Origin of the sequence: Microbacterium maritypicum MF109 (genome assembly GCF_000455825.1) — a bacterium.
In the GTDB taxonomy this organism is placed as follows: domain Bacteria; phylum Actinomycetota; class Actinomycetes; order Actinomycetales; family Microbacteriaceae; genus Microbacterium; species Microbacterium maritypicum_A.
This window is the reverse complement of the sequence record NZ_ATAO01000013.1, coordinates 1-55423: the sequence shown is the minus strand read 5'-3', so window position 1 is coordinate 55423 and position 55423 is coordinate 1. Positions and strand designations below refer to the sequence as shown.

59 protein-coding genes (1 of these 59 cut by a window edge) are annotated in these 55423 nt (G+C 69.5%); 27 read left to right on the top strand and 32 right to left on the bottom strand.

What is annotated here, in order from left to right; genetic code table 11:
- Positions 1 to 841, top strand: the 3' portion of a protein-coding gene (locus tag L687_RS23605) for an NAD(P)H-binding protein (RefSeq protein ID WP_021198262.1). 62 nt of this gene lie to the left of the window's left edge; only the last 841 of its 903 coding nucleotides appear in the window; its start codon lies off the left edge, out of view; it ends in the stop codon at positions 839 to 841.
- A 2-nt stretch (positions 842 to 843) separates the two neighbouring features.
- Here L687_RS23605 and hemE read toward each other — a convergent pair whose 3' ends face one another.
- Positions 844 to 1866, bottom strand: a complete 1023-nt coding sequence (hemE, locus tag L687_RS23600; protein ID WP_021198261.1) for a uroporphyrinogen decarboxylase — start codon at positions 1864 to 1866, stop codon at positions 844 to 846.
- Between the two features lie 87 nt (positions 1867 to 1953).
- Here hemE and L687_RS23595 point away from each other — a divergent pair, with 87 nt between their 5' ends.
- Genes L687_RS23595 through L687_RS23585 form a run of 3 tightly spaced genes read left to right on the top strand, consistent with a single transcriptional unit; the run spans position 1954 to position 4275 of the window.
- Positions 1954 to 3249 carry a glutamyl-tRNA reductase gene (locus L687_RS23595; protein WP_029258544.1) on the top strand — a complete coding sequence of 432 codons (1296 nt, stop codon included), beginning with the start codon at positions 1954 to 1956 and terminating at the stop codon, positions 3247 to 3249.
- 31 nt (positions 3250 to 3280) lie between these two features.
- Positions 3281 to 3853: an HhH-GPD-type base excision DNA repair protein gene (locus L687_RS23590; RefSeq protein ID WP_021198259.1), complete on the top strand. Its 573-nt coding sequence runs from the start codon at positions 3281 to 3283 to the stop codon at positions 3851 to 3853.
- Positions 3850 to 4275: a DUF1801 domain-containing protein gene (locus L687_RS23585; RefSeq protein ID WP_021198258.1), complete on the top strand. Its 426-nt coding sequence runs from the start codon at positions 3850 to 3852 to the stop codon at positions 4273 to 4275. Before L687_RS23590 ends, L687_RS23585 begins: the two co-directional genes overlap by 4 nt.
- Before the next feature lie 129 nt (positions 4276 to 4404).
- Here L687_RS23585 and L687_RS23580 read toward each other — a convergent pair whose 3' ends face one another.
- Positions 4405 to 5553 (bottom strand): epoxide hydrolase family protein, encoded by a 1149-nt coding sequence (locus L687_RS23580; RefSeq protein ID WP_021198257.1) that lies wholly within the window; start codon positions 5551 to 5553, stop codon positions 4405 to 4407.
- Positions 5554 to 5621: 68 nt separating this feature from the next.
- On the opposite strand from L687_RS23580, the gene L687_RS23575 reads away from it, so the two are divergent.
- Entirely contained in the window at positions 5622 to 6581 is a 960-nt protein-coding gene (locus L687_RS23575) for a helix-turn-helix transcriptional regulator (RefSeq protein WP_021198256.1), read from the top strand.
- A gap of 49 nt (positions 6582 to 6630) precedes the next feature.
- On the opposite strand, the gene L687_RS23570 is transcribed toward L687_RS23575, so the two are convergent.
- The gene (locus tag L687_RS23570; RefSeq protein ID WP_021198255.1) at positions 6631 to 8016 is read right to left on the bottom strand and encodes a glycine--tRNA ligase; all 1386 of its coding nucleotides are present in this window, start codon (positions 8014 to 8016) and stop codon (positions 6631 to 6633) included.
- Between the two features lie 115 nt (positions 8017 to 8131).
- Between L687_RS23570 and L687_RS23565 the strand changes: the two genes are divergently transcribed.
- Positions 8132 to 9601 carry a peptide MFS transporter gene (locus L687_RS23565; RefSeq protein WP_021198254.1) on the top strand — a complete coding sequence of 490 codons (1470 nt, stop codon included), beginning with the start codon at positions 8132 to 8134 and terminating at the stop codon, positions 9599 to 9601.
- Between the two features lie 40 nt (positions 9602 to 9641).
- Here the strand turns inward: L687_RS23565 and L687_RS23560 are convergent, their stop codons facing one another.
- Both L687_RS23560 and L687_RS0120655 read right to left on the bottom strand, forming a co-directional pair.
- Positions 9642 to 10331, bottom strand: a complete 690-nt coding sequence (locus L687_RS23560) for a GNAT family N-acetyltransferase (protein ID WP_029258551.1) — start codon at positions 10329 to 10331, stop codon at positions 9642 to 9644.
- A gap of 50 nt (positions 10332 to 10381) precedes the next feature.
- On the bottom strand, positions 10382 to 11002 hold the full coding sequence (locus L687_RS0120655) for a hypothetical protein (RefSeq protein ID WP_031205733.1): 621 nt from the start codon (positions 11000 to 11002) through the stop codon (positions 10382 to 10384).
- Between the two features lie 90 nt (positions 11003 to 11092).
- Between L687_RS0120655 and L687_RS23555 the strand changes: the two genes are divergently transcribed.
- On the top strand, positions 11093 to 12532 hold the full coding sequence (locus L687_RS23555; protein WP_021198252.1) for an MFS transporter: 1440 nt from the start codon (positions 11093 to 11095) through the stop codon (positions 12530 to 12532).
- A gap of 18 nt (positions 12533 to 12550) precedes the next feature.
- Here L687_RS23555 and L687_RS23550 read toward each other — a convergent pair whose 3' ends face one another.
- From L687_RS23550 to L687_RS23530, 5 genes are all read right to left on the bottom strand, one after another.
- A complete protein-coding gene (locus L687_RS23550; RefSeq protein WP_021198251.1) occupies positions 12551 to 12952 on the bottom strand; it encodes a hypothetical protein in 402 nt (133 codons plus the stop codon).
- Between the two features lie 29 nt (positions 12953 to 12981).
- Positions 12982 to 13947 carry a serine hydrolase gene (locus L687_RS23545; protein WP_021198250.1) on the bottom strand — a complete coding sequence of 322 codons (966 nt, stop codon included), beginning with the start codon at positions 13945 to 13947 and terminating at the stop codon, positions 12982 to 12984.
- 110 nt (positions 13948 to 14057) lie between these two features.
- A complete protein-coding gene (locus tag L687_RS23540; RefSeq protein ID WP_021198249.1) occupies positions 14058 to 16022 on the bottom strand; it encodes a M13 family metallopeptidase in 1965 nt (654 codons plus the stop codon).
- 10 nt (positions 16023 to 16032) lie between these two features.
- Positions 16033 to 17181, bottom strand: coding sequence for a sensor histidine kinase (locus L687_RS23535; RefSeq protein ID WP_029258557.1), 1149 nt, complete (start codon positions 17179 to 17181; stop codon positions 16033 to 16035).
- A gap of 2 nt (positions 17182 to 17183) precedes the next feature.
- Positions 17184 to 17882: a response regulator transcription factor gene (locus L687_RS23530; RefSeq protein WP_021198247.1), complete on the bottom strand. Its 699-nt coding sequence runs from the start codon at positions 17880 to 17882 to the stop codon at positions 17184 to 17186.
- 167 nt (positions 17883 to 18049) lie between these two features.
- Between L687_RS23530 and L687_RS23525 the strand changes: the two genes are divergently transcribed.
- Complete coding sequence (locus tag L687_RS23525) at positions 18050 to 18505, top strand: DM13 domain-containing protein (protein WP_021198246.1); 456 nt, start codon at positions 18050 to 18052, stop codon at positions 18503 to 18505.
- Positions 18502 to 19017, top strand: coding sequence for a DoxX family membrane protein (locus tag L687_RS41475; RefSeq protein WP_021198245.1), 516 nt, complete (start codon positions 18502 to 18504; stop codon positions 19015 to 19017). Before L687_RS23525 ends, L687_RS41475 begins: the two co-directional genes overlap by 4 nt.
- Positions 19018 to 19088: 71 nt before the next feature.
- On the opposite strand, the gene L687_RS23515 is transcribed toward L687_RS41475, so the two are convergent.
- A complete protein-coding gene (locus L687_RS23515; RefSeq protein WP_021198244.1) occupies positions 19089 to 19640 on the bottom strand; it encodes a DnaJ family domain-containing protein in 552 nt (183 codons plus the stop codon).
- A 106-nt stretch (positions 19641 to 19746) separates the two neighbouring features.
- Here L687_RS23515 and L687_RS23510 point away from each other — a divergent pair, with 106 nt between their 5' ends.
- The gene (locus L687_RS23510) at positions 19747 to 21069 is read left to right on the top strand and encodes an MATE family efflux transporter (RefSeq protein WP_021198243.1); all 1323 of its coding nucleotides are present in this window, start codon (positions 19747 to 19749) and stop codon (positions 21067 to 21069) included.
- A 140-nt stretch (positions 21070 to 21209) separates the two neighbouring features.
- The gene (locus L687_RS0120650) at positions 21210 to 21587 is read left to right on the top strand and encodes a hypothetical protein (RefSeq protein ID WP_031206665.1); all 378 of its coding nucleotides are present in this window, start codon (positions 21210 to 21212) and stop codon (positions 21585 to 21587) included.
- Positions 21588 to 21626: 39 nt separating this feature from the next.
- On the opposite strand, the gene L687_RS42335 is transcribed toward L687_RS0120650, so the two are convergent.
- The 3 genes from L687_RS42335 to L687_RS23495 form a co-directional block, all read right to left on the bottom strand.
- Positions 21627 to 22007 carry a DUF732 domain-containing protein gene (locus tag L687_RS42335; protein ID WP_021198242.1) on the bottom strand — a complete coding sequence of 127 codons (381 nt, stop codon included), beginning with the start codon at positions 22005 to 22007 and terminating at the stop codon, positions 21627 to 21629.
- Positions 22008 to 22093: 86 nt separating this feature from the next.
- Positions 22094 to 22561, bottom strand: a complete 468-nt coding sequence (locus L687_RS23500) for a VOC family protein (RefSeq protein ID WP_021198241.1) — start codon at positions 22559 to 22561, stop codon at positions 22094 to 22096.
- 70 nt (positions 22562 to 22631) lie between these two features.
- The gene (locus L687_RS23495; protein ID WP_021198240.1) at positions 22632 to 23312 is read right to left on the bottom strand and encodes a TrmH family RNA methyltransferase; all 681 of its coding nucleotides are present in this window, start codon (positions 23310 to 23312) and stop codon (positions 22632 to 22634) included.
- Positions 23313 to 23464: 152 nt separating this feature from the next.
- Between L687_RS23495 and L687_RS23490 the strand changes: the two genes are divergently transcribed.
- Both L687_RS23490 and L687_RS23485 read left to right on the top strand, forming a co-directional pair.
- Positions 23465 to 24733, top strand: coding sequence for an Nramp family divalent metal transporter (locus L687_RS23490; protein WP_021198239.1), 1269 nt, complete (start codon positions 23465 to 23467; stop codon positions 24731 to 24733).
- Between the two features lie 19 nt (positions 24734 to 24752).
- On the top strand, positions 24753 to 25052 hold the full coding sequence (locus tag L687_RS23485) for a hypothetical protein (protein ID WP_021198238.1): 300 nt from the start codon (positions 24753 to 24755) through the stop codon (positions 25050 to 25052).
- A gap of 31 nt (positions 25053 to 25083) precedes the next feature.
- Here L687_RS23485 and L687_RS23480 read toward each other — a convergent pair whose 3' ends face one another.
- The gene (locus L687_RS23480; RefSeq protein ID WP_021198237.1) at positions 25084 to 26529 is read right to left on the bottom strand and encodes a Na+/H+ antiporter NhaC family protein; all 1446 of its coding nucleotides are present in this window, start codon (positions 26527 to 26529) and stop codon (positions 25084 to 25086) included.
- 84 nt (positions 26530 to 26613) lie between these two features.
- Positions 26614 to 28227, bottom strand: coding sequence for an amidohydrolase (locus tag L687_RS23475; RefSeq protein WP_021198236.1), 1614 nt, complete (start codon positions 28225 to 28227; stop codon positions 26614 to 26616).
- 83 nt (positions 28228 to 28310) lie between these two features.
- On the opposite strand from L687_RS23475, the gene L687_RS23470 reads away from it, so the two are divergent.
- The 5 genes from L687_RS23470 to L687_RS42650 are packed head-to-tail and all read left to right on the top strand — an operon-like array spanning position 28311 to position 31221.
- The gene (locus tag L687_RS23470; RefSeq protein ID WP_021198235.1) at positions 28311 to 28967 is read left to right on the top strand and encodes a TetR/AcrR family transcriptional regulator; all 657 of its coding nucleotides are present in this window, start codon (positions 28311 to 28313) and stop codon (positions 28965 to 28967) included.
- A gap of 9 nt (positions 28968 to 28976) precedes the next feature.
- Positions 28977 to 29609: a metal-dependent transcriptional regulator gene (locus L687_RS23465; protein WP_021198234.1), complete on the top strand. Its 633-nt coding sequence runs from the start codon at positions 28977 to 28979 to the stop codon at positions 29607 to 29609.
- Positions 29610 to 29663: 54 nt separating this feature from the next.
- Positions 29664 to 30476 carry an HAD-IIA family hydrolase gene (locus tag L687_RS23460; RefSeq protein WP_021198233.1) on the top strand — a complete coding sequence of 271 codons (813 nt, stop codon included), beginning with the start codon at positions 29664 to 29666 and terminating at the stop codon, positions 30474 to 30476.
- A 2-nt stretch (positions 30477 to 30478) separates the two neighbouring features.
- The gene (locus tag L687_RS23455) at positions 30479 to 31057 is read left to right on the top strand and encodes a YdeI/OmpD-associated family protein (protein WP_021198232.1); all 579 of its coding nucleotides are present in this window, start codon (positions 30479 to 30481) and stop codon (positions 31055 to 31057) included.
- A complete protein-coding gene (locus tag L687_RS42650; RefSeq protein WP_021198231.1) occupies positions 31054 to 31221 on the top strand; it encodes a hypothetical protein in 168 nt (55 codons plus the stop codon). Before L687_RS23455 ends, L687_RS42650 begins: the two co-directional genes overlap by 4 nt.
- Before the next feature lie 40 nt (positions 31222 to 31261).
- Here L687_RS42650 and L687_RS23450 read toward each other — a convergent pair whose 3' ends face one another.
- The 9 genes from L687_RS23450 to L687_RS23415 form a co-directional block, all read right to left on the bottom strand.
- Positions 31262 to 32890, bottom strand: coding sequence for an ABC transporter ATP-binding protein (locus L687_RS23450; RefSeq protein ID WP_021198230.1), 1629 nt, complete (start codon positions 32888 to 32890; stop codon positions 31262 to 31264).
- Positions 32887 to 33990 (bottom strand): serine hydrolase domain-containing protein, encoded by a 1104-nt coding sequence (locus L687_RS0120645; RefSeq protein WP_021198229.1) that lies wholly within the window; start codon positions 33988 to 33990, stop codon positions 32887 to 32889. The genes L687_RS23450 and L687_RS0120645 overlap by 4 nt, the downstream gene beginning before the upstream one ends.
- Complete coding sequence (locus tag L687_RS23445) at positions 33987 to 35120, bottom strand: dipeptide epimerase (RefSeq protein ID WP_021198228.1); 1134 nt, start codon at positions 35118 to 35120, stop codon at positions 33987 to 33989. Before L687_RS23445 ends, L687_RS0120645 begins: the two co-directional genes overlap by 4 nt.
- A gap of 13 nt (positions 35121 to 35133) precedes the next feature.
- Positions 35134 to 35637, bottom strand: coding sequence for a GNAT family N-acetyltransferase (locus L687_RS42645; RefSeq protein WP_021198227.1), 504 nt, complete (start codon positions 35635 to 35637; stop codon positions 35134 to 35136).
- Complete coding sequence (locus L687_RS23435; protein ID WP_021198226.1) at positions 35634 to 36824, bottom strand: anhydro-N-acetylmuramic acid kinase; 1191 nt, start codon at positions 36822 to 36824, stop codon at positions 35634 to 35636. Before L687_RS23435 ends, L687_RS42645 begins: the two co-directional genes overlap by 4 nt.
- Positions 36824 to 37729 (bottom strand): N-acetylmuramic acid 6-phosphate etherase, encoded by a 906-nt coding sequence (gene murQ, locus L687_RS23430; RefSeq protein WP_021198225.1) that lies wholly within the window; start codon positions 37727 to 37729, stop codon positions 36824 to 36826. The genes L687_RS23435 and murQ overlap by 1 nt, the downstream gene beginning before the upstream one ends.
- On the bottom strand, positions 37726 to 38613 hold the full coding sequence (locus L687_RS23425) for an ABC transporter permease (protein ID WP_021198224.1): 888 nt from the start codon (positions 38611 to 38613) through the stop codon (positions 37726 to 37728). The genes murQ and L687_RS23425 overlap by 4 nt, the downstream gene beginning before the upstream one ends.
- On the bottom strand, positions 38610 to 39581 hold the full coding sequence (locus tag L687_RS23420) for an ABC transporter permease (protein WP_021198223.1): 972 nt from the start codon (positions 39579 to 39581) through the stop codon (positions 38610 to 38612). The genes L687_RS23425 and L687_RS23420 overlap by 4 nt, the downstream gene beginning before the upstream one ends.
- A 66-nt stretch (positions 39582 to 39647) precedes the next feature.
- Positions 39648 to 41195, bottom strand: a complete 1548-nt coding sequence (locus tag L687_RS23415; RefSeq protein ID WP_021198222.1) for an ABC transporter substrate-binding protein — start codon at positions 41193 to 41195, stop codon at positions 39648 to 39650.
- A gap of 165 nt (positions 41196 to 41360) precedes the next feature.
- On the opposite strand from L687_RS23415, the gene L687_RS23410 reads away from it, so the two are divergent.
- The 4 genes from L687_RS23410 to L687_RS23395 all read left to right on the top strand — a co-directional run bounded on the left by L687_RS23410 (position 41361) and on the right by L687_RS23395 (position 44124).
- Entirely contained in the window at positions 41361 to 42263 is a 903-nt protein-coding gene (locus L687_RS23410) for a MurR/RpiR family transcriptional regulator (protein WP_029266345.1), read from the top strand.
- Entirely contained in the window at positions 42260 to 43408 is a 1149-nt protein-coding gene (locus tag L687_RS23405) for an MFS transporter (protein ID WP_021198220.1), read from the top strand. Before L687_RS23410 ends, L687_RS23405 begins: the two co-directional genes overlap by 4 nt.
- Before the next feature lie 136 nt (positions 43409 to 43544).
- Complete coding sequence (locus L687_RS23400) at positions 43545 to 43784, top strand: hypothetical protein (RefSeq protein ID WP_021198219.1); 240 nt, start codon at positions 43545 to 43547, stop codon at positions 43782 to 43784.
- Between the two features lie 4 nt (positions 43785 to 43788).
- Positions 43789 to 44124 carry a hypothetical protein gene (locus L687_RS23395; protein WP_021198218.1) on the top strand — a complete coding sequence of 112 codons (336 nt, stop codon included), beginning with the start codon at positions 43789 to 43791 and terminating at the stop codon, positions 44122 to 44124.
- A gap of 23 nt (positions 44125 to 44147) precedes the next feature.
- On the opposite strand, the gene L687_RS23390 is transcribed toward L687_RS23395, so the two are convergent.
- Both L687_RS23390 and pyrE read right to left on the bottom strand, forming a co-directional pair.
- A complete protein-coding gene (locus L687_RS23390; RefSeq protein WP_021198217.1) occupies positions 44148 to 45050 on the bottom strand; it encodes an ROK family protein in 903 nt (300 codons plus the stop codon).
- A complete protein-coding gene (gene pyrE, locus L687_RS23385) occupies positions 45047 to 45607 on the bottom strand; it encodes an orotate phosphoribosyltransferase (RefSeq protein WP_021198216.1) in 561 nt (186 codons plus the stop codon). The genes L687_RS23390 and pyrE overlap by 4 nt, the downstream gene beginning before the upstream one ends.
- A gap of 182 nt (positions 45608 to 45789) precedes the next feature.
- Here pyrE and L687_RS23380 point away from each other — a divergent pair, with 182 nt between their 5' ends.
- Positions 45790 to 46650: an exodeoxyribonuclease III gene (locus L687_RS23380; RefSeq protein WP_021198215.1), complete on the top strand. Its 861-nt coding sequence runs from the start codon at positions 45790 to 45792 to the stop codon at positions 46648 to 46650.
- Between the two features lie 11 nt (positions 46651 to 46661).
- Entirely contained in the window at positions 46662 to 47471 is an 810-nt protein-coding gene (locus tag L687_RS23375) for a Cof-type HAD-IIB family hydrolase (RefSeq protein ID WP_031206662.1), read from the top strand.
- Between the two features lie 92 nt (positions 47472 to 47563).
- On the opposite strand, the gene L687_RS23370 is transcribed toward L687_RS23375, so the two are convergent.
- The 5 genes from L687_RS23370 to L687_RS23350 all read right to left on the bottom strand — a co-directional run bounded on the left by L687_RS23370 (position 47564) and on the right by L687_RS23350 (position 52105).
- The gene (locus L687_RS23370; RefSeq protein WP_021198213.1) at positions 47564 to 47998 is read right to left on the bottom strand and encodes a hypothetical protein; all 435 of its coding nucleotides are present in this window, start codon (positions 47996 to 47998) and stop codon (positions 47564 to 47566) included.
- A 141-nt stretch (positions 47999 to 48139) separates the two neighbouring features.
- Positions 48140 to 50167 carry an MSCRAMM family protein gene (locus tag L687_RS23365; RefSeq protein ID WP_167255300.1) on the bottom strand — a complete coding sequence of 676 codons (2028 nt, stop codon included), beginning with the start codon at positions 50165 to 50167 and terminating at the stop codon, positions 48140 to 48142.
- A 156-nt stretch (positions 50168 to 50323) separates the two neighbouring features.
- Positions 50324 to 50977 (bottom strand): dihydrofolate reductase family protein, encoded by a 654-nt coding sequence (locus L687_RS23360; RefSeq protein WP_021198211.1) that lies wholly within the window; start codon positions 50975 to 50977, stop codon positions 50324 to 50326.
- Positions 50974 to 51666 carry a winged helix-turn-helix transcriptional regulator gene (locus L687_RS23355; RefSeq protein WP_021198210.1) on the bottom strand — a complete coding sequence of 231 codons (693 nt, stop codon included), beginning with the start codon at positions 51664 to 51666 and terminating at the stop codon, positions 50974 to 50976. The genes L687_RS23360 and L687_RS23355 overlap by 4 nt, the downstream gene beginning before the upstream one ends.
- A 1-nt stretch (position 51667) precedes the next feature.
- The gene (locus tag L687_RS23350) at positions 51668 to 52105 is read right to left on the bottom strand and encodes a VOC family protein (protein WP_021198209.1); all 438 of its coding nucleotides are present in this window, start codon (positions 52103 to 52105) and stop codon (positions 51668 to 51670) included.
- A gap of 150 nt (positions 52106 to 52255) precedes the next feature.
- Between L687_RS23350 and L687_RS23345 the strand changes: the two genes are divergently transcribed.
- From L687_RS23345 to L687_RS23335, 3 genes are all read left to right on the top strand, one after another.
- A complete protein-coding gene (locus L687_RS23345; RefSeq protein WP_021198208.1) occupies positions 52256 to 53521 on the top strand; it encodes a sensor histidine kinase in 1266 nt (421 codons plus the stop codon).
- Entirely contained in the window at positions 53518 to 54198 is a 681-nt protein-coding gene (locus L687_RS23340; protein ID WP_021198207.1) for a response regulator, read from the top strand. Before L687_RS23345 ends, L687_RS23340 begins: the two co-directional genes overlap by 4 nt.
- A 54-nt stretch (positions 54199 to 54252) precedes the next feature.
- On the top strand, positions 54253 to 55423 hold a 1171-nt coding region (locus L687_RS23335), incomplete at its 3' end, for a benzoate/H(+) symporter BenE family transporter (RefSeq protein ID WP_021198206.1).

The following is a 55423-nucleotide window of genomic DNA, read 5'->3' as shown; positions in this document are numbered from 1 at the left end:
CGATGCGGTCGTCGTCTCCCGTCGAAACGGCGTCGACATCACCGACGTCGACGCGCTGGCCTCCGCGTTCGAGGGGTGCGACGCCGTCGCGCACTGCGCCGGGATCAACCGCGAGATCGGAGAGCAGACCTTCCGTCGCGTGCACGTCGACGGCACGAGAGCCGTCGTGGAGGCCGCTCGCCGCGCGGGGGTGCAGCGCATCGTCCTCGTCAGCTTCCTCCGGGCACGCCCCGACTGCGGGTCCGGCTATCACGAGTCGAAGTGGGAGGCGGAGCAGATCGTGCGCGCCTCCGGCATCCCGCACACGATCCTCAAGTCCGGCATGATCTACGGCCCCGGCGACCACATGATCGACCACGTGACCAAGGCGGTGCGGACCCTGCCGTTCTTCTGGACCGTCGGATATCGCGAGCGCACGGCACGGCCGGTACCGGTCGAGGATGCGGTCGATGTACTCGTCGCCGCTCTCGAGGGCCGCATCGAGGAACCGACGATCGCCGTCATGGGGGCCGACGAGATCACGCTCGGCGAGGCCATCCGCCGCATCGCCCGCGTCGCCGGACGCCGACCCGCCTTCGTCCCCGTGCCGACATGGATGGTGCGCGCGCTGGCGCAGGTGACGGAGTGGACCATGGTCGTGCCGCTCGTCGCGAAGGCCCAGGCGCGGATGCTCGCCGAAGGCGTGAGCGAACCCGCGCCGTTCGCTCCGGAAGCACCCCTCGGGATCCGGCCGTCACGCCCGTTCGACGATGCGCGCATCCGCGAAGCACTTCCGCAGGGACGCTTCACCCTCGACGACCTGCGGATCACGCACCGCCTGCAGCCGGCACGGAGGGCCTGAGGTCAGATCGTGTGCGCCAGCTCGACGATGCGGGTGAGCTGGTCGGGATCGGTCTCCGGAGGAACGCCGTGGCCGAGGTTGAGGATGTGGGCTCGCGCCGCACGGCCGCGCTCGACGACGTCGCGCACGTGGGCCTCGAGCACCGGCCACGGGGCTGCGAGGAGCGCCGGGTCGATGTTGCCCTGCACCGTGACATCCGGTCCGAGGATCGCGGCCGCTTCGTCGAGCGGCTGGCGCCAGTCGACTCCCACCCCGTCGGCCGCACCGTCGAGGCGCATATCGGCGAGGAACGGGCCGGTGCCGACGCCGAAGTGGATCGTCGGCAGACCGATGCCTGCAAGCGCCGCGTGCGAATGCGGGGCGACGAAGGCGCGGTAGTCGGCGGTGCTGAGGGATCCTGCCCAGCTGTCGAAGAGCTGGACGACCGAGGCTCCGGCGTCGCGCTGCGTCTCGAGGAAGCGGCGCGAGACCTTGGCGAGCCAGCCAGCCAGACGGTTCCACGAGTCCGGGTCGGAGTGCATCATGGCCCTGGCCCGCAGGTGCTCCTTGGAGGGACCGCCCTCGACGAGATAGGCCGCGAGCGTGAAGGGCGCGCCCGCGAACCCGATCAGCGGGGTGTCGCCCAGTTCCGCCGTGACGAGACGGACCGCTTCGGCGATGGCCGTGCCGTCCAGGTCGTCCGGGTCGATCGCGGTGATGCGCTCGACGTCGGCTGCCGTACGCACCGGGTTCGCGAACACCGGGCCGCGACCGGGCTCGATCTCGACATCGACGCCGGCGACGCGCAGCGGGATCACGATGTCGCTGAAGAACACGGCCGCATCGACCCCGTGGCGACGCACCGGCTGCAGAGTGATCTCGGCGGCGAGGTCAGGGGTGAGGCAGGCATCGAGCATCCTGGTTCCGACGCGCAGCTCGCGGTACTCGGGCAACGACCGGCCGGCCTGTCGCATGAACCACACCGGAGGGTGGGCAGGACGGTCGCCGGCGAGGGCGCGCAGGAGCGGGGCGTCGGAGAGGGCCATGCGTCCATCCTCCCATCCGCGCCTTATGGAGCCGCCGAGTTCGAAGGGTCAGACCCTCGCCCGCAGACGCTCCGGTACAATCGATCTGTGCTGCTGTGTGTGACGGCGAGTCACAAGACCGCCTCCTTCGAATTGCTCGAACGCCTGAGCCGCACCCCCGACGACGTCGCTCCCACCATCGTGGGCATGACGCCGTGCGTGCAGGGTGCGGTCGTCCTGGCGACGTGCAACCGGTTCGAGGCGTACGTGGAAATGGACGAACCGGTCACCGCCGCCGGCGCCATCGGCGTCGAGGCCGTGATCGAGGCGGTCGAGTCCGCGACCGGCATCTCCGCCGCCGACCTCGACGGCGCCTACACCGTGCACTCGGGTCGACGCGTTGCCGAGCACCTCTTCTCCGTCGCCTCCGGCCTCGAATCCGTCGTCTCCGGCGAGGGCGAGATCGCCGGCCAGGTGCGCCGCGCCCTCAAGTCGGCCCGCAAGGACGGCACCACCTCGCCCGAGCTCGAGCGCCTGTTCCAGCGCGCCAGCCAGGCACAGCGCAAGGTCAAGAACGTCACCGCCCTCGGTCGTGCCGGCCGCTCGCTCGTGCGCCTCGCGCTCGAACTCGCCGACAGCCGCATCGCGGACTGGTCCGCCGAGCGCGTGCTTCTGGTCGGCACCGGCGCCTACGCCGCGGTCACTCTCGCCACGCTCCGCGAGCGCGGCGCCGTGAACATCTCGGTGTACTCGCCCTCCGGCCGCGCCGAGGTCTTCGCCGCGAAGCACGGCATCCGTCCGATCACCGCCGACGAGTACGCCCGTACCGCCGCACACTCGAGCCTGCTCATCACCTGTACCACGGCCACGGAGCCCGTGCTCGGCCCCGAGCATCTGCAGCTGCCGACAGGTCCCGCCGCAGCCGGCTGCCCCGTGGGCGCGCACAGCCAGCTGGTGGTCGATCTGGGCATGCCGCGCAACGTCGACCCCGCCGTCGCCTCCCTCGAGGGCGTCGCACTGCTCGACCTCGAGACCATCCGCCTGCACGCACCGCTCGAAGAACTGCAGGCGACGGATGCCGCTCGCAGCGTCGTCCGCGAAGCCGCAGAGACCTTCCATGTCGTGGGCGCGCGTCAGAGCGTGACCCCGTCGGTCGTGGCCTTCCGCTCGCACATCTTCGAGCTGCTCGAGCGCGAGATCGATCGCGCCCGTGCCCGCGGCGACGAGGACGGAAAGGTCGAACAGGCCCTGCGTCACCTCTCCGGCGTGCTGCTGCACACTCCGACCGTGCGCGCTCACGAGCTCGCCGCGGCGGGTCGTGCCGACGAGTTCACCGCGGCACTGGCCGCGCTCTACGGCATCGCACCCGAGGCTGAGTCGTCGGAGGACGCCGCCACCGCCTGACACGCGCACGCGTGGGTGGGACACTGGAGGCATGGCCCTTCACATCACCGGAGACACCGCCGCCGACGAGCTGCTGACCGACAATCCGCTCGCCCTCCTCGTGGGGATGCTGCTCGACCAGCAGGTTCCGATGGAGACCGCGTTCGCCGGTCCGCTCAAGATCGAGCAGCGCACCGGAGCAGCCGACGCCGCGACGATCGCCGGCATGGCACCGGACGAGTTCCTCGAGGCGTTCAAGCAGACTCCGGCCGTGCACCGTTTCCCCGGGTCCATGGCGACACGCGTGCAGACACTGTGCCAGACCCTCGTCGACGACTGGGACGGCGACGCCGCCACGCTGTGGACCGAAGGGGACCCGTCGGGGCCCGAGGTGCTGAAGCGACTGAAAGCCCTTCCCGGCTTCGGAGAGCAGAAGGCCAAGATCTTCCTCGCCCTCCTCGGCAAGCAGTACGGCTTCACGGGCGAGGGGTGGCGTGAGGCCTCCGCTCCCTATGGTGAGGACGGGTCGTACCGCAGCGTCGCCGACATCGTCTCGCCGGACTCGCTCGCGAAGGTGCGCGAGCACAAGAAGGCCATGAAGGCTGCGGCGAAGGCCTCGAAGTGAAACCCACGGGGGACGACGTCGCAGGGCTCATCGCCCGCTCCTCCCCCGCGGTCCGCCGCCGGGACGCCGAGACCCTGACCGCGCTCATGCAGGAGATCACCGGACGCGAACCGCAGACCTGGGGCACGATCATCGGGTTCGGATCCTGCCACTACCGCTACCCCACCGGCACCGAGGGCGACAGCGGACTGCTCGGCTTCGCCCCGCGCAAGGCTGCCACCACGATCTACCTGTTCGACGGCGTCGCCGCGCACAGCGAGGCCCTCGCGAAGCTCGGCCCGCACACCACCGGCGTCGGCTGCCTCTACATCAAGGACCTGGAGCAGATCGACCTCGACGTGCTGCGCGGCATCCTGGAGCGCTCACTGGCCTGGGTCGAGGCGGGTGGCACCCCCGAGGTGCAGCTCACCGTCACGGGCTGAGTCGCGTCGCGAGCATGCTCGCAGGGTTCGAGGTTCGAGACCCATGCTGCGCGCCGAGACCCATCCGCAGCAGCGTCTGCGCGGATGGGTCTCGGCGAGGAGCGTGGGTCTGGCCCGACGTGACAGGAGTCAGGCCTGAGCGGCGAAGAAGGTGCGGATGTCGCCGGCGAGCAGGTCGGGGCGCTCCAGAGCGGCGAAGTGCCCGCCCTCGTCGAAGCGGCTCCAGTGCACGATGTTGGAGTTGTCGCGTTCGGCGAAGACCCGGATCGTCTGGAAGTCGTCGGCGAAGACCGCGACTCCGGTGCGCGCGGCGTTGATGCGCGGCTCGGCGCCTTCGGCCGCGGCGTCGGCCCTGGCGTTCTCCAGGTAGCTGCGGCTCATGCCGGATGCCGCGTTCGCGAACCAGTTCACGCTGACCTCGAGCAGGATCTTCTCCAGCGGTACGAGGGAGGTGCCGTTGCCGAACGAGTTGAACAGCTCGCTGTAAGCCAGCAGCCCGACCGGGGAGTCGCTGATCCCCACCGACACGGTCTGCGGGCGCGAGGAGTTCATCGCGTTGTACCCGCCGACCGACTGGAACCACTGCATGTGCTCGAGGCCGGCGTAGTCCGCGGGCTCCAGCCTCTCGAACTCCGCCGGGTCACCGGAGGGGAACGAGAACAGCTGCAGCACGTGCAGTCCGAGGAAACCCTCCGGGTTCAGCAGTCCCAGCTCGCGCGCCACCATGGCGCCGTTGTCCGAGCCGTGGATGCCGTAGCTGTCGTAGCCGAGCCCGCGCATCAGCCGGTCGTAGGCCTGGGCGACCCGGGCGGTCGTCCACCCCGCAGAGGCGAGCGGCTGCGAGAAGCCGTACCCCGGCGCATCCGGGATGACGACGTCGAACGCGTCTTCCGCGCGGCCGCCGTGCGCCACCGGGTCGACGAGACGGTCGATCACGTCGAGGTAGTCGACCGCCGAACCGGGGTAGGTGTGCGCGAGCAGCAGCGGCGTCGCGCTCTCGTGAGCCGACCGCACGTGGATGAAGTGGATCGTCTGGCCGTCGATCTCGGTGGCGAAGTGCGGAACGGCGTTGATCTGCTCCTGAGCAGCAGCCCAGTCGAAGTCGCGCCAGGCGGCGATGGCCTCGCGCAGGTAGGAGTTGGGGGTGCCGGCATCCCAGTCATCCGTCGGCGACGGCTGCGGAAGACGGGTGCGGGCGAGGCGATCCTGGAGATCGGCGACCTCGGCGGCGGGGACCGAGACGGTGAAGGGGCGGAACGTGAGCGTCGTGTTTTCCATATCTCGAAGGTACGAGGGCATTAGGTTGGATCCGTTCCTAATGGATGAAGAACTTTCGAGGAGCTCTCATGGCTGATCCCACCGCGCGGCTGCTAGCCCTGCTGGCCCTGCTGCAGACCGGACCCGAGCGCTCCGGAACCGAGCTCGCCGCCCGGCTCGGTGTCTCCTCCCGCACCGTGCGGCACGACATCGAGCGGCTGCGCGACCTCGGATACCCGGTCGACGCCACGCGCGGATCCGTAGGCGGATACCGTCTCGGCGCGGGCGGCAAGCTCCCCCCGCTGCTCCTCGACGACGAGGAAGCGGTGGCGGTCACGGTCGGACTCCGCGCTGCAGCGGGCATCGCCGGGGTGGCGGAGTCGGGGGCCAGGGCTCTCGCCAAGCTCGAACAGGTGCTGCCCTCGCACCTGCGCCCCACGGTGGATGCGCTCCGCTCGAGCGTCGACCGCGCCCCGGAGAACAACGACACCGACGCGCCGGACCCGGAGGTCGACGCCGCGTCGCTGCAGGCCATCGCGAGCGCGATCCGCAACGAGGAATGGCTGCGCTTCGACTACGAGGGCGCGCCCGTGCTGGTCGAGCCGTATCGGCTGCTCACCTGGGTGCGGCGCTGGTATCTGGTCGCCCGCAACCCCGCGACCGACGAGTGGGGGACGTACCGTGTCGACTGGATGGAGCTGCGGATGCCGACCCATCGCCGCTTCGATCCCCAGCCGCTGCCCGGCGGCGACTACACGGCGTTCGCGATGCGGACCATCGCCGTGAGCGGGTGGATCGTGCACGCCCGGCTGCGCATCGATGCGCCGGCCGCGGCGGTGCTCGCACGGATCCACGCCGCGGTCGGGGTGGTCGAACCGGTCGACGACGAGCACTGCATCCTCGTCACCGGCGCCGACAGCCTCGACACCGTCGCCGCCTACATCGGGATGCTCATGATGGACTTCACGGTCGAGAGTCCGCCCGAGCTGATCCCGCGCCTGCAGCTGCTCTCCGAGCGCTACGCACGCGCGGTGGCCGGGAGCACATGAAAGACCCCGCCGGCCTGCATGAGGCCGACGGGGTCCGGATGCCGCGTGCTCAGGCGCCGCGCAGGCGCTCGGCCAGGTACGCGTGCAGCTCGTCGATCGAGACGCGTTCCTGCGCCATGGTGTCGCGGTCGCGCACGGTGACGGCACGGTCGTCGAGGGAGTCGAAGTCGACCGTGACGCAGAACGGGGTGCCGATCTCATCCTGACGACGGTAGCGGCGACCGATCGCACCGGCGTCGTCGAAGTCGACAGCCCACGAGCTGCGGAGCGTGTCGGCGACCTCGCGCGCGAGCGGCGACAGGTTCTCGTTGCGGCTCAGCGGCAGCACGGCGGCCTTGACCGGAGCCAGGCGCGGGTCAAGCTTGAGCACCGTGCGCACATCGGTGCCACCCTTGGCGTTGGGCACCTGCTCCTCACGGTAGGCGTCGACGAGGAACGCCATCATCGCGCGGGTGAGACCGAAAGACGGCTCGATCACGTACGGGGTGTAACGCTCGCCCGTTGCCTGGTCGAAGTACGTCAGGCTCTGGCCGGACGCCTCGCTGTGGCTGGAGAGGTCGTAGTCGGTGCGGTTGGCGACGCCCATGAGCTCGCCCCACTCCTTGCCGGTGAAGCCGAACTTGTACTCGACGTCGATCGTGCCGGCGGAGTAGTGCGCGCGATCGTCCTCCGGAACGTCGAACTGACGCATGTTCTCGGGGTCGATGCCGAGATCGATGAACCAGTTCCAGCAGGCCTCGACCCAGTGCTCGAACCACTCCTGCGCCTCGGCCGGCGGCGTGAAGAATTCGATCTCCATCTGCTCGAACTCGCGAGTGCGGAAGATGAAGTTTCCGGGCGTGATCTCGTTGCGGAACGCCTTGCCGACCTGGCCGATGCCGAACGGCGGCTTCTTGCGGCTCGCGGTGAGCACGTTCGAGAAGTTCACGAAGATGCCCTGCGCAGTCTCGGGGCGCAGGTAGTAGAGACCCGACTCGTCGTCGACGACGCCGAGGTAGGTCTTGACCAGACCGGAGAATGCCTTGGGCTCGGTGTACTGCCCCTTGGTGCCGCAGTTCGGGCAGGGGATGTCGGCGAGACCGTTCTCGGCCTTCCGACCCTTGCGCGCCTCGAAGTCCTCGATGAGGTTATCGGCGCGGAAGCGCTTGTGGCACTGCAGGCACTCGACCAGCGGGTCGGTGAAGGTCGCGACGTGACCCGACGCCTCCCACACGCGCTTGGGCAGGATGATGCTGGAGTCGAGGCCGACCATGTCGCCACGACCGCGCACGAACGTCTGCCACCACTGCCGGCGGATGTTCTCCTTGAGCTCCGTACCGAGGGGGCCGTAGTCCCAGGCCGACCGGGAACCGCCGTAGATCTCACCCGCTTGGAACACGAACCCGCGGTGGCGGGCGAGGGCGATGACCTTGTCGAGGCGGGACTGTTCGGCCATGGTGGCTCCAATGGTCGGATGCGGGAGGAAACCCGTGAACACGGGCACCTCATTCTATCCGTGGTTCCCGCGCGCTCCCTGGCCCCGGCGGCTGCGCCGGAGTAGCGTCCTGGGGATGAGCACTGCAGCGCGAACACCGCGGACCCGCGACGACGACACCCGGTTCTTCGGGCAACCGTGGGCCCTGGTGCACATCTTCGGCGTGGAGATGTGGGAGCGCTTCAGCTTCTACGGCATGCAGGGCATCCTGCTCATCTACCTGTACTTCTCGCTGACCGAAGGCGGCCTCGGCATCCCCAAGGCGATCGCGGGCGGCATCGTGGGCGCGTACGGAGGATCGGTCTACCTCTCGACGATCCTGGGCGCGTGGCTCGCGGATCGCCTGTTCGGCGCGGAGCGGGTGCTGTTCGTCAGCGCGATGGTGATCGTGGCGGGACACCTCGCCCTCGCCCTGCTCCCCGGAGCGGTGGGTGTCGGCGTCGGCCTGGTGCTCGTCGCACTCGGCTCCGGTGGACTCAAGGCCAATGCGACGTCGGTCGTGGGCAGTCTCTACAGCGCCGACGATCCACGACGGGATGCCGGGTTCTCGCTGTTCTACCTCGGCATCAACCTCGGCGCCTTCCTGGGTCCGATCCTCACCGGCATCCTGCAGTCCTCGCTCGGCTTCCACTACGGCTTCGGGCTCGCGGCCGTCGGGATGACGCTGGGACTCATCCAGTACGCGTTCGGCCGCACGTCGCTGCCCGCCTCGGCGCGGGAGGTGCCGAACCCGCTCCCGAAGTCCCGCTACCTCCTGGTCGGGCTCATCGCCGGTGGCGCGGTCGTACTCATCGCCGTCCTGGTGCTGACCGGCGTGATCCGGCCCGACAACCTCGCCACCCTCGTGATCGGCGTCACGATCGTCGCCGCCGTCGCCTACTTCTCGGTCATCCTCGGCAGCCGCCGCATCGATGCCACCGAACGCTCCCGGGTGTGGGCGTTCCTGCCGCTGTTCATCACGAGCGTCGCATTCTGGTCGCTGTACCAGCAGCAGTTCACCGTGCTGACGATCTACTCCGACCAGCGCCTGGACCGGAATCTCTTCGGATGGGAGATGCCCGTGTCGTGGGTGCAGTCCATCAATCCGGTGTTCATCATCATCCTGTCCGGCGTCTTCGCGGCGATCTGGACCAAGCTCGGGAAGCGGCAGCCCTCGACCCCGGTCAAGTTCGCGCTGGCCGCGATCATCATGGGATCGGCGTTCCTGCTCTTCCTGCCGTTCGCCGGCGGAGGAGCGAACTCCACGCCGCTGCTCGCGATCGTCGGGATCCTCTTCGTGTTCACCGTGGCCGAGTTGCTCATCTCGCCTGTCGGCCTGTCGGCGGCGACCAAGCTCGCGCCGACCGTGTTCCGTACGCAGATGGTCGCGCTGTTCTTCCTGTCGATCGCGCTGGGCACGGCGATCTCCGGCTGGCTCGTGCAGTTCTACGACCCGGAGAACGAGGTGCCCTTCTTCTCGATCCTCGGCGGCATCGCCATCGTGGTCGGCATCGGGCTGCTGCTCAGCGTGAAGCCCGTGCTGAAGCTCATGCGCGGGGTGCGCTGAGCGCTCCGCGTCCGCAGATCACGCGGTGAAGCGGATCCTCTCAGGCCGTGAAGAGGTAGCCGCGCGCGGTGTCGTACCCGGCGATCCGGAGGCCGCTGCCGAGCAGACCCTCCATCTGCGCACGCAGGCGCAGGCGCCACTCGTGAGCGGCCGCAGGATCGGAGACGCGCAGCGCCTCGATGTCGGCCGGGATCTCGAGGGTCTCCACGACCGTGTCGTCGGCCGGAGGCTTGGCGATGTCGGCGAGCGCCCACTCGACATCGAGGCGGTCGCTCTCATCGCCCGCGTCGCCGCCGCCGAAGATGCCGTAGCGGTTGACCGAGTAGCCGGTCGCGCGTGCGCCGAGCACGGTGAAGAAGAAGTGCGCGTTGCGTGCAACGAGCGGATCGAACACCCACGTGATGCGGCCGACGTCGCGGGAGAACGCCCACTGGCGCTGGTGCTCCTTGAGCTCGCGACCCCAACCGCGACCGCGGTATTCGGGGAGCAGGGCGGTGATGTGCGAGTGCATCGCACGGCGCGCGGGCTCGCCGAAGAACGCGATGGAGGCGCCCACCATGCGCTCGTCGTCGCCCTCACCGTCGAAGAAGCCGACGACGTAGTTGCCCGACTGCTGCAGGGCACGCAGGGTTCCGGCATCCACCACGCGCTGCGGACCCCGGATGGAGTCGAGCAGGCCCTGCGCGTCGAGGATGAGTTCAACGGTGTCGAGGTCACGGATGGTTCGCACGCACCCAGTCTGCCCCTCCTCGGCCCGTTCGAGGAATCCGAACCCCGATGTCACCGCATCGGGAAGGCCTCTCCCCCGCCCGCGGCGAGCGCCTCGGCGACGATGCGGATGTGCTCCTCGGCCATCTCCTGCGGAATCGGCGGCAGGATCCCGTCCCAGAACGACAGCACCGCACCTCGCCCTTGCATCATGCCGGCGGGGCGTCCCATCGCCCACAGGTGCAGATGCGCCGAGCCGTCGTTCCACCGCCCGAAGTGGCACCGCGCGACGCCGGGGACGCTCTTGACCGCCTGCGAGACACGCTGCATCAGGGGCCCGAGCGCCGCGAGCACCTCGACCGGCGCGTTCTCGAGCAGCCAATGCTCACGCGGGGCGATCGCGCCGATGAACGGCAACCCGCCGATCTCCCACCCCGCGCGCACCTGCCAGTGCTCGTCGTGCCAGATCGTGAACTCGCTCGGGGCGCAGGGTCCGCATTCGGCCGGGTCCAGCTCGCCGCCGCGGGGCTTCTCAGGCACCAGCATCGGTTCGAGCGGTCGCATCGTGATCGTCTCGAAGGCCCACGGCAATCCCTCGGCGACGGCGGAGGCGTCGAGCGCCTCACCGATCGGGAGCCTGCGGTGGAACGCGGAATCGGCGGGATGCTGGTCGATCGTGGCGTCGTCGCTCATCTCCCCATGCAATCACGGACCGCGTGCCGCCCGGTCGATCGAGCCGGGGTGTCCGGCCCCGCACCGCTCGATCGCCGATAGCCTGAGCCGGTGGGTGCGAGTGACGACAGGGCCAGGAAGCGGCTCTCCCGCACCCCTCCCAAGTGGGCGATCGTCGCCGTGCTCGCCTTCGCGGGTCTCTGCTCGTCGTTCATGTTCACGCTGGTCGTGCCGCTGCAGGCCGAGCTGCCGCAACTGCTGAACGCCTCGCGCGAAGACACGACGTGGGTCGTCACGATCACCCTGCTCGTCGCCGCGGTCGCCACCCCCATCTCGGGCCGCCTCGGAGACATGTACGGCAAGCGCCGGGTCGTGATCGCGCTCCTCGCGATCCTGATCCTCGGTTCCGTGATCGCCGCGGTCTCCGGTTCGATCGTCGGCGTGATCATCGGCCGGGCTCTGCAAGGCGCAGTCACGGGCGTCGTGCCGCTCGGCATCGCGATCATGCGCGACGTGCTGCCACCCGAGCGCCTCGGCACCGCCGTGGCCCTCATGAGCGCGACGATGGGCGTCGGTGGGGCGATCGGCATGCCCGTGGCCGCCCTCCTCGCCCAGAACGCCGACTGGCACATGCTCTTCTGGCTCGCGGCCGCCCTCGGTGCCGTCGGCCTCGCGCTGGTGATCGCGGTGATCCCCGAGGACGTGCTGCGCTCCCCCGGCCGACTCGACGTGATCGGCGCCATCGGCCTCGCGATCGGCCTCACCAGCATCCTTCTCTTCGTCTCGCGGGGCGCGCAGTGGGGCTGGACCTCACCACTGACGCTCACGTGCATCATCGGCGGACTCGCGGTGCTCCTGGTGTGGGGCTGGTACCAGCTGCGCACCACGGACCCTCTGCTCGATCTCCGCGTCGCCGCGCGGCCGGCGGTGCTGTTCACCAACATCGCCGCGATCGGCATGGGTTTCGCGCTCTTCGCCTCGAACGTGACGTTCCCGCAGATGCTCGAAGCGCCGGCCACCGGTGGCGGCTTCGGCCTCGACATGGTCGCCGCATCACTCGTGATCATGCCGGCAGGCCTGGTGATGATGGTGATCTCGCCGCTCTCGGGCTGGCTCGAGCGCACGGTCGGTCCGCGCCCGCTGTTCACGGTCGGCGCCACCGCGATCGTGCTCGCCTACGTGTTCGTGCTGCTGTGGTCGAGCGAGGTGTGGCACGTCCTCATCGCGAACCTGCTGATCGGCGTCGGGATCGGCTTCACGTTCGCCGCGATGCCGATGATCATCATGCGTTCCGTCCCCGCCAACGAGACCGGAGCGTCGAACGGGCTGAACGCGCTGTTCCGGTCGATCGGAACGTCGGGAGCCTCAGCCGTGATGGGTGGCGTCCTGGCCGCGATGAGCATGGACATCGACGGCGTCGCCGTTCCCACCAGGGCCGCGTTCGAGGTGTGCTTCTGGCTCGCGATCGCCGCGGGGGCGATCGCCGTGGTGCTGTCGCTCTTCATCCCGAGGCAGCGCGCAGCGGAGCAGCATCCGTCACTGCCCGACTGAGCCCGTCAGCGATCCACCTCAGCGCGCGATCGTGCGCGGATCCGGGTCGTCCTCGCGCGGTGGGCGCAGCCGGTCCGGGATCGGCCACGACAGGATGAACTGCGTGGTCGCTGGACGGGTCATATCGCCGAAGTCGTCGATCTTCACCACGATCCGTCCCGGGGCTTCGTGCTCGTCGGGCGTCACCTCGAGGATGCGCACCCGCAGCGGGCGCTCGTCCTCGCCGTCCAGCATCCACGGATCGGCGAGCCAGGCGATGCCGTGCTGTTCGAGAGCAGCCTCGGCATCGAGCCACTCCGCGGGAGCGGAGACGGGTCGCCCGAGCACGTCGACGGGCACCCACTCGTCTCCATCGGGGTGGATCCATCCGAGCAGCTCGCCGTCATCACGGCGGTGCGGGGTCCAGTCAGATCGCGGCATCCCTCGATGCTAGCGAGGGGACCCCTGGGTCAGTGCGTGTATTCCATGAGCTCGACGCCGAGCATGCGGAAGGCGTCGTGCGCACGCAGGCGATGCGTGATCGAGAGGTCGTCGAAGCACACGATGAGCGAGTAGGCGACCCCGGCACGAGGACCGGCGAGCACACCTGCCTCGGCGCGCACTCCACGATCGCGACCGGTCTTGTTCACGAACAGGAGGCCGTGCGCATCGTGATCGTGCGCGAACGGGTCGAGACCCGTGGAGGCTGCGACCAGGCTCAGATCCTGGTTGAGGCTCAGCCATTCCGACACCTGCGCGCTGACGGCGGCGTCGACCACCTGCGAGTTCACCAGAGCGGAGAAGAGCCCGGCGAGCTCCCGCGCGGATCCCACGGCGACCTGCGGGGCGTCGTCGGGGCCGCGGCGGTCGCGGAAGCGGTCGAGCAGCGCGGTGCGACGCAGCCCGAGCGATTCGATGCGCTCGCGCACCCGATCGTGTCCGACCCGCTGCAGCAGCGCGTTCACCGCGATGGGATCTCCCGCGGTCGCCGCCATCACGGCGAGGTCTTCGAGGGGCAGCGCCGGCGCATGCAGATGACGCCACAGTCCCGAGGTCTCCACCGCCTCGACACTCTCGCGCTCGACGATCTCGAACGGATCGAGAGCACCGCTCTGGAAGCCCGCAGCGACCTCGATCAGGAGCGGCACCACGCCGAGGCCCGCGATCGGCATCGTGACGTGGTCGTCGCCGGCAAGCACGTGCACATGGTTGTCGAGGTCGACGACGTGCACCGAGACCTGCGCACCGGAATCGACCAGCCCCTCCAGCGAGCGGAGGGTGGCCGTGAACGACCGGCGTCCGGCGGCGGCTCGTCGTGGAAGTCGACGGCTGGTGCGCTGGGAGCGGCGACCCGCGCCGGATGCCTCCGGGGCGCCGTCGAGGGACTCGGGGGCCGAGGAGTTGCGGAAGCCTTCACCAGGCTCGAGAGCGCCCACGCTGATCCTTAGGGGGGTGGATGTGCGGGATACCGAGGGGAGACGCTCCCCAGCGGCAGGGCTATCGTAACCCCACCGCCGGGGGATGCTTCACAGAGTGCGACGATTGGTCACCAGATGGTCACTCGCGATGCCGCGGGCAGCCAGAGGGCGTCGGTCTCGCTCACTCCGAACGCCTCGTAGAAGGCGTCGATGTTGCGCACGATCTGGTTGCAGCGGAACTCGTTCGGCGAGTGCGGGTCGATCGTCAGCAGGCGCAGCGTCTCGGCATCCCGGCTCTTCTGCTGCCACACCTGCGCCCACGACAGCAGCAGGCGCTGCACGCCCGTGTACCCGTCGATGACCGGGGCCTCCGCGCCGTCCAACGACAGCTCGTAGGCCTTCAACGCGATGCCGAGTCCGCCGAGGTCGCCGATGTTCTCGCCGATCGTGAGCGCGCCGTTCACGTGGTGCTCGGCATCCAGCCCCTCGGGGACGAGCGCGTCGTACTGCGCGATCAGGGCCTTCGTGCGTTCCTCGAAAGCCGAGCGGTCGGCATCCGTCCACCAATCCTGCAACCGGCCGTCGCCGTCGTAGCGGCTGCCCTGGTCGTCGAATCCGTGGCCGATCTCGTGACCGATGACCGCCCCGATGCCCCCGTAGTTCGCGGCGGCGTCGCGACCGGCATCGAAGAACGGGTATTGCAGGATCGCTGCGGGGAACACGATCTCGTTCATCGACGGGTTGTAGTACGCGTTGACCATCTGCGGCGGCATGTGCCACTCGGTGCGGTCGATGGGCTTGCCGACCTTGTCGACGTTGCGGTCGTGCTCGAAGATCGATGCGCGACGCACGTTGCCGAACAGGTCGGCCCGGTCGATCTCGAGGCTCGAGTAGTCGCGCCACACCTCGGGGTGTCCGATCTTCGGGGTGAACGAGTCGAGCTTGGCGAGCGCGCGCTCGCGGGTCTCGGCCGTCATCCACTCGAGCTCGGTGATGCTCTGGCGATACGCCTCGATCAGGTGCGCGACCAGCTCGTCCATCGCGGCCTTCGCCGTCGGCGGGTAGTGCCGCTCGACGTAGACCTTGCCGATCGCCTCGCCGAGCGCGCCCTCGGTGAGCGAGACGCCGCGCTTCCAGCGCTCGCGCATGGTGGGGACGCCGGTGAGCTCGGTGCCGTAGAACGAGAAATTCTCCTGCACGAGATCATCGGTCAGGTACGGAGCCGCCGCGTGCACGACCTTGGCACGCAGCCACGCCTTCCAGTCGTCGAGGCGCTCGGACGTCAGGAGCGAGCCGAGCCCCTCGAAGAAGCTGGGCTGCGAGACCACGACCTCATCGAAGGCCGCCGGGTTCGACGGCGAAACCGCCTCGCGCCACGGGGTCAGGTCCACCCCGGCGAGCGCCTGCAGTTCGTCCCACGTCTTGAGGTTGTAGGTGGCCACCGCGTCACGGCTGCGCACGTTGTCCCAGTGGTGCCCGGCGAGCTCGGTCTCGAGCGCGATCGCACGGTCGGCGTTCGTCGCGGCGTCGGCGACGCCGGCCAGGCCGAGCAGCCGCTCGAGGTGTGCACGGTAGGCGGTCCGGGTGGCGGCGAACGTGTCGAGGCGGAAGTAGCTCTCGTCCGGCAGCGACAGACCCGCCTGCACGAGCACCGGAAGGTAGCGCTCGGGGTTGCCCGGGTCGCCGTCGACGTACAGGCCGATGACCGATGCACGGCCGTCGCGGTCGCAGGCGCCGACGGTGCGCAGGAACGAGGGGATGCCGTCGATCGCGTCGATCTCGGCGAGGGTCTCGGCCAGCGGCGTCACTCCGGCGGCATCGATGCGCTCGGTGTCCATGAAGCTCGCGAACAGATCGCCGATCTTACGGGCGAGGGTACCCTCCTCGGCGTCCTGCGACTCCTCGATGATCGCGCGCACGTCTTTCTCCGCCTGCTCGGCGAGGAGGTGGAACGAGCCCCAGCGCGCCTTGTCGCCCGGGATCTCGGTGCGGGCGAGCCACGCCCCGTTCACGTGACGATAGAGGTCGTCCTGCGGGCGGATGTCGGAGCTGAACTCATCAAGGGCGAGGCCCACGGGAAGAACGTCAGTCATGCGCTCCAGCCTATGACCCGCCTCCCCCGAACGGCAGGAGCACGTTCATGCGGAACCCCTCGTCGGTCCGCTCGGCGAAGACCTCTCCGCCGTGCGCACGCGCCAGGCCGCGCGCGATCGACAGGCCGAGACCGGCCCCGGAAGCCACGCCGTCCTGGTCGATCGGGGCCGTGCGGGCCGCGTCCTCGCGCCAGCCGACGTCGAACATGCGGTCGAGATCCTCCACCGCGACACCCGCGCCGTGATCGAGGATGCCGAGCACGAGGCGGTTCCGCTCGACCTCGGTGGCCGAGATGACGATGTCCGTGCCGCGCGGCGCATGTCGGATCGCGTTGGTCAGCAGGTTGACGACGATCCGTCCGAGCTGATGCGGGTCCGCCCAGAGCACGTGACCGCCCACGCCGCGCTCGACGATGCGCACGCCGTGGCGATCTGCGGCGGCCGCGACGTCGGCGACCGCATCCGAGACCACGTCGAGCAGCTCGACCTGCTGGGTCTGCAGCTGCACGGCTCCCGAGGTCAGCGTCGACAGCTCGAACAGGTCGTCCACCATGCGGCTCATCGTCTCCACCTGCACCCGCACCTGCCCGGCGAAGCGCTCCGGAGCATCGGCCGCGCCGTCTTCGATCGACTCGGCGAGCGCACGGACCGCCGTCAGGGGCGTGCGCAGATCGTGCGAGATCCAGGCGAAGAACCGCCGTCGCGCCGAGTCCAGCCGCTCCAGCTCGGCATTCGCGGCATCGACCTTCGCCGACACCTCGGCGAGCCGTACCGACAGATCGTCCAGCTCGCGCGATCCTCCCTGCTCGGCGACGATCACACCTCCGCGGCCCACCTCGTCGAGCGATGCCGACAGACGATCGAACGACGAACGCATCGCCCTGGCCACCACCCAGGCAGTCGTGATCCCGAGCACAAGGGACACCCCGATCACCACGAGGAGCACGGTCAGGTCGTGCGTCGAGATGTACATCTCCAGCGAGATCGCGACGACCGAGGCCGCCATCGTGACGACCCCCGCGCTCGCGACCAGCATCAACTGCGCGCGGACAGAGCGACGGCGCAGCACTCGCAGCACGGCGAGCGTGAGCGCCGCGACGCAGACCGCCACGAGCAGGCACGTCATCACGATCAGCAGCACATCGGCCCCGGCGAGCATGATCACGAGTGATCCCCCTCTGCCGAGAAACGGTATCCGACGCCCCACTCCGTGCGCAGGTGGACGGGGTCTCGCGGATCCACCTCGATCTTCTCCCGCAGCCGGCGCACGTGCACGGTGACCGTCGAGGCCTCGCCGAAGCTCCAGCCCCAGGCTTCGCGGAGGATCTCCTCGCGACCGAGCGGGCGCCCCTCGTTGCGCACCAGGAAGTGCAGCAGGTCGTACTCACGACCGGTGAGGGCGATCTCCTCGCCGCGCACCCACACGCGCCGACGGAGCGGATCGATCGCGAACACGCCGGCACGCACCTCGCCGACCGCGGCCTGCGTCACCTGCGAGCGCCGTACCAGCGCACCGACGCGCATGAGCAGCTCCCGCAGCGAGAACGGCTTCGCGAGATAGTCGTCGACGCCGAACTCGAAGCCCTCGATGCGGTCCTCCACCTGTCCGAGAGCGGTGAGAAGCATGATGGGCACGTCCGAGAACGAGCGCAGATCACGGCACAGCTCATCACCGCTGATGCCCGGGAGCATCCGGTCGACGATCACCACGTCCGGGATGCTCCCGCGCAGCGCGGTCCGCGCCGAGACACCGTCGCCGAAGCTGGAGACCGCGTAGCCGTGGGCGCGCAGATAGGCGCCCACCGCCTCCCTGACCGTGGGGTCGTCTTCGACCACGACGACCTCGGCTGGCTCCTGCATGGGGTCGACACTAGTCGCGCGATGCACGCCCCCGGCCGGTTCCTTACAGTCTTGAAAGGTCTTCTCCACCGGCGTCTGCGCGTTCGTAGCGTTCATCGAAGTGCGATCCGCCGCGGCATCCGTCGCTCCGGGCACAGAGTCGCACACACAGTGAACTGGAGAATCTCATGCGCAAGATCGCTCTCGCCGCCACCGCGGCCCTCACCCTCGCCCTGGCCCTGTCGGCGTGCAGCTCGCCGGCTGCGACGGAAAACGCCAAGCCCTCGTCTTCGGCGTCGCAGAGCGCCGACTCCGGCACCTCGACCACGAAGATGGACCTGGCCGAGAAGACGGGCACCTTCGCGGGCCTGAACGACAAGAAGGTGTCGGGCACCGTCACCGTGACCGACGACGAGATCGCCCTGTCCGGGTTCTCGTCAGATGAAGGCCCCGATCTGCACGTCTACCTCACGAACGGCACCGATGAGGCCGCCGTCTCTGCGGGCACGCTCGTGGATGCCGTCTCGTTCGACACCGCCACCCAGACCTTCACGCTCGACGGCGTCGACACCTCGGAGTACTCCTACGTCGTGATCCACTGCGACAAGGCGAAGGCCGTGTTCGGAGCAGCCGAGCTCTCATGATCGGATCGCGACCCGCAGGCGTCCTCACCCTCTCGCTGCTCGGCGCCGGGGCCAGGGTGGCGGTCGGGGTGCTCTGGCTGATCGAGGGCATCCTGAAGTACCGGGCCGGATTCGGAGCGGCCGACATCGAGCTGGTGGCGCAGAGCACGGAGGGGAACCCTCGGGTGCCGTGGTTCTTCGAGCCGCTCGCGTCGTTCATGGGCATGGCGCCCGGTGTGTTCGGCGTGGTGATGCCCGCTCTCGAGGTCGCTCTCGGCGTGCTGCTGGTCGCAGGATTCCTGACCAGGATCGCGGCTTTCCTGTCGATCGGCACGCTCATGCTCTATTGGAGCGCGGATCAGCTGATCGCCCAGTATCCGGCGATGGTCGTGCTCTCCGCAGTCGTGCTCCTCCTCACCGTCTCCGGACGATTCGGGATGGACGGATGGCTGCGCGCTCGTCGGCGCGAAGCGACCGAAGCGATTGAAGCGACCGAAGCGACTGCTGCGACTTCCGGTCTGTGGGAGGCCTGAAGCGTCGGCAGAGCCCGACCGTTCAAACGGGGACGCGGGTGCGGCCGGGTGGGGGCCCGGTCGCATCCGTATCAGCCGCGGCGTCGCAGGGAGAAGCGGCGGCGTCGCGGCTGCTCGGCGGGCGCGGCCTTCGGGCGCGCCGCCCGACGCTCGGCCCAGGCGGCCACCTCGGCGTCGACGTCACGCGGCGAGGTGACCACGGGCGGGCCGCCCTGCAGCTGGCGGCGCGCTTCCCGCACTCGCCGATTGAAGTCCTCGAGGACGTCGCGCACATCGGACTCGCGCCCCAGCAGGTCGAGCTGATCGTCCAGCTCCCGATCCTCGGTGCGCAGCAGGATCGCCGGCGGACCGAGACCGGTGAGGTTCTCGGTCTCGATCTTGCGACGGATCCACCAGTCCGGGTCGTGATGGGTGCCGAGTCCTTCGAGAGGCTTGCCCGCACCGGGAAGGTCGTCGAACTCCCCCCGGCGGATCGCCACCTGGATGGCCGTCTCGATGAATGCGGCACGATCGACCGCCGCGGCGATCCCGGGCGGCGTGCCCGACTCCTCGTCGCCGTCCACGCTCTCGCCGTGCTGTCTGCTCGCGAGATATCGTGCGGCCGCTTCTCTGGGATCCGTCATGATGCACCTCCGTGGCATCCGAGCTCCCCTCCACCCTACGACGACCGCCACCGCCCGGATCGGGCCCGCAGCCGGTGAGGTCGGCCCCAGGTCATAGGCTCGGAGGATGACCGCGCGCGCCTCCCTCAATCGAGAGATCCTGCGGCTCGCCGTCCCCGCGCTCGGCGCACTGATCGCGGAGCCCGCCTTCCTGATCGTGGATGCCGCGCTCGTCGGGCATCTCGGGACCACTCCGCTCGCCGGGCTCGGCATCGCGGGGGCTGTACTCCAGACGATCGTCGGACTGATGGTGTTCCTGGCCTACTCGACGACCCCGGCGGTCGCTCGCCGCTTCGGGGCGGGACAGCCCGGCGAGGCCGTCTCCGTCGGCGTCAACGGCATGTGGCTGGCGCTCGGGCTCGGCGCCGTGCTCGCGGTGATCGGCGCCGTGTCCTCCCCCTGGTTGGTCTCGCTGTTCGGGGCGAGCGAAGCCGTTTCCGCGCAGGCGAACGAGTACCTCGTGATCTCGATGTGGGGCTTGCCGGCGATGCTCATCGTGTTCGCCGCGACCGGTCTGCTGCGCGGCATGCAGGACACGATGACGCCGCTGTGGATCGCGGGGCTCGGATTCGGGGCCAACGCCCTGCTCAACTGGCTGTTCATCTACGGACTCGGCTGGGGCATCGCGGGTTCTGCGGCGGGCACCGTGACCGCGCAGTGGGGAATGGTCGCCGCCTACGTGCTGGTGGTGCGCCGCCTCGCCACCCGGCACAGCGCCTCGCTGCGCGCACAGGGCGCAGGCATGCGCAACACCGCGACGTCGGGCGGCTGGCTGTTCCTGCGCACCGTGAGCCTGCGCGTCGCACTGCTCGCGACCGTCGGCGTCGCCACCGGCATCGGCACCGACGAGCTGGCCGGGTGGCAGATCGTCTTCACGATCTTCTCCGCGGCCGCCTTCGCCCTCGATGCACTCGCGATCGCGGCCCAGGCCCTCATCGGCAAGGAGCTCGGAGCCGGGGACGAGCAGCAGGTGCACCGTGTGCTGGCCCGCACCGTCGCGTGGGGCGCCTGGTTCGGCGTGGCCGTCGGCGGGCTGATCGCCGCGCTCTCGGGCGTGCTCGGCATCGTCTTCACCGGATCGGCGGAGATCGCAGCGCTCGTGCAGCCGGCACTGCTCGTGCTCGCCGTGGCCCAGCCGATCGCCGGCGTCGTCTTCGTGCTCGACGGCGTGCTGATGGGCGCGAACGACGCCCGATACCTGGCGATCGCCGGTGGTCTGAACCTGGTGCCGTTCCTGCCCGCGCTCTGGATCGTCGCCGCCACCGGGGTCGATGGCACCGCCGGTCTCGTCTGGCTCGCGGTCGCCTTCTTCGGCGTCTACCTGCTCGCACGCCTCGGCACCCTGGGGTGGCGGGTGCGGTCCGGTCGCTGGCTTTCGGCCACTGTCTGACGCCGCCGCCGCGTCCGGCTGTTCCTGCACGGACATCGACGATCGCGACTTCTTCACAACCGCTGGAATCCGCGGAATACTACGTCGCCTGCCCCTGGCGCCCTCGACGATGATCGGGGGACACTGAAGGGATGCTGGGGATGACCGAACCACAGGTCTGGACACTGATCGGCGTCTTCGCCGCGGGGATGTTCGGCACCATCACACTGATCTCGACGATGTTCCTGCGCACGATGCAGAACGGGTTCGACGGCGTGCGCACGGAGATGCGAAACGAGTTCGCGAGCGTGCGGACCGAGATGCGAAACGAGTTCGCGAGCGTGCGGACAGAGATGGGAAACGAGTTCGCGAGCGTGCGGACCGAGTTCCGGAACGAGTTCGCGAGCGTACGCACGGAGACCGGCAGCGAGTTCGCCGGCGTGCGCACGGAGATCCGGACGGTGCATGAGCGCATGGACCACCTCGATCGCGACGTCAACGCGATCTACCGTCATCTCTTCGGCATCGACCGCGGGTGACCTCGGGCGCTGTCGGATTGCATGACGCCAGCTCAGGCGTCAGATCGACGGGTGTTCGAGTCTGCTTTCATGCTCAGGACACAGAGCCTTGACTGAGGGCACGACGAAGGCGGCGATCATCTCATCGTTGAAGCGGCTCTTCTTGAGGCCATCTTCGAGTTCAACGACGGTCAGCCCCGAATCGAGCGCCTCGCAGATCGTCCAACTGATTCTGATGATCGTACGGTCCGAGTAGAGGTTCAGATCATCGATCGCCGCCTCGCGGATCTGCGGGGCGAGAGCGTGCTCGACGTCGCTGAGGTCTGGCAGGGGCGTCTCGGGTACAGGCTTCCACTGAGTGATGCTCGGTCGCGGCGAAGCCTGCAAAGTCTGGGCGGGCGAGCATCCGACAACGAGGGCGACGAGAGAGAGCGGGACCAAAACCAGGACTCTGCGCAACGGGGCTCCTCTTCGGGTGGTTGGCCCCAGGCTATTGCCGAAGGTCCAGAGACTCCACGGCCGATGACTCAGGCGATCTCGAGCTCCGCGATCACGATCTTCTTCATGTGCATCAGGGCCTGGATCTGCTCCGGCCGCTGCTGCAACAGGTCGAGGCCGGCGGGGATCACCTGCCAGCTGACGCCGAACCGGTCCTTGCACCAGCCGCACGCCTCCGACTCCGGCACGGCCGAGAGCGCCTGCCAATAGTGGTCGATCTCGTCCTGGTCGGCGCATTCGATCACGAACGAGATCGCCTCGTTGAAGGCGAAGGCCGGTCCACCGTCGATGCAGCCGAACCGCGTGCCGTTCAGGGTGAACTCGCCGTTGATGACCTTCCCCGTCATCCCCTCGAAATGCTCGCTGAGGTTCTCGTCCGGGTAGAAGGTGACGCTGTCGATCGTCGAGTTCGGGAACACCGAGACGTAGTAGTCCATCGCCTCCTGCGCACTGTCGACGAACCAGAGATACGGACGGATGGGTGTGACGCCTGCCATATCGGCCTCCTCGATCGGCACTCACGCTACGCCCGCGGTCACCACCTGTCGAGGGGGTTCTGGCGCAGGATCAGGCCGCGTATCTCCGGCACCACTCGTACATGATGACGGCCGCCGCGGCACTGGCGTTGATCGAGCGCGTCGAGCCGTACTGCGTGATCTCGATGTGGGCGGAAGCGGCGGCGAGCGCTTCGGCGGAGAGCCCCGGGCCCTCCTGGCCGAACAGCAGCACACAACGCTGAGGCAGGTCGGCCTTGTCGACGGGCACTGCGCCGTCGACGTTGTCGACCGCGATGATCGAAACCCCTTCGGCCGCGGCCCATGCGGCGAACGTGTCGACGTCTTCGTGATGCACGACGTGCTGGTAGCGGTCGGTGACCATCGCCCCGCGCTTGTTCCAGCGGCGGCGGCCGATGATGTGCACGGTGTCGGCGAGGAACGCGTTGGCGCTGCGCACGATCGACCCGATGTTCATGTCGTGCTGCCAGTTCTCGATCGCGACGTGGAACGGATGCCGCTGGGTGTCGAGGTCGGCGACGATCGCCTCCATGCGCCAGTAGCGGTAGCGGTCGATCACATTGCGGGTGTCGCCGGAAGCCAGCAGCTCCTGGTCGTACTCCGCACCTTCGGGCCAGGCCTCCTCGCCCCCGGGCCAGGGCCCGACGCCGTAGCCGGGTTGAGCGATCGAACCCGTGCTCACCGCGCCCACGGGGGCATCGGGACTCGTGCTGTGCGGGGCGGCGTCTTCCATCCCGCCAGGCTATCGCCCTCGTATCCCCGTTCGAATCGCGCAACTGGCCCCATCCCGGCCACATATGCGGCAATTCGCGCGACTCGAAAGATATTTAGGTACGCCGAAAAATACGCTACGGTTTCGGTGTGCCTAAAAATTCCGCCGCCTCGATGACGACACCGTCCGTACCCCCGGGTCGGGCCCCCCGCAGCCTGTGGCTACTCGGCCCCGCGCTCGTCGCGGGTGTCGCCTATCTCGACCCCGGCAACGTCGCCAGCAACATGACCGCGGGGGCCCAGTACGGCTACCTGCTGGTGTGGGTCGTGCTCGCCGGCAACGTGATGGCGTGGCTGATCCAGTACCTCTCCGCGAAACTGGGCGTCGTCACCGGGCAGAGTCTTCCCGAGGTGCTGGGGGCGCGACTCAAGCACCGGTGGGCACGCCGCGCGTACTGGCTGCAGGCCGAGCTCGTCGCGATGGCCACCGACCTGGCCGAGGTCATCGGCGGCGCCGTGGCACTGAACCTGCTGTTCGATGTGCCGCTGCTGCTCGGCGGCCTGATCACCGGTGCCGTCTCGATGATCCTGCTCACAGTGCAGAGCCGGCGCGGCGCCCGCCCGTTCGAGTTCGTGATCATCGGCCTCATGGCGATCATCACGATCGGATTCGTCGCCGGCGTCTTCGTGGCCCCGCCGGACCCGGCAGGCGTGCTCGGCGGAATGGTCCCCCGTTTCGAAGGCACCGGGTCGGTCCTGCTGGCCGCGTCGATCCTCGGCGCGACGATCATGCCGCACGCGATCTACGCGCACTCCTCGCTGGCCCGTGACCGCTTCGGCGCCACGACCTCCCATGCCGGCGACGAGGCCGTGCGCACCGAGACCTCGCGCATCCGCCGCCTGCTCACGGCCACCCGATGGGACGTCTCGATCGCCATGGTGATCGCCGGGTCCGTGAACCTCTGCATCCTGCTGCTCGCCGCCGCGAATCTCGCCGGCGTCGAGGGGACCGACTCACTGGAGGGCGCGCATGCCGCGCTCGCCGCCGGACTCGGGCCGGTCGTGGCGACCTTCTTCGCCGTGGGTCTGCTCGCCTCGGGCCTGGCATCGACCTCGGTGGGCGCCTATGCAGGAGCGGAGATCATGCACGGCCTGCTGCACGTGCGCATCCCTCTGCTTGCTCGTCGACTCGTGACGCTGATCCCCGCGCTCGTGATCCTGGGCATCGGCTTCGACCCCACGCTCGCCCTGGTCCTGAGCCAAGTGGTGCTCTCGTTCGGCATCCCGTTCGCGCTGATCCCCCTGGTCGTGCTCACCGCGCAGCGGCGCACGCTCGGGACCTGGGTCAACCGGCGATGGACGACGGCTGCGGGGGTCGTCGCCTCCGTGCTGCTGATCGCGCTCAACGGCGCCCTGCTCTGGCTGGTGCTGACGGGAGCGTGAGCCCGGATAGGCTCGAAGCATGTCTGCCGAGAACGCCCGTCGCAACGTCCGCATCCTCACCTGGATCGGCTTCGCGACGGGCGTGATCGGCGGCGTGCTGATCGCGTTCCCGAACGTCATCGGCCTCGCCAGCCCGTGGGTCCAGCTCGCACTCGGCGTCGCCACCCTCGTCCTGGCGTTCCGAGCACGCAAGATCGGGATGACCGAGATCGAAGGGTTCGACGGCCGGCTCTCGCTGGCCGCCGCCCTCCTCGGATTCCTCATCCTGTTCTTCGCCGGTCAGGCCGCGTTCGGCATCCTCGTCGCCGTCGCGAACTGACTCGTCGCCATCGCGAACCGAGCCGCCCCGTCTACGCCGTGACGAAGCCCGTCACCAGGTAGAGCACGAACGACAGCCCCGCGGCGATGCCCGCATAGGGCAGGATCGCGAGCATGAGGTTGATCGGCTTGATGCCGATCGATCGCGACGCGAGGATGATGCCGTCGCCGTAGAGGCAGGTGGTGCTGCCCAACGCCGCCCCGGAGAACACCGCGGCGCCCGCGAGGATCGGATCGGCACCGAGCGCGAGCGCCAGCGGGAGCACGACCGGGGTGATCACCGCGGCGAGATCCCAGAACGACCCGGTCGCGTACGCATAGATGCCGCACACCGCGAACACGATCGCCGGCAGCAGCGCCGGGGTGAGCACGGGCTCGGTGACCTGGATCACGAACTCGGCCAGCTGCAGGGTGATGTTCATCTCCTGCACCATGAACGCGAGGACCGTCAGGATCATCACGAACAGCATGCTCTCGATGCCCTCGAGCGCGGCATCCAGCACCCCACGGATGCGGAGTCGGCGCTGCACGAGCACGATCACGATCGTCACGGCGAGAGACGCGGCGGTGCCGGCGACGACGTTGGCGTTCGTCACGATCGTCACTCCGACGAGCACGGCCATGGCGATCAGGAAACCCCACGGCTGCGGCTTGCGGTCGGTCTCGGTCGAGGTCGCGAGCGCCGTCGCGACACGCTGCGCGGTCGAGCCGTCGGGGTCGTCGGCCTTCAGCTCGGCCAGGAGCGCCGCGCCTTCGGCCCGTCGCTCGTCGTCGGTGGTGCCGAGCGGGAAGACGTCGCCGTCCCGCTCCGCCCGGATCGCGTCACGCTTGATCGCGCCGAGCTTCGGTAGCCAGCCGATGCTCATGAGAAGCGCGACGGCGAGAGCCGCCCAGCCGAAGAAGATGAAGGGGATCGCCTGCAGGTAGGCACCGAACCCGGTGCCTCCGACCGTGACCCCCTGCGCCTCGAACAGTCCGGAGAAGAACAGCGCCCACGTCGAGACCGGGATCAGGACGGCGATCGGCGCGGCCGTCATCTTCATGATCGCGCCGAGCTGCGTGCGCGGCACCCGATAGCGGTCGGTGACCTGCTTCATCGACGTGCCCGTGGTGAGCACGTTCAGGTAGTCGTCGACGAACAGCACGACCGACAACAGGAACGTCAGCACCATCGACTTGCGGCGGGAGGTGACGAACCGCTCGGCCCAGTTCGCGAAGTCGGTCACGATGCCGGACTTCTCGAACAGCATCATCAGGATGCCGAACAGCGCGACGATCAGCAGCAGCCACTGCGCCGTCTCGTTGGAGAGGGCTTTTCCGGTGTATTCGACCCAGACGTCGAAGCCGCCCCAGCCGCCGAGGATCAGTGCCCCGGCGACGGTGCCGCAGAACAGGGCGAAGAGGGTGCGTCTGGTGGCGACCGCGACGATCAGGATCACCACGATCGGGAGGAGCGCGAGAGCGCCGAATTCAGGCATGGGAGTCACCTCAGTGTGAAGGGGGGGGTACGAATCCGAAGGGAGAGCGCGGGAAGGTGCGGGAGGGTGCGGTCGAGCCCGGGGTCAGGGCTCGGTGCCACCGACGACGGTCTCCTGCACGGGGAGGTCGGGGAGGTCGTCCGGGGAGACGTGCAGCGGGTTCTCCGCCCACACGGCGTAGTCGGCCCGGAACCCGGGGGCGATGCAGCCGAGGTCGGCATCTCCCTGGGCCCGGGCGGCGCCGACGGTGTATCCGTGCAGCGCCTGGTACGGGGTGAGCACCTGGTCGGGCTCGAAGACCGGGGCGTCGGGGTCGCCCGGGCGGCGGCGCAGCATCGACCACGCGAGGCCGATGCGGGCATCGTTCTGCGCGATGGGCCAGTCCGACCCGAGGGCGAGGGGCGCCCCGGCCTCCCAGTAGTCGCGCACACGCCAGGCGCGAGCCGCACGCACGGGCCCGAGCCTGCTCGACCAGTCATCCGAGCCGTCGGCCTTGCGCCACTGCATGTGCAGGGGCTGCATCGAGGCGGTGATCCCGGCTGCGGCGATACGGGCCACGTCGCGGTCGGTCGTGGTCTCGAGGTGCTCGATGCGGTGCGGAGCTCCTGCGGCGCCGCGCACCCCGGCCGCGAGATAGGCGTCGACGACTTCCCCGACGGCCCGGTCGCCGATCGCGTGCGTCGCCACCTGGAATCCGGCCTCGGCGTATCTGCGCACGGTGCGGGCATAGGCGGCCACGTCCTTCCAGAACGGCTCCAGGCCCGCGCCCGCGCTGTCGGGTTCGTGCAGCCAGGCGGTGCCGGTCTCGACCACGCCGTCGGCGTAGAGCTTGACCACGCCCCCGCGCCACCGGTCACCACGGCGGTCGCGCATCGCGAGGTTCGCGGCGGTCCGATCCTCGTCGAAGCCCGGCTCGTGGTCGATGGCCGAGACGATGCGGATCGGCAGCCCCGGCCCCTGCTCCAGGGCGTCGAGCAGTGCGAGCGTGGCGAAGCCGCCATCCATGATCGTGCCGCCGGTGAGGCCGGAGTCGCGCAGGCCGCGCAGCAGATCATGGCCGACCGCGAGGGTCTGATCGCGGGTCAGTGCCGGGGCGCTCAGTCGCACGGGCTCATAGGCGCCGAGCTCGCGCAGTTCCCCGGTCGGGCGGCCGTCGGCATCGACGACGACGCAGGACGAGTCCTCGAACTCGCGTGCGCGGGTGATGCCCGCACGCTCGAGTCCGGCACGACTGGCGAGGGCGGTGTGGCCGTCGAACACGATCAACAGCGCGGGGAGTCCGCGCACCGCATCCTGGATCGCCTCCGCCGTCATGGGCAGCTCGTGGAACACGTCGTAGTCGAGGTTCCAGCCGCGCACCCACGGGTCGGCATCTTCGGCGAGCGCACGATCGGCCTCGGCGCGCAGCGCGGTCAGCAGCGCCGCGCCGGTGGTGAGACCGCCCAGGTCGATCCCGGCCGTCAGCTCGATCCCCTGGATCGGATGCAGGTGCGCGTCGATGAGGCCGGGGGTCACGGTCGCGCCGCCGAGGTCGCGCACGACGGTGCGGGGCCCGCGCAGCTCGCGGACCAGGGCGTCGTCACCCACGGCGAGGAAGCGACCGTCACGCACCGCGAAGGCGGTGGCATGCGGGCGGCGCGGGTCCATCGTCACCACGTGCGCGCCGGTGACAATGGTGTCGGCGTCGAAACCGGTCATGGCTGTACCTTCGTCGGTATTGGATCCTTCGGTATTGAAAGAGTTTCAATAAAATACCAGACGCCCGAGCAGAATCGAGCACGATGACGAAATCTCCGCGCAGCGTCGGCCGACCGTCGACCCGGGTGCTCACCGAGGAGCGCATCCTGAAGGCCGCGTTCGCCCTCAGCGCGCAGCGCACACCGCGCCAGTTCACGATGACCGCGCTCGCGGAATCCCTGGGCGTTCGCACCTCGGCGCTCTACCACCACTTCGCGAACCGCGACGCCGTGATCCGGGCCATGCGCGGGCAGGTCAGCCGCGCGCTCATCTCCCCCGTGCGGCACGAGATGTCCGTCGAGGAGGCACTGCTCACCTGGGCCCACAGCTACCGCGACGCCGCGATCGCCGCCCCCGAGGCCATGGTGATGCTGGCGACCTCACCGATCGATGCCGACGAGGGCTCGTTCGCCGACTACGAGCAGATCGCACGCCTGCTCGCGGACGACGGCTGGCCGACCGTCACCATCGTGGACGCCATCGTGGCGCTGGAGTCGTTCATCATCGGCTCCGCCCTGGATGCCCTCGCGCCCGCAGACAACATGGCCCCGGGTGCACTCGCGCCGGATTTCCCGACGTTCGCCGAGGCCGAGGCCGCCAGGGCGCAGCTCAGCACGGACCCCGCCCGCCGCACGTTCGAGATCGGGGTGCGGGCACTCATCCACGGACTCACCGCGTGGGCGCGCGACAGCACCACGTAGGCTGGACCGGTGGCATCCCCGGCAGCTGACGATTATCTGAAGACCGTCTACGCGCACACCGAGTGGCAGGACGCACCGATCACTCCCTCGGTGCTCGCCGCGAAGCTCGGCATCGCGCCGTCGTCCGTCACCGAGATGGTGAAGAAGCTCGCCGCCGCCGGCCTCGTCTCGCACGTGCCCTACGGCGCGGTGCGGCTGACGGACACGGGCACGGCGCGCGCCCTCGCGATGGTGCGCCGACACCGCCTGATCGAGACCTGGCTGGTGCAGGAGTTCGACTACGGCTGGGACGAGGTGCACGACGAGGCCGAGGTGCTCGAGCACACCATCAGCGACCGACTGCTCGAAGGCATCGACGCGCGCCTGGGACGCCCCCGCTTCGATCCGCACGGCGACGCGATCCCCGACGCCGACGGTCGCATCGAGCGCGTACCGTTCGTGCTGCTCGCCGACGCGCCGGTCGGGCACACGGGACAGGTGCTGCGGGTCGACGACCGCGACCCCGAGCTGCTCCGAGCCCTCGAAGCACTCGGACTGGCGGTCGCGTCGACCGTGACGGTCACGGCATCCGGGGCCGAGATCGACGGCACGGAAGCGGCGTTGCCCGATGGCGCGACCCAGGTGGTCTGGCTGAGCGCCTAGCCACCGCCGCAACACGGTCAGGTGCGCGTCACCTCCGGCCTCTAGGCTGTGCACATGGCACAACGTGACGACATCGAATGCTGGCTGACCGACATGGACGGCGTGCTCGTCCATGAGAACGACGCCATCCCCGGAGCCTCCGAACTGCTCGCCGGCTGGGAGAGCGCAGGCATCCCGTACCTGGTGCTCACCAACAACTCGATCTTCACCGCGCGCGACCTGTCGGCACGCCTCCGCATCAGCGGGCTGCACGTGCCCGAGGAGCGCATCTGGACCTCGGCGCTCGCGACCGCCGACTTCCTGAAGCAGCAGCTCCCCGGCGGCTCGGCGTTCGTGATCGGCGAGGCCGGCATCCTCACCGCCCTGCACGATGCCGGCTTCATCATGACCGAGACGAACCCCGATTTCGTGGTCGTCGGCGAGACGCGCAACTACTCGTTCGAGGCGATCACCAAGGCCATCCGCCTCATCATCGGCGGTGCGCGCTTCATCGTCACGAACCCCGATGCCACGGGCCCGAGCACCGACGGACCGCTCCCCGCCACCGGAGCGATCGCCGCCCTCATCACCAAGGCCACCGGTAAGGAGCCGTACGTCGTCGGCAAGCCGAACCCGATGATGTTCCGTTCGGCGTTGAACAAGATCGGCGCGCACTCGAAGCGCACCGGCATGATCGGCGACCGCATGGACACCGACGTGGTCGCCGGCATCGAGGCGGGCCTGCACACGGTGCTGGTACTCACCGGCATCAGCGATCAGGCCGAGATCGAGAAGTACCCGTTCCGCCCCGACGAGATCGTGCAGTCGGTGGCCGACCTGCTGCCGCGGATCACCGAGACGATCACGACGGTGAAGACCAAGAAGTAGCCATGGGCGCGCTCGACGACGGCGAACGGCTCAGAGCGGCGGATGCCGCGGCCTGGCGTGTCTGGCTCGCGGAGAACCATGAGCGCACGGCGGGCGTCTGGCTGCTCAGCGTGCGCGGATCGTCCGACGGCGTCGGCTACGAGGACGCCGTGCGGCAGGCACTCTGCTTCGGATGGATCGACGGCCCGGTGCGCGTGTTCGACGACGGCACGGGCGACCGCGCCAACGGTCAGTGGTTCTCTCCTCGTCGTCCCGGCAGCGGCTGGGCGGCCACGAACAAGGCGCGCATCGCGGAGCTCGAGGCCGAGGGGCTACTGGCTCCCGCCGGTATCCGTGTGCTCGAGGTGGCGAAGGCGAACGGCTCCTGGACGGTTCTCGACGGACCGGAGGCCGGGATCGAACCCGAGGAGCTCTCCGCCGCGCTCGATGCCGTCCCCGCCGCACGCGAGAGCTGGGACGCGTTCCCGAAGTCGGTCAAGAAGTTCGGCCTCACGCACATCGCGATGGCCAAGCGGCCGGAGACCCGGTCCGCCCGCATCGCGAAGATCGTGGCGGATGCCGCGGAGGGGAAACGCCCATGAATCAGAACGACCTGCTGTTCCTCGTCGTCTTCCTCATCCTGCTCAGCTCGCTGACGGTGTTCATCGTGCAGTTCGTGCGCTCGCGCCGAGGACGCGGCGGCTCGGACGACGGGCGCGCCGGCTGGTGGGAAGGCCCCTGGGACGACGACGACCGCAGACGCTGAGCCCGCGGCCGCCGGAGAACCTCGCGGGATCGGAACTCGGTCAGGACGCCAGCGAAGCCCCGGGGATCGCGGCCAGCAGCTCGCGCGTGTACGGGTGCTGCGGGGCGTCGAAGATGCGCTCGGGCGTGCCGCTCTCGACCACGACACCGCGCTGCATGACGTGCACCTCGTCGGAGATCATCCGCACCACGGCGAGGTCATGGCTGATGAAGAGGTAGCTCAGGCCCAGGCGCTTCTGCAGGTCGGCGAGCAGGTCGAGGATCTGCGCCTGCACCAGCACGTCGAGCGCCGACACCGCCTCGTCGAGCACCACGAGCTCGGGTTCGAGCGCCAGGGCCCGGGCGATCGCCACACGCTGACGCTGTCCGCCCGAGAGCTCGTGCGGCAGGCGCTCGGCCATGGCGGCCGGCAGCGCGACCTGCTCCAACAGCTCGAGCACGCGCGCGTGACGCGAGGCCGTGGTGCCGATGCGGTGCACGCGCAGCGGCTCGGCGATCGACTGCTCGATCGTGTAACGCGGGTCGAGCGAGGCGTAGGGATTCTGGAACACCGGCTGCACACGACGACGCAGGGCGAACAGCTCTTTGCGGCGGAGCGTGGTGAGGTCGAGCCCGTCGAACAGGATCGAGCCGGACGTGGCGTCTTCGAGCCCGAGCACCATGTTCGCGGTGGTGGACTTGCCGGAGCCCGACTCTCCCACGATCGACACCGTGGTGCCGCGGCGGATCTCGAAGCTGACGCCGTCGACGGCCGTGAAGGTCTGCGGCTCCCCGGCCTTGGGCGCGCGGAGGGCGAACTCCTTGCGGAGGTTCCGGATCTCGACGAAAGGCGTGCTCGTGGCGGCCTCGCGCTGCGGCAGCGCATCCCGGCGCGAGGCGAGGCTCGGGGCCGCGGCGAGCAGCTGCCGGGTGTACTCGTGCTGCGGGGCGCCGAGCACCTGCGCCGAGGTGCCCTCCTCGACGACGCGGCCGCGGAACATCACGACGATGCGGTCGGCGCGCTCGGCGGCGAGGGCCAGGTCGTGCGTGATCAGGAACACCGCGGTGCCGAGCTCGTCGGTGAGCGTGTCGAGCTGGTCCAGGATGCGTCGCTGCACGGTCACATCGAGGGCGGAGGTGGGCTCGTCCGCGATCAGCAGGCGCGGCTTGCAGGCCAGACCCATCGCGATCAGCACGCGCTGGCGCATGCCGCCGGAGAACTCGTGCGGGTACTGGTGGGCGCGCTGCGCGGCATCCGCGATCCCCACCATCTCGAGCAGCTCGACGACCCGCGCCTTCGTGGCATCGCCGTGTGTGTGGCCGTGCACCTCGAGCGCCTCGCCGATCTGCTCGCCCACGCGCATGAGCGGATTGAGGTTCGACATCGGGTCCTGCGGCACGAGGCCGATCCCGGCGCCGCGCAGGGAGATCATCGCGTTCTCGGGCAGGTCGGTCAGCTCGCGCCCGTCGAAGCGGATGCTGCCGGCCGTGATCACCCCGTTCTCGGGGAGCAGACGGTTGACCGCGGCCGCGGTGGTCGACTTGCCCGACCCCGACTCGCCCACGATCGCGACCGTCTCACCGGCGGCGATGTCGATGTTCACGTCGCTGATCGCGGTGACCAGCTCGGAACCGGTCCGGAAGGCGACGGCGAGGCCGCTGATGCTCAGCACGGGCTCGGTGGTGCTCATGGTGTTCTCGTTCCTTCGTTTTCGCGGAGAGGTTCGTGGTCGTCGAGGAGTGCGGGAAGCGCGGCGCGCCACAGCAGATCGGTCGGTGCGGGTGTGACCGCGAACAGGCGGTTGGTCAGCAGCACGGCGGCTGCTCCCGTTCCCGGAACGAGCCCGAGGGCGCAGCCTGTGAATCCCGGGTGCCAGACCATGCGGGTCGGCCGCCCGGAGACGGCGATCGTCTCGCTGCGCCAGCCCAGCGCCTGCCCGGCATCCGGTCCGTCCCGGAACAGTTCGGCGACCGTATCCGGCCCCCACAGCTCCGGATGCCGCTCCGGAGCGGCGAGCGCCGCCCCCAGGGTCAGCAGGTCTTCGACGGTGCTGAACAGCCCGGCGTGACCGGAGACACCCCCGAACGCATGGAAGCAGTTGCCGTCGTTCGCGACGCCGGCGATCTCCCCGTCGCGCCAGGCGAAGCCCTTGTCGGCGGTGAGGATCGGATACGGCTCTCCGGTCGCGACCATGCGACGCTCGGCGGCGTCGCCCACGGCGGACGAGGCGACGGGGCGGTCGACGGGTCCGTACCCGGTGTGATCGAGGCCGAGGGGCGCGGTCACCAATTCGCGCACCGCGGCATCCAGGGGCAGTCCGGTGACCGCCGCGACGATGCGGCCGAGGAGCATGAACCCGAGGTCGGAGTAATGACGGCCTTCGTCGAGGCCGTAGCGCAGCGGGAGGGCGTCGGCGGCCGCAGCGGCATCACCGGCGTGCTCGCGGTCGAGGTAGAGCGGCTGCCACTCCCAGAGTCCTGCACGGTGCTGGAGCAGATGGCGCACGGTCGTGCCCGGGGCGCAGGCGGTGCCGGGCACGAGTCGGTCGACCGGATCGTCGAAGCCGAGGTCTCCACGACTCACCAGTCGCAGGATCACGGTCGTGGTCGCGGCGACCTTCGACACCGAGGCGATGTCGAAGGCGGTCGCTGTGGTCATCGGGGTTCCGGCCAGGTCAGCCAGACCACCCGGGGCGACGTCACGGCCCGCGTCGGTCACGACACCGGCGACGGCGCCCCGCGGAGCGGCATCCGTCGCCAGGACAGCGGTGACGGCAACGGCGGCGGTCATGCGCGCACCTCTGAGCGGTCGACGAGGTCGACGAGGGTGTCGGGCCGGGTATCGGATGCGAGGGCGGTGATGCCCAGCCCGGTGCCCGATCCGAGTTCCAGCATGTCTCCGGACAGCGCCACGCCACCCACCACGGGCGAGCTCCGCAGCCACAACGCGGCATCCAGGTCGTGCACGACGTCGGGGGCGACAGCGGCGGCCAGGTGGGCGGCGGCCGTCACGCCGACGTGCGATTCCATCATGCAGCCGATCACCACGCCCAGACCTGCGGTGCGAGCGACCTCGGCAGCGGCGACCGCCTCGGCCAGGCCGTCGGTCTTGGCGAGCTTGATGTTCACGAGGTCTGCGGCACCACGGTCGGCGATGACCCGGACATCCCGCGCCGTGCGCACCGACTCGTCGGCCATGATCGGGGTGTCGACGGCGGCCGTGACCGCGGCGAGCGCGTCGAGGTCGTGCGCGGCGACCGGCTGCTCGACGAGTTCGAGCCCGAGCCCCTCGTCTTCGGCGGACCGGATCACCCGGATCGCGGTCTCGACATCCCAGGCCTGGTTCGCATCGATCCGCAGCGTGATGCCAGGCCCGACCGCGGCACGCACGGCCCGGAGCCCGGCGATCGTGTCGTGCGCAGCGGACGCCTTGATCTTGAGGCATCCGAAGCCCGCGGCGACGTGCTCCTCGGAAACGGCTGCCAGCGCGGACGGCTCGCCCGCGGACAGGGTCATGTCGGTGCGGATGCGCGCGGGCGCCGGTGCGCTCGTGAGGCTCTGCGCAAGCGGGAGTCCGCGCTGCTGGGCGGCGAGGTCGGCGACGGCGCACTCGACCGCGCTGCGGGCCGCGGCATTGCCCCACACTGCACGGGCGATGTCGGCGGCGATCCCGGGATCACCGACGTTCCGTCCGAGCACGACCTCGGCGAGGGGTCCTGCCACCACGGCGGCGACGCTCTGCGGACTCTCCCCCGTCACGCGCCAGCTCACGGCGGCTTCGCCGTATCCTCGACGACCGTCGACGTCGCTCACCTCGACGAGCACGACGTCGAGGTGCTCCGTCTGCCGCACCGCCGTGACGAACGGACGCACCAGGGGCGACGGGACGCGGAGCACGCGGATGCGCTTCACGGCGCTCATCTCAGGACTCCGCTCATGCCCACTCCTTGCGCATGCGCTGTTCGGGCTCACCGAACTCCGGCTGCGTGCGGGTGGCGCCGTCGGGGTGCCAGCCCTTCGCCTCGTAGAAGCCGATCGACGGCGCGTTCGCCGCGAACACCCACAGCGTCGCGGCCTCGGCGCCGGCGTCCCGCAGGTCTGCGGTCGCCTGCGCCAGCAGCGCACCGCCGATCCCACCGCCATGGGCGCGTGGCGAAACGTACAGGGAGTGCACGGCCCCGTCGATCCGCCCGTCGTCGGCAGTGGTCGCGGCGTACCGGGTGATCCCGACGATCCCGCCGTCGCGCACGGCCACGAGCACGACGCCGACCGGTTCGGCGAGCACCCGGCGCCACAGGGCCTCGGCACGCTCATCCGTCATCGCGTCGATCCCCGCGTCGGGGAGAACACCCCGGTAGCTCTCCCGCCAGCACGCGAGGAACACCTCGAGCACCCCGGACAGGTCGTCCGGGGTGGCGGGGCGCACCTGGAGGCTCACGATGCCGCGGCCTCCGTGAGCACGAGGGAGTCGATGGAGGCGACGGGTTCGGGCATCTGCAGCGGTCCGACACCGGGCGTGATGGTGCCGAGGATGCGCGGCTCGCGCGCTCCGGTGCCGCCGGGGACGATCGCGGGGACGCCGTGCATCGTGGACCAGCCGATGAGAGCGAGGAGGATCGCCTCCTTGCTGTCGGCCGCGGCGCCCAGCTCGTCGGCCAGCACGACCTCGGTGTCCGGCAGCGCGGCGCGCAGTCCGTCGAGGATCAGCGGGTTGCGGCATCCGCCGCCCGACACGGCAAGGAACCCGATGCCGGCGGCCTCCACGTCGCGCGCGACCGTGCGGACCGTGAGCTCGGTCAGGGTGCGCACCACATCGGCGACCGGGATCTCCCGGTTCTGCGCGGCGAGGTGCTCGTGCACGTAGCCGAGGTGGAAGTGCTCCTTGCCCGTGCTCTTGGGCGGGGTGAGAGCGTAGTACGGGTCGTCGAGCAGAGCAGCCAGCAGCGCCTCGTCGACCTGACCCGTGCGGGCGATCGCGGCGTCGTCGTCGTAGCCGAGCGGGTTGAGGTCGTGCTCGACGATGACCGCGTCGACCAGTGCGTTCGCGGGGCCGATGTCGTACGCGACCAGGCCGTCCTGCCGCACCACGGTCATGTTCGAGATGCCGCCCAGGTTGAGGGCTGCAGAGACCCCGGCGCGCGAACGCAGCAGCAGCTCGTCGAGGAACGACACCAGCGGGGCACCGTGGCCGCCGACCGTGATGTCGCGGATGCGGATGTCGGAGACCACGGGGGCGCCGACCTTCTCGGCGATCCAGGCCGGCTGCCCGATCTGCAGGGTGCCCAGCGCGTGCGCGCCGTCGACCCAGTGGTAGACGGTCTGCCCGTGCGAGCACACGGCATCGACACCGCCGACCGCTGCCGCGATGTCGGCCGCGACCGCGGCGAACGCCTGCCCGATGAGGGTGTCGAGCTCCGCCACCTCGGCGAGCGTGGTCTGCGCCGGTGGCAGCGCAGCGATCAGGCGCGCCCGCAGCTCGGGGGCGTAGGGCACGCTCGTCGCCGCGAGCACCGTGCCGTGCAGATCCACGCCGTGGGCAGTGAAGCCGCCACTGGTCGTGAAGTCGACGACGGCGGCATCGATCCCGTCGTGCGAGGTGCCGGAGATCAGTCCGAGGACGCGCATCAGTTCTCCTCCAGTGCAGTGCGCAGCCGACCGTCGGCCGCGTCCAGTCGTGCGGTGGCCGCAGCGAGGTCCTCGCCGCGGCGGATCATGATCGACGCGAGCTTCACGTCGTATGAGGTCGCCTCCAGTGCCGCCTTCGCCGCGCCCCGATCGACATCCGCGATGGTCTGCACCATTCGGATCGCCCGCTCGCGGAGCTTGTGGTTGGTGGCCTTCACGTCCACCATCAGGTTGCCGTAGGCCTTGCCGTTCCGCACCATCGAGATGGTCGAGAACATGTTGAGCACGAGCTTCTGGGCCGTACCCGACTTGAGCCGCGTGGAGCCGGAGAGCACCTCGGGGCCGACCTCGACCTCGATCCCGTGCTCCGCCGCCGCGCTCAGGGCGGTCCCGACGTTGCAGGAGAGACCGATGCTGAGGGCACCGCGTTCGCGCGCCCGACGGACGGCGGCGATCACGTAGGGCGTCCGTCCGCTCGAGGCGATCCCGATCACGGTGTCGAGCGGACCGATGCCCGCGGCATCGATGGCCGCTGCGCCCGCTTCCGCGTCGTCCTCTGCTCCCTCGACGGGGTTCACGATCGCGCCCGGCCCTCCGGCCATGATCGCGAACACCAGCTCGGGCGGAGTGCTGAAGGTGGGCGGGCACTCCGAGGCGTCGAGCACGCCGATGCGGCCGGGGGTGCCCGCGCCGACGTAGACCAGGCGTCCGCCCTGCGCCATGCGATCGGCCGTCGCCTCGATCGCGGGCACGATCTGCGGGAGGGCGCGCTGCACCGCGGCGGGCACCGTGGCATCCGCCTCGTTCATGGTCTGCGCGAGTTCGGCGACGCTCATGAGGTCGAGCTCCGCATAGCGGGGATCGCTGGCCTCCGTGGCCAGTCCGCCGAGATCCTCCATGGTCATCGCTTTCCTCTGTTCCGGGGATCGAGGCTGTCGCGCAGCCCGTCGCCGAGCAGGTTCAGTCCGACGACGAGCAGCACCACGATCACGCCGGGCGCGATCATGGTCCACGGGGCGATCGTGACGAGCGTGCGCGCCTCGAAGATCATCGAACCGAGCGAGGGTGCGGGCGGCGGCGTGCCGAGTCCGAGGAAGCTCAGCGAGGCCTCGGTGAGCACAGCCCACGAGAGCGAGAGCGTGACCTGCACGATGATGATCGACGTGATGTTCGGCAGCACGTGGCGGAACATGGTCGCCATGCGGCTCTGGCCGGTGCTCTTGGCGGCCTTGACGTACTCGACCTCGCGCAGCGACAGCACGGGCCCGCGGGTGACGCGGATGAAGATCGGCACGTAGACGATCGCGATGGCCACGGCGATGGTGAACCAGTTGCGCTCGAACACCGAAGCCAGCGAGAGCGCGAGCAGCAGCGGTGGGAAGGCGAACAGCACGTTCGTGACCGCGGTGATCGCCCCGTCGGAGAAGCCGCGGTAGAACCCGGCGATGAGTCCGCAGACGGTGCCGACCACGGTCGCAAAGGCCACGGCGACGACCGAGATCAACGCCGAGTTGGCGACGCCGGCGGCGACGCGGGAGAACACGTCGCGCCCGAACTGATCGGTGCCGAACCAGTGCACGGCCGACGGCGGCTGCAGGCGGGACGGCGGGTCCTGCGCGAGCGGGTCGAAGGGCAGCAGGCCGAACGCCGAGACGAGGCTGAGCACGGCGAGCAGGACCACGATGATGAGGCCGGTGAGTCCGCTGCGGCTGCGCAGCAGGAGACGCACGCGCTCCATGGTGCGCCCGCCGCCGGGGGCGAGGGCCGGGGTCTGAGAGATGTCGGTCATGCGGCACGTACCCGAGGATCGATGACCCGGTACAGCAGGTCGGTGAGCAGGTTGACGATGACGAAGGCGAGCGCGATCACGAGCACGGTGCTCTGCACGAGCGCGTACTCCTTCTGCTGGATGCCGAGCAGCACCTGGCGTCCGATGCCGGGGAGCGAGAAGATCTGCTCGACCACGACGGCACCGCCGAGGAGGTAGCCGAACTGCAGGCCGGTCATCGTGACGATGGGCACGAGAGCGTTGCCGAGCACGTGGCGCACCTGCAGGCGACGCGGAGGGACGCCCTTCGCCCTGGCGGTGCGGATGAAGTCGTTGGAGCGGATCTCGAGCACGGCCGTGCGGGTGGTGCGCATGATCGGTGCGGCGATGCCGAAGCCGAGCACGATCGAGGGCAGCAGCATCTGCTGGAGGTTCAGCAGCGGATCCTCGAACAGCGTGGCGTAGGCCTGGCCGTTCGGGTTGAAGCCGAACGACGAGGCGAGGATCGCCAGGAGTGCCGTGCCGAGCAGGAACGCGGGGATGGAGAGACCGGCGAGGCCGACGACCTGTCCGACGCCGTCGCGGAACGAGTCGGGCTTCGAGGCGGAGAGCATGCCGAGCGGGATGCCGATGGCCAGCGCGATCACGATCGAGAAGATCGCCAGCTCGAACGTCACGGGGAGGGCGGCGGCGGTGAGGTCGAGGACGCTCGTCTGCGCCCGGGACGAGAAGCCGAGGTTGCCGGTGAAGATGTTGCCCAGCCACGAGAAGAACTGCACGACGAGCGGCTGGTCGAGGCCGTAGTAGGACTCGAGGGCGGCGCGCTGCGAGGGCGTGAGAGCGGCCGCCTCGGTGCCGAGGCCGGAGCTGATCTGGTCGCCGGGGATGGCGCGCAGCATCAGGAAGACGAAGATGGCGACGCCGAGGAGCGTGCCGAGGGCTGCGAGGATGCGTCGCAGCACGCTGTTGCGGAGGAGCTGTCTGAACATGCGCGTGTGTGGGTGCCTGTCGTCGGGGAGGGAGGGGGCGCGGGGTGGCCGCGCCCCCTCGATCCGCTACTTGATGGAGGTGGTCCGCAGGTACTGCAGCGAGCCGTTCACCATCGGGACGAAGCCGTCGACGGTCGACGCGGTCGCCGTGTAGGTGTAGCTCGTGAACAGCCAGATCCACGCGGCGTTGTCCTCGAGGTTCTCCGAGACCTGCGCGTAGATGTCCTTCCGCTTGTCCGGGTCGGCTGTCTGGCGGCCCTCGGCGAACAGTGCGTCGAGCTCGGGCGAGGAGTAGCCGGCGACCTTGTTCAGGTTTCCGGTGCTCGTGAAGTACCGGCCGTACATGCCGTCGGGGTCGGGGCGACCGCCGTTGAGCGCGACCGCCGCGTCGAAGTCGGCCGCGATCCAGCGGTCGACGAACGCGCCCGACTCGAGCACCTCGAGGTCGAGCGTGATGTTCGCGTCCGCCAGCTGGGCCTTGAGGTTCTGCGCCTCGTTGACCGAGGTGGCGTACTCCCCCTGCGAGACGATCGTCTTGATGGTGACGCCGTCTTCCTTGCCCGCCTTCTTCAGGTACTCGGCGGCCTTGTCGAGGTCGCGCTCGGGGCACGGACGGGCATCCGGGTCGGACTTGTACGCGGGCGAAGTGATCGGGCCGGTGACCTCGCCCTCGCCGAGCGCAGCGGTGTCGAGCACCTCCTGACGGTCGATCGCGCACTGGATCGCGAGGCGCACGTTGACGTCGGTGAGGTCGCCGCGCGTGGCGTTCAGCTGCAGCGCGTGGTAGCTCAGCTGCGGGGTCGTGGCGACCTCCACATTGGCACCCTCGGCGGTCTGCGCGACCAGCGGGTCGTCGAACACGGCCAGCTGCACGTTGCCGGACTGCATCGCCGAGACGATCGACGACTCGTCGGGGATCACACGGAACTCGACGGTGTCGAGCAGCGCGGTGTCTCCCCAGTAGTCCTCGTTCTTGGCGAGCGTGATCGACTGGCTCGCCTTGCGGTCGTCGAGGATGAAGGGACCGGTGCCGTTCGGCGTGGTGTTCAGCCCCTCTTCGGTGTCGTCCGAGGACAGCATCGCCATGTTGATCACGGCGAGGTTCGCGGGGAGCGCGGCGTCGGGAGCGCTGAGGGTGAGGGTGACGGTCTTCTCGTCGGTGGCCTCGACCGCGGTGACCGAGGCGAGGGAGCTGCGCGCGACGGCGGCCGTCGCCTCAGCCGCGATCGCGTCGAGCGAGTACTTGACGTCTTCCGAACCGAAGGTGCTCCCGTCGGCGAACGTGACGCCCTCGCGCAGGTGGAAGGTCAGGGTGAGGCCGTCTTCGGAGACGTCCCACGACTCGGCGAGGCCGGGGACCACGTTGAGGTCCTCGTCGAACTCGGTCAGCGTGCCGTACAGGTTCTGCAGCACATTGACGGCCTGGAACTGGGTGGCCTTCCAGGGGAACAGGGTGTCCGGGTCGCTGGTGACGCCGATGACAAGGTCGCCGCCCGCCGCGCCCTCGGAGGGCTTCGGGTCGGATGCGGGTGCGGAACACCCGGTGATGACGAGGGCGAAGGCGAGGCCCGTCGCCGTGAGAGCGCCGAGTGACGCCCAGCGTGCTGTGCTCATTGCTGGATCCTCCTGAATGTGACGCGCCGCCGTGGCGTCGGGTCAGGCGCTGTTGCCTGCCGCCCCGTGAACGTCGTCGGTCGTGGTTGGTACCAAAAGTACACGAAGGTCACTACAGATGTAACAGAAGTTCCTCTACTGTTATGAACAGTGATCGGAGACCCCATGCCTCATGAAGCCGCCCGCGACGATGCCGGCGCACACCCCGTCCTCGTCCGCATGCGCGCGATCCGCCCCGAACTGCGTCCGAGTGAACAGCGCATCGCCGATCTGTTCCTCGCCGACCCTGCGGGCACCGCCGGCCTCTCCGTCGCCGAGCTCGCCCAGCGCTGCGACACCTCGACCACCTCGGTCGTGCGGTTCTGCAAACGCCTCGGATACGAGCACGTGCGCGAGCTGCGCAACCACGTGCTGCGCGACGTCGAGCGCGAGACCTTCGACACGGCCGCGCTCCCCGCCGTCTCCGGCGACATCGACCGCAATGACACCCTGACCGACATCGTCGCGAAGGTGTCGCTCGCCGAGACGCTCTCCCTCGCCGACACCGCCAAGGTGCTCGACACCGATTCGCTGCGGGCCTCGGTCGACGCCATCACCTCGTCGACCAGGGTCGACATCTTCGGTGTGGGCGCGAGCTCCATCGTCGGACTCGACCTGCAGCGCAAGCTCACCCGTATCGGACGCACGGCGCTGGAGTGGTCGGACCCGCACGCGGCATGGACCTCGGCGGCGACGCTCGGCCCCGGCAATGTCGCGATCGCGGTGTCGCACACCGGCGCCACCACCGACACGATCGAGTTCCTGCTGCTCGCCCGGCAGGCCGGAGCGACCACCATCGCGATCACGAACCACGCCGGCGCACCGCTGGCCGATCAGGCCGACATCGTGCTGACGACGGCCGCCCGTGAGACCGGCTTCCGCTCCGGCGCGCTCGGCAGCCGGATCGCCCAGCTCATGGTGGTCGACTGCATCTTCATCGGCGTCGCCCAATCGAACTACGACCGCTCGATGGAGGCGCTGCGCGACACGTTCGCCGCCGTGCACCGCGTGCGGACGGCGGGGGCGTGACCGACGGGATCCTACGCGCGCGGACGGGACTGTTCACCGCCTTCGCGGGTCTCGGGGTCACGGCCGCGTTCGTTCCCGCCATCCTCCCCTCCGCCGAGCGGACGATCGCGGCCGACCTCAGCGCCGCCGTGCCCGCGCTGTTCGCCGGGCTCCTGGTCGGGGTGCTGGCGTCGAGTCCGCTCCTGATGCGCCGGCCTCCGCGCACCGTGCTGATGCTCGGCAGCGCCCTCCAGGCCGCCGCGATCGTCGCCGTGGCCCTGGCCGGCACGCCCGCCGTGTTCATCGCCGCGGCTGTCGTCGCCGGGTTCGGGTTCGGATTGGTCGAGGCCTCCGGGTCGGTCGCCGCGAAGTCCCTGTCGGTCGGCAGCGCGACGGGTCTGCTCAGCGCACTGCTCGGCACGGTGGCCGTCTGCGCCGCCGTCACCCCGCTGATCGTCGCCGCCGGCTCGGGTGTGCGTGCGACGCTCGGCATCCTGGCGGTCGTTCCGCTGCTCACGATCGCGATGCTCACGGGGTCGGTGTCGCCGGATGCCCGCACCGCAGCTCCCGCGCGCCGCGACCTCCGCGGGCTGCTCGTGCTCCTGCCGTTCGCCGTCGCCCTCCCCCTCTACGTCGGCGTCGAGACCGTGCTCTCCGGCTGGTCGGCCGTGATCCCCGAGCGGATCCTCGGGGTCGACCCCGGCCTCGCCGCGCTGGGGACCTCGGCGTTCTGGACGCTGATGGCCGTCGGTCGCTTCGGCGCGGCGGCCCTGCGCCGTCTCTCCGTGTCACCGATCGCGATCCTCATCACCGCCACGGGCGCCGCCGCGATCCTGATGGCGGTCGCAGGACTGCTGGTGGCGTCCGCACCCGCGGGGGCACTCGTCGCATTGGCCGCCGTGGTCGTGCTCCTCGCCCCGAGCTACGGGCTCATCCTGGGCCTCGCGCTCGACCACCTCGACCCCGCTCGCAGCGCCGCGGTGACCGGCGCCCTCGTCGCGTGCGGAGCCGTGGGCGGCACCTTCGTGCCCGCCCTGATCCTCCTGATCGGTCGAGACCCGGCATCGAGCACGACGTTCCTCGTGTCCGCCGCCCTGTGCGCGCTCGTCCCGATGCTCGTGCTGGTCGCCGCACGATCGCCCCGGCCGACACCTGCTGCGGACTGACCTCCTCTCCACATCTCGCGGCGCCGGCAACCTCTTCACAGATGCTGGAATACCGGCGCACACAGGGGCGACTGCGGCGTAACCTCGCTGACATACCTATCCGCAGCACACCCATCGGCAGTAAAGGAGAGCGCGCGTGTCCACCGAGGTCCTCACGATCGTCCTCAGCGCGATCGGCGTCGCGCTGACGATCACCACGGGCCTCTTCGCCGCCGGCACCTGGATGGTCCGCCGCATCGACGACAGGATCGACGCGGTCGACGAGAAGCTCAGTGCCCGCATCGACGCTGTGGCCGCCGACGTCACCGACCTCAAGATCTCCGTCGCCCGCCTCGAAGGACCCCAACGACACCTGCTCACCACGGGAAGAGGATGAGACCGTGACCACCGAGACCCTCACGATCGTCCTCAGCGCCATCGGCATCGTGCTCACCCTCGGCACCAGCCTCTTCGCCGCCGGCGCCTGGATGGTCCGCCGGGTCGACGACCGCTTCGACACGGTGGAGCAGAAGCTGACCGACCGCATCGACGCCGTCGACGAGAAGCTCAGCGCACGCATCGATGCCGTCGACGAGAAGCTGACGGCTCGCATCGACGCCGTCGATGAGAAGCTCAGTGCCCGCATCGACGCTGTGGCCGCCGACGTCACCGACCTCAAGATCTCCGTCGCCCGCCTCGAAGGACCACCACGACATCTGCTCGCGGCGCGCGGCTGATCAGCGCGTGCGGACGGACCTCCCTACCGCAGCACGAGGGCGGCGGCGCCGATGAGCGGCCCCTCGTCACCGAGCCCCGAGCGCACGACCCGGGTGCGACGCGAGTACTCATGCGCCGCGCTGCCGGTCAGAGCCTGCTGCACGAGGTCGATGTAGTCCGCCGACACCCGCGAGAATCCGCCGCCGATGGCGACCACGTCGAGGTCGACGAGGGTGGCGGCATCCGCGAGAGCCTCTCCCACCTCGCGCGCCGAACGTTCGATCGCCGCCCGCGCGACGAGGTCACCGGCAGCCGCATCCCGTGCGAGGTCTTCACCCGTGGCGCCTGTCCATCCCTGCTTCTGCGCCCAGGCTGCGCTCGCCGGCCCCGAGGCGATCTCCTCGAGCGTCAGACCGCCCTCGCGGCGCACCTGACCGAGGTGGCCGGCATTGCCGGTAGCGCCGGGAATATATGCGCCGTTCGCAACGAATCCCCCGCCGACCCCCGTCGAGACGACGATCGACAGCGAGGCACCGGCCCCCTGCGTGGCCCCGAGCCACGACTCGGCGAGCGCGAGTGCACCACCGTCGTGACCGAGCACGGTGGGCACGTCGCTCCCCATGACCGTGGATGCCGCCGCACGGACCGACTCCTCGAGCCTGAAACCACGCGCCAGAGGCATGTTCACGGGCATGATCGCGCCGGCGGTGCGGTCGATGGGGCCGGCGCTGCCGACTCCCGCTCCGACGAGCAGGGCGTCCGCGGGCAGAGCCGCGAGAGCATGTTCGACGATCGCGACCACCGAGGCGTCGAGCGACGCGAGTGTCGCTTCGCGACCGGTCGCCTGCCGGCTCCGGCTGCCCTCGACGAGCACGCCGTCCTCCGCGACGAGCGCGGCCTCCATCTTGGTGCCGCCGACGTCGACGGCCAGGGCGTAGCGGGTCACTGCGGGTCGAGTCCGAGATCGTCGAGGTCGAAGGCCGCGCGCCACTCGAGGCCCTCGGCTTCGATCGCCGCCTGCGCACCGGTCTTGCGGTCGACGATCACGGCGACGGCGACGATCTCGGCGCCTTCCTTGCGCAGGGCTTCGACGGCCTTGAGCGCCGACTGCCCGGTGGTCGAAGTGTCTTCGAGCACGACGACGCGCTTGCCCTTGACATCGGCGCCTTCGATCTGGCGGCCGCGGCCGTGGTCCTTCGGCTCCTTGCGCACGACGAACGCGTCGAGCGGAGTGCCGGCGGCGACCGAGGCGTGCAGCACCGAGTTCGCGATCGGGTCGGCGCCGAGCGTGAGCCCGCCGACGGCCACGACATCGAGGTCGCCGATCAGGTCGAGCATGATGCGGCCGATCGCGGGAGCGGCACGGTGGTCCAGCGTGAGCTTGCGCATGTCGACGTAGTACGTCGCCTTCTTGCCGCTGGAGAGGGTGAAGTCGCCGTGGAACACCGCCTCGTCCTTGATGAGGTCGAGGAGTGTCTGGCGGTCTGCGTCGAGTGCGGTCACGGCATCCAGTGTAGAAGCCTGGGACGCACTGCGCGGAGGCATGAGGTTTGACCGGATGCATGAACTCCCGGCCTTGCGGCTCATGCATCCGTCCGGCGGTCATGCAGGTGACCGCCATACAGGTCGCGGGCGACGGACCCAGCGCGGGCTCGTGTGTCGGATCTCGCAACTAGGCTGGAGGCATGCGCTTGGCCACCTGGAACGTCAACTCCATCCGCACCCGCGTCACCCGCACCGTCGAGTTCGCCGTCCGAGAAGACATCGATGTGCTGGCGATGCAGGAGATCAAGTGCAAGCCCGAGCAGTTCCCCTACGGGCCGTTCGAAGAGGCCGGCTACCACGTCGAGGTGCACGGCCTGAATCAGTGGAACGGCGTCGCGATCGCGAGCCGCCTGCCCGTCACCGATGTGCGCACGTCGTTCGAGGGCATGCCGGGCTTCGCGAAGGGGCATGAGGGGCCGGATGCTCCGCTCGAGGCCCGCGCGCTCGGCGTGATGGTCGACGGGGTTCGGGTGTGGAGCCTGTACGTGCCGAACGGCCGCTCCCTCGAAGACCCGCACTATCTCTACAAGCTGCATTGGTTGGAGCAGCTGAAGAAGTCGACGGCCGCCGAGCTGTCGGCGAACCCCGACCTGCCGCTGGCCCTGGTCGGCGACTTCAACATCATTCCGTTCGACGTCGACAACGGCGATCCCGACATCGTGATCGGCCGGTCCACCCATGTCTCTCCGCAGGAGCGCGACGCGTTCTTCGCGTTCCAGGATGCCGGGGTGACCGACGTCGTGCGCCCGCTGATACCCGAAGGCTTCACCTATTGGGACTATCAGCGCCTGAAGTTCCCGCGCAACGAGGGCGTGCGCATCGACTTCGTGCTCGGCTCGCGCACGCTGGCCGAGGCCGTGCAGGGCGCGTCCATCCACCGCGACGAGCGCAAGGGCGAGCAGCCCAGTGATCACGTTCCCGTGGTCGTCGACCTCGATAGCCGCCGTCTCGGAACCGGCGGCGCCGATGACGACGACGACATGCCGATGATCTTCTCCTGAATGTCGACCCCATGAGAGTGCGCCTGATCGCCACCGATCTCGACGGCACCCTTCTCGATTCGACATCGATCGTCACCCCACGCACCCGCGCGGCTCTCGACGCCGCGCGCGCCCGTGGCATCCACGTCGTGCCGGTCACCGCCCGTCAGCCGATCGGGCTGCGGGCCATCGCGGCGGATGCCGGGTTCGACGGCTGGGCGCTGTGCAGCAACGGTGCGTACGCGGTGCGCCTCGACGACGGGCGGATGCTGTTCGCTGAAGAGCTTCCGCCCGAGACGATCCGCACTCTGGCCGAGGCTCTGCGCGCGAGCATCCCCGGCCTGCTGTTCGCAAGTGTGCGCGACGCGGGCGAGACGTTCGTCGCTCAGGACGGCTACGCGGCGATCGCCGCTCTCGCCGACCACAAGCGGGATCCCGCGACGATGGGCGGCGTGCCTCTGGAGCAGGTGCTCGCCGCTCCCAGCCTGAAGTTCGTGATCCGACACCCCGAGCTCGCGCCCGACGCGCTGTTCGACGTGGTGCGCTCACTCGGACTCACCGGCTTCGAGGCCACGCTCTCCGGAGCCCCGTTCGTCGAGGTCATGGCCGAGGGCGTCACCAAGGCGACGGGCCTCGCCCGGCTCTGCGACCACCTCGGCATCGACCGCGCCGACGTGGTGGCCTTCGGCGATGCGCTCAACGACGTCGAGATGCTCCGCTGGGCAGGTCACGGGGTCGCGATGGCCGACGCCGAACCGCTCGTGTTGGATGCGGCCGACGAGACGACCACCTCGAACGACGACGACGGTGTGGCACGAGTGATCGAGCGGCTGCTCGACTGACACGATGTTGCCCGACTGGTCATCGCCTCGGGCCCGTGCCTGAGCCTGGCCGCCGAGATCCATGGCGACGGATCACTTCTCGATCTCGAGGCTCAGGGTGTTTCTCTCGGGCGCACCCAGACCGTTCTCGTGAACTCCCAATCGAGATCTCGCTCTCGAGGCGAACGACCGCACACATACTCGACCGCGTAGGCATCTCCCCACGGGTTTCCGTCATACGGGCACCGATGCTCTTCTCGGTCGTTCGGCATGGCCCAGTATTCACGGGAGAAAACATAGAGGGACGGCGGCTCGTACGGGTCCAGAACCGGAACCCTGTCCAGCGACGGCAGCTCCGTTTCCAGCGTGACGCTGTCTCCCCAGGGAAGAGCGAGACGTGCTTCCATTCCCGACGGCAGCCTCCGGTCGCACGACGACAACACCTCAAGGCTCGCTTGGATATCGAACCCACCATCGGGGGTCTCGCCGAGGATCTCGTCCAGGTGGTCGACCACGAACAGACGTGTCGCCGGGTCGATCCTCGCCACGCTTTGTGCTACCCATTCAGACACACGTTGCTCGTTCACAAGGAATGCCCCGTCCCGCGAATCATCGCGCCTCCACGCTGTCCGAGTGCCGGTGGTGCCGCTCTCGGATCACCGGTGATCGAGACGGTTCCCGGCTGAGTCTCAGCTCTCGACGCGGCGACGCCGCACGAGCAGCCCACCCATCATGGCCAGGACGACGCCGATCACCACGATCGCGATCGGAGCCTCGAGACCGGTGGTGGCCAGCCCTGCGCCCGGTGCCGCCGCGGCTCCTCCGGCCTGACCACCCGTCCCCGCTGCCGCGGTGACGGTCAGCGCCGTGCGGGAGATCACCGTCGTGCCTGACAGCGCCACCAAGGTGTGCGCACCGGCCGGTACGTTCGCAGGAATACGCAACGTGCCCTGAAGTGCACCGTCCGCGTCGGCAGTCAGCGTCCCGAGCGCGATCGGGTCGGAGTGCAGCTCGAATGCGATCGTCGCTCCCGGCGTGAACCCCGTGCCCGAGATGGTGATGTCATTCCCGGCGCGGATCGATCCTGCGCCGAGCGCGAGGGCGGGCCCCGGCTGCGGCTCAGGATTCGCGACCGCGACGAGGGTGAAGTCGATCCCCGACACGGGAGCGCCCACGGTCACGACGACGGGAGTCGCCTGCGCCGCCGTGGCGACGCCGTCGTAGAACTGAGGCTGCGCGGTCGTTGTGCTGTCGTTGTAGAAGTTGGCCGAGGCCTTCAGGATGAACGACCCTTCAGGAAGGGCGAGCGAATACGCGCCGGTCTGAAGATCAGCGAAGGTCGTGCCGACGATCTCGTTTCCGGACCAGGCCTCGACGATGACCTCTCTCCCCTCACTGCTGTCGAGAGAGACCGTGCCGGTCACGAGGGCAGCCGCGTCGAGTTCCGCGTCGATTCCGACGACGTTCGCACCGGACGTCACCGTGACAGGGTTCGCGGTCCCCGCCGTGTAGGCGTCGGCCCAGTACTCGGCTCGCAGACCGGGCTCATACGGCGCGAAGTGCACGCGATAGGTGCCAGGCGCGACGGCCACCTGATAGGTGCCGTCGTTCGCGACGCCGAGGAAGTATGCGTGACTGCTGTCCTCCACATCGGCGACGGTGATAGCGGTGAGTGCACGAGAGCCGTCTGCGCTCTTGGTCACCGAACCGCTGATGTACCCGACCGAGTCAAGAGCCGCGTTCACCCCGGCGGTCGTCTGCAGTTCACCGACGGCGACGACCTTCGCAGCGTTGAAGCTGTACGCGTTCTCCCAGTACTCCGTGACGAGTCCGGGAGCGGGCGCGCCGAACTGCACGCGATACGAACCGGCAGGAAGTCCGCCGACAACGTACGCGCCGGCAGGGTTGGTGCGCGCGAAGGCGACGATCTCTCCGTTCGCATCGAGCGCGTTCACCGTGACGTTTGCGAGAGGCGCGCCGTCATCGGCGCGCGTGACGACGCCGGCGATCGCGCCCCCGGCCACGAGGGAGGCATCGATGCCGGAGACAGCTTCTCCCTCGGCGAGGACGACAGGGGTCGCCTGGGAGTAGTCGAAGGCGTTCTGCCAATACTCGCGCTTCAGATCGGTTCCCTCCGGCTGGAACCTCACGATGTACGAGCCGGCGGGGAGGGCGTTGAGAGTGTAAGTGCCGGACGCATCGGTGAAGCCCGATGCCCAGGCCGTGCCGGGGCCGGTCACCGAGACGGCGATGCCCGAAACCGGTGTCCCGTCGTCCTCGCGGGTGACCGTTCCGGTGATAGACGCCGAGGGCGCGGGGGCGAGCGCGGCGTCGATGCCCGTCGCCGCAGACCCGTTCGTCACCGTGACGCGCTGCGCGCCGAGTGAGTCGCTGGCGTTGTTCCAGTACTCCGTGGCGAAGCTGCGGTCCGGCGCAGAGAAGCGGACCAGGTAGGTTCCGTCGGCCAGGCCGGTGAGCGTATATCCGCCAGTCGCATCGGTGACGGCGTCGGACCGGCCGAGCGCGCCATCTCGCTGTGCGGAGACCTGGATGCCCGCCAGCGCCGCTCCTCCGACGTCGGCCGTCACCGTCCCGGACATCGAACCCGTTGGCGCGGGATCTTCCGCCGCCACGACGGCTGTCGCACCTCCCAGGGCGATCGCGATCGCCGCCATTCCGCCCAGCACAGCCCGCAGCATCCCGCGTCGTCGCGTCATTCTTCTCACCTTGCGAGGGAGTCCGTTCGCTCGGTGATCCCACCGTCGCGTACAGTCTCGATTCATCCGCCGATCGCCGGCAGCTTTCCTCTCGAACCTAGAGGATCAGCACATAGGAAGGGAATAGTCGATACACGGGAGTTACCCCCCTCGTGATCACTCGAACGTCCCGACCTCCGGCACCCTATCGGTGCGCCCGTACCGGAGCAGGGTCACACCCGCCTCGTCGGTGATCGGCGGATCCAGCAACCGCAGCACGCTCGGCATCGCGTCGTCATCGAACACCTTCTTGCCCGCGCCCAGCAGCAGCGGATAGACCCAGAGGTTGAGCTCGTCGAAGAGTCCCTCTGCGAGCAGGGTGTGCACGAAATCGATGCTGCCGATCACGTGCACTTCGCGGTGGGCCGCCCGCATCGCGGCCACCTCGGCAGCCAGATCGGCACCGACGCGCGTGCTGCCCTCCCAGTCGAGTGCGAGTTCGGCATTCCGCGTCGCCACGTACTTCGGCACCCGGTTGAAGAGCGTGCCGATGGCGCCCGACTCCCCCTCGGTGTGCTGTGGCCAGTACGAGGCGAAGATGTCGTAGGTGCGGCGCCCGAGCAGCAGCGCGTCGAGCCCGCGCATGCCCTTCTCGATCTCGGGACCGACCCCGGAGGAGGGATACCCGGCCTGCCAGCCGCTGAAGCGGAAGCCGCCGGAGGTGTCCTCGTCGGTGCCGCCGGGGCCCTGGGCGACGCCGTCGAGAGAGGTGAAGAGATCGATCAGGATCCGGCCGGATGCCTGTTGTTCATCGGGATATTGGCTGTTCATGTCGTGCTCCCTACTGTCAGTCGTGCGATGCGGAAGGTGTCGGCGAACGAGTCCAGCAGCGATTCGTCGCCCCGGACGACCGCGACGATGTCCTGCGCGAGGGCCTCCGCCGGGGTGACCTCGCCGCCGATGAGGCGACGGATGCCGGGCCCGGCGACGATCACCGCGTCCGGAGCGCCGTCGGGAAGACGTCCGCCGACCGGCGGCGCCGGCGGCGTGATCTGCGCGACGCGGAGCTCGCCGTCGTGCACGGATGCACGGAGGGCGACGTCGCCGACATGCAGCTCGTACTCGGCATCCACGGCGGATTCCTCCTGGAACGCCGTGCGCAAGGCCATCGTGAGCGAGTCGGGCGTGACGACGTCACCCTCTGCGGGATCGCCCATCGCCTGGAAACCCCAGCGTCCGAGCGCGAGCATGATCGGCTCGAACGAGCGGCCGTAGGGGGTGAGCTCGTACACCAGGCCGCAGTTCAGCAGCGGCACCCGGCGCACGACCCCACCCTCCTGCAACTCCTTCAACCGGGTGGACAGGATGTTGGTCGGGATGCGCGGCAGGCCCTGTTTGAGGTCGGTGTAGCGACGGGGCCCGACGAGCAGATCGCGGACGATGAGCAGCGCCCACCGCTCCCCGATCAGCTCGACGGCCGTCGTCACGCCGCAGTACTGGCCGTAGCTGCGCGCCGCCATGTCAGACCGACGCGGCGGTGTCGCCCACGTGGTCCGGGCCGTTCTCGACGGCCTCGGGGGTCATGTACAGGAAGCCGAGCGAGTTGCCGTCCGGGTCGTCGAGGTCGCGCGAGTACATGAAGCCGTAGTCCTGCACGGGCTTCGGCTCGGTGCCGCCGGCGGCCAGACCCTTCTCGAGAATCGCATCGACCTCGTCACGCGAGTCCTGACTGAAGGCCACGGAGACCTGCACGACCTCGTTCGGGTCGGCGATCGGCTTGTCGGTGAACGTGGCGAAGAACTCGCGCTTGAGCACCATGAAGTAGATGTCCTCGCTCCACACGATGCATGCGGCGTTCTCATCGGTGAACTGGGGGCTGATCTCGCAGCCGAGCGCGGTGTAGAACGCCTTGGCGCGGTCGAGGTCGCTGGTGGGCAGGTTGACGAACACCTTGGTCATGATGACTCCTCCGGAGATGCGAGCCCATCGGTCGGTGAGCCCTTTCGTGACCAGCTTGCAAAAAACAACTAAGCTTGTCAATAGCAAGTAACAATTCGGTCCCCCGTGCGGGGGATGCGGTCGGAACGGGCCCCGCCCTACGGTGGAGGGATGCCCGCAGCCCCGTTCCTCCGCACGCCGACTGAGCGCGAGCGGCGCAGCGACATCCTGCTCGCCGCCGTCATGTTCGTCGGGGCCGTGCTGAGCGCTGCACTCTCCTCGATCGCCGAGATGTACGGCGATGAGCAGGCGCCGCTGTGGACGGCCCTCGTGTACGCGGCGGTCGTCACTGCTCCCCTGGCCGTCCGCCGCCGCTGGCCCGGCACGGTCGCCGTCATCGTGGTCGCCGCCTACTTCACCGCCGTGACGATCCGGATCCCTGAGATCTATGTCGGCAACATCGCGATGTTCATCGCCATCTACACGGCAGGCGCCTGGATGAACAACCGCCGGCGCGCGATCATCGTGCGCGTCGGGATCATCGTGAGCATGTTCGTGTGGCTGCTGATCACGATGTACCGCGATGCGATCAACGAAGCCGACAAGGCGGATGTGATCGCCGGGGCCATGTCGCCGTACGTCGCCTTCATGCTCATCCAGCTGCTGCTGAACGTGCTCTACTTCGGTGGGGCGTACTACTTCGGCGAGCGCTCCTGGGCTGCGGCCAGCCAACTGGCGGTTCTCGAGCAGCGCACGGCCGAGCTGGAGCGCGAGCGGGAGGTCACCGCTGCTCAGGCCGTCGCCCTCGACCGGGTGCGCATCGCGCGCGAGCTGCACGACGTCGTCGCCCACCACGTATCGGTCATGGGCGTGCAGGCGGGAGCCGCCCGCCTGGTGCTGGAACGGGACCCCGCGGAGTCCGCGCGCATCCTCACCGGGATCGAGGGATCGGCACGCGACGCCATCCACGAGCTGCGGCAACTGCTCGAGACTCTGCGGGCCCCCGGCGGGGAGACCACCGATGCCGCCTCCACCCTCGTCCTCGACGACATCGCCGAACTCGTCGACGCCTCGACCGAGGCGGGACTGCCGACCGCGTACACGGTCATCGGCGACCCCGCGCCCGTCCCTTCGCTCGTCGCCGTGAACCTGTACCGCATAGCGCAGGAGTCCCTCACGAACGCCCGCCGTCACGCCGGCCCCGACGCGACAGCCGACGTGCGCGTGCGCTACGACGACGACGGCGTCGAGATCGAGATCGTGAACACGGGGCGCCCGGTCGCCCAGCTTCGGCCCGGGCTCGGCCAGCTCGGGATGCGGGAACGCGCCGCGGCCTCCGGAGGCACGCTCGAGGTGATCCCCCGGCCGTTCGGCGGCCTGCGCGTGCGCGCCCGCGTGCCCTTTCCCGTCGCGAGCGAATCGAGCAGGAACCGATGAACGATCCGATCCGTGTCCTGCTCGTCGACGACCATGCCCTGCTGCGCGCCGGCTTCCGCACGATCCTCGACACCCAGCCCGACATCACCGTGGTCGGCGAGGCATCATCGGGTGCTGAGGCCGTCGCCAAGGCATCTGCCCTCCGTCCCGACGTCATCATGATGGACGTGCAGATGCCCGACATGGACGGTATCGAGGCGACCGGACGTATCGTCGCCGACCCGGAGGTCGACGCGGCCATCGCGATCGTGACGACCTTCGATCGCGACGACTACCTGTACCGTGCTCTGGATGCCGGGGCCGGTGGATTCCTGCTCAAGAACGCCGGCGCGGAGGATCTGATCTCAGCCGTCCGGGCGCTCGCCGCCGGTGACGGCATGCTCGCCCCCGAGGTGACCCGCCGCGTGCTGGCACGTTTCGCCGCGACGCCTGCTCCGGCGGCGGCCGCGACCACGAACAGCGGCGTGTCGAACGTCACGCTCGCCGAGCCCCTCACCGAGCGCGAGGCCGAAGTGCTGACGCTGCTCGCCGATGCCCGAAGCAACGCCGAGATCGCGCAGGCGCTGTTCATCGGCGAGGCCACCGTGAAGACACACGTCTCGCGCATCCTCCAGAAGCTGGGCGCCCGCGATCGCGTGCAGGCGGTCGTGCTCGCGCACCGCATGGGTCTCGCCTAGCGCGGCACCCCCTGATCCGCGGCGCCCCTCCGTCTCCGCGATACCCTCGGAGCCATGCCCGAAGCCGCACCCCTGTCCCGCCCGATCCTGGCGGGGGTGGTGACGGCACTCGTCGGATTCACCAGCTCGTTCGCGGTGGTGCTGACCGGGCTCGACGCGGTCGGGGCGAACGCGGCGCAGGCGGCGAGCGGGCTTCTCGCGGCCAGCCTCACGATGGGTCTGGCCTGCGTGGTGCTCGCATGGCGGTATCGGATGCCGATCACGGTCGCCTGGTCGACTCCGGGAGCCGCCCTGCTCGTCGCCACGGGCACCGTCGAGGGTGGATGGCCGGCAGCGGTCGGCGCTTTCCTGGTGACCGCCGCACTCATCCTGCTCACCGCGCTGTGGCCGGCCCTCGGCGCGCTGATCGCCCGCATCCCTCCGTCGATCGCGCAGGCGATGCTCGCCGGCGTGCTGCTGCCCCTGTGCCTGGCCCCGATCACCGGGATCGTCGCGAACCCCTGGGGCGTGGCGCCGGTCGTGCTCACGTGGCTGGTGTTCGCGCGCCTCGCACCGCGCTGGGCGGTGCCACTGGCCTTCGTCGCCGCCGCCGTCGTGGTCGCGGTGTCGCTGACGATGGAGCATGCGACCTTCGACCCCGCGCTGCTGCTCCCGCGCCTCGAGTTCACTGCACCCACGTTCACGGTCGGCGCGCTCGTCGGCCTCGCACTGCCGCTGTTCATCGTGACGATGGCGTCGCAGAACGTGCCGGGCGTCGCGATCATGCGCAGCTTCGGATACGAGGTGCCGTGGCGTCCCGCCATGCTGGTCACCGGGGTCGGCACGGCACTGGGAGCGACGGCGGGCGGGCACGCCATCAACCTCGCCGCCATCAGCGCGGCACTCGCCGCCTCGCCGGATGCCGACCCCGACCCGAAGAGGCGGTGGGTCGCCGGGGTCTCGACCGGGGCCTCATACCTCGTCCTCGCGGTCTTCTCGGCCGCCTTCGCCGCTCTGGTGGTGCTCGCGCCGACGGCCGTGATCCCGGCCGTCGCCGGTCTGGCGCTGTTCGCCGCGTTCGGCTCATCGGTGCAGCAGGCGATCGACGAGCCGGGCGAACGGATCCCCGCCGTGGTGACCTTCCTGGTGGCCGCATCCGGGATCGCCGTGCTCGGGGTCAGCGCCGCGTTCTGGGCCCTCCTCGCCGGACTCCTCGTCCGCACGGTGCTCCACACCTGTCTCTTAT

Excerpts from the sequence above, each read along its gene's own strand:
- hemE (WP_021198261.1), bottom strand. The coding sequence starts at position 1,866 with ATGGCCCTCTCCGACGCCCCGCTCCTGCGCGCCCTCGCCGGCGACCGT.
- L687_RS23590 (WP_021198259.1), top strand. The coding sequence starts at position 3,281 with ATGGCCCTTCACATCACCGGAGACACCGCCGCCGACGAGCTGCTGACC.
- L687_RS23580 (WP_021198257.1), bottom strand. The coding sequence starts at position 5,553 with ATGGAAAACACGACGCTCACGTTCCGCCCCTTCACCGTCTCGGTCCCC.
- L687_RS23575 (WP_021198256.1), top strand. The coding sequence starts at position 5,622 with ATGGCTGATCCCACCGCGCGGCTGCTAGCCCTGCTGGCCCTGCTGCAG.
- L687_RS23570 (WP_021198255.1), bottom strand. The coding sequence starts at position 8,016 with ATGGCCGAACAGTCCCGCCTCGACAAGGTCATCGCCCTCGCCCGCCAC.
- L687_RS23565 (WP_021198254.1), top strand. The coding sequence starts at position 8,132 with ATGAGCACTGCAGCGCGAACACCGCGGACCCGCGACGACGACACCCGG.
- L687_RS0120655 (WP_031205733.1), bottom strand. The coding sequence starts at position 11,002 with ATGAGCGACGACGCCACGATCGACCAGCATCCCGCCGATTCCGCGTTC.
- L687_RS23550 (WP_021198251.1), bottom strand. The coding sequence starts at position 12,952 with ATGCCGCGATCTGACTGGACCCCGCACCGCCGTGATGACGGCGAGCTG.
- L687_RS23540 (WP_021198249.1), bottom strand. The coding sequence starts at position 16,022 with ATGACTGACGTTCTTCCCGTGGGCCTCGCCCTTGATGAGTTCAGCTCC.
- L687_RS23535 (WP_029258557.1), bottom strand. The coding sequence starts at position 17,181 with ATGCTCGCCGGGGCCGATGTGCTGCTGATCGTGATGACGTGCCTGCTC.
- L687_RS23530 (WP_021198247.1), bottom strand. The coding sequence starts at position 17,882 with ATGCAGGAGCCAGCCGAGGTCGTCGTGGTCGAAGACGACCCCACGGTC.
- L687_RS23525 (WP_021198246.1), top strand. The coding sequence starts at position 18,050 with ATGCGCAAGATCGCTCTCGCCGCCACCGCGGCCCTCACCCTCGCCCTG.
- L687_RS41475 (WP_021198245.1), top strand. The coding sequence starts at position 18,502 with ATGATCGGATCGCGACCCGCAGGCGTCCTCACCCTCTCGCTGCTCGGC.
- L687_RS23515 (WP_021198244.1), bottom strand. The coding sequence starts at position 19,640 with ATGACGGATCCCAGAGAAGCGGCCGCACGATATCTCGCGAGCAGACAG.
- L687_RS23510 (WP_021198243.1), top strand. The coding sequence starts at position 19,747 with ATGACCGCGCGCGCCTCCCTCAATCGAGAGATCCTGCGGCTCGCCGTC.
- L687_RS0120650 (WP_031206665.1), top strand. The coding sequence starts at position 21,210 with ATGACCGAACCACAGGTCTGGACACTGATCGGCGTCTTCGCCGCGGGG.
- L687_RS23500 (WP_021198241.1), bottom strand. The coding sequence starts at position 22,561 with ATGGCAGGCGTCACACCCATCCGTCCGTATCTCTGGTTCGTCGACAGT.
- L687_RS23495 (WP_021198240.1), bottom strand. The coding sequence starts at position 23,312 with ATGGAAGACGCCGCCCCGCACAGCACGAGTCCCGATGCCCCCGTGGGC.
- L687_RS23490 (WP_021198239.1), top strand. The coding sequence starts at position 23,465 with ATGACGACACCGTCCGTACCCCCGGGTCGGGCCCCCCGCAGCCTGTGG.
- L687_RS23485 (WP_021198238.1), top strand. The coding sequence starts at position 24,753 with ATGTCTGCCGAGAACGCCCGTCGCAACGTCCGCATCCTCACCTGGATC.
- L687_RS23480 (WP_021198237.1), bottom strand. The coding sequence starts at position 26,529 with ATGCCTGAATTCGGCGCTCTCGCGCTCCTCCCGATCGTGGTGATCCTG.
- L687_RS23475 (WP_021198236.1), bottom strand. The coding sequence starts at position 28,227 with ATGACCGGTTTCGACGCCGACACCATTGTCACCGGCGCGCACGTGGTG.
- L687_RS23470 (WP_021198235.1), top strand. The coding sequence starts at position 28,311 with ATGACGAAATCTCCGCGCAGCGTCGGCCGACCGTCGACCCGGGTGCTC.
- L687_RS23460 (WP_021198233.1), top strand. The coding sequence starts at position 29,664 with ATGGCACAACGTGACGACATCGAATGCTGGCTGACCGACATGGACGGC.
- L687_RS23455 (WP_021198232.1), top strand. The coding sequence starts at position 30,479 with ATGGGCGCGCTCGACGACGGCGAACGGCTCAGAGCGGCGGATGCCGCG.
- L687_RS42650 (WP_021198231.1), top strand. The coding sequence starts at position 31,054 with ATGAATCAGAACGACCTGCTGTTCCTCGTCGTCTTCCTCATCCTGCTC.
- L687_RS23450 (WP_021198230.1), bottom strand. The coding sequence starts at position 32,890 with ATGAGCACCACCGAGCCCGTGCTGAGCATCAGCGGCCTCGCCGTCGCC.
- L687_RS0120645 (WP_021198229.1), bottom strand. The coding sequence starts at position 33,990 with ATGACCGCCGCCGTTGCCGTCACCGCTGTCCTGGCGACGGATGCCGCT.
- L687_RS23445 (WP_021198228.1), bottom strand. The coding sequence starts at position 35,120 with ATGAGCGCCGTGAAGCGCATCCGCGTGCTCCGCGTCCCGTCGCCCCTG.
- L687_RS23435 (WP_021198226.1), bottom strand. The coding sequence starts at position 36,824 with ATGCGCGTCCTCGGACTGATCTCCGGCACCTCGCACGACGGGATCGAT.
- murQ (WP_021198225.1), bottom strand. The coding sequence starts at position 37,729 with ATGACCATGGAGGATCTCGGCGGACTGGCCACGGAGGCCAGCGATCCC.
- L687_RS23425 (WP_021198224.1), bottom strand. The coding sequence starts at position 38,613 with ATGACCGACATCTCTCAGACCCCGGCCCTCGCCCCCGGCGGCGGGCGC.
- L687_RS23420 (WP_021198223.1), bottom strand. The coding sequence starts at position 39,581 with ATGTTCAGACAGCTCCTCCGCAACAGCGTGCTGCGACGCATCCTCGCA.
- L687_RS23415 (WP_021198222.1), bottom strand. The coding sequence starts at position 41,195 with ATGAGCACAGCACGCTGGGCGTCACTCGGCGCTCTCACGGCGACGGGC.
- L687_RS23410 (WP_029266345.1), top strand. The coding sequence starts at position 41,361 with ATGCCTCATGAAGCCGCCCGCGACGATGCCGGCGCACACCCCGTCCTC.
- L687_RS23380 (WP_021198215.1), top strand. The coding sequence starts at position 45,790 with ATGCGCTTGGCCACCTGGAACGTCAACTCCATCCGCACCCGCGTCACC.
- L687_RS23375 (WP_031206662.1), top strand. The coding sequence starts at position 46,662 with ATGAGAGTGCGCCTGATCGCCACCGATCTCGACGGCACCCTTCTCGAT.
- L687_RS23365 (WP_167255300.1), bottom strand. The coding sequence starts at position 50,167 with ATGACGCGACGACGCGGGATGCTGCGGGCTGTGCTGGGCGGAATGGCG.
- L687_RS23360 (WP_021198211.1), bottom strand. The coding sequence starts at position 50,977 with ATGAACAGCCAATATCCCGATGAACAACAGGCATCCGGCCGGATCCTG.
- L687_RS23355 (WP_021198210.1), bottom strand. The coding sequence starts at position 51,666 with ATGGCGGCGCGCAGCTACGGCCAGTACTGCGGCGTGACGACGGCCGTC.
- L687_RS23350 (WP_021198209.1), bottom strand. The coding sequence starts at position 52,105 with ATGACCAAGGTGTTCGTCAACCTGCCCACCAGCGACCTCGACCGCGCC.
- L687_RS23345 (WP_021198208.1), top strand. The coding sequence starts at position 52,256 with ATGCCCGCAGCCCCGTTCCTCCGCACGCCGACTGAGCGCGAGCGGCGC.
- L687_RS23340 (WP_021198207.1), top strand. The coding sequence starts at position 53,518 with ATGAACGATCCGATCCGTGTCCTGCTCGTCGACGACCATGCCCTGCTG.